Here is a 57,671-nt window from a genome sequence, read left to right on the forward strand (position 1 = left end):
ACAGGTCAAGGCGTACAGCTATTTACCCTAAACCCAGAAACTAACGAGTTTTTGCTAACTGATGGTGCGATGGCTATCAGCAAAGACACAGGCGAGTTTGCCATTAACATGTCAAACCAACGCTTCTGGGAAGCACCAATGCAGACTTACATCAGTGATTTATTGCTAGGTAAGATTGGCCCACGTGAAAAGTCATTCAACATGCGCTGGATTGCCGCCATGGTGGGCGACGTACACCGCGTACTTTGCCGCGGCGGTATCTTCACTTACCCAACAGACAACAAGAACCCAGAAAAGCCATACAAGCTACGTTTAATGTACGAAGCAAACCCAATGGCATTCTTGGTAGAGCAAGCAGGCGGTAAAGCGTCGACGGGTTATGAAACCATTATGGATATTCAGCCAACTGAAATTCACCAACGTGTAGCGGTGATCTTAGGCTCTGCCAATGAAGTTGATATGTGTCTTGAGTATCATGCTCAGGATTACAGTGAAGAGCCTTCTTTATAGGTTCTAGGGGTTGGGATAGGTTCTAGGTTCTAGGTTCTAGGCAAGGCTGAGACGGCTGGAGCCGGAAAAGAAAAATCTAAAAGAAAAGCCAATCCTATGTTAGTAGGGTTGTGCTTTTTTTGCGCCGAACTTTTTGCGCCTAACTCTGGCGCTTGGGCTTATCGCTATCAGGCTACGCCTGACCTTTAAGTTAGACTTCGTCTAACAACTAAAGTCGTGGGATTCCATCCCACACCCGGGCAAGGAGGACTGCTCGTCCTTATCCTCCTTGCATCCACCATGACGCCCCCGACGAAGTTGTTGATCCTCACTCATTTTCGAAAATATCTATCGCCTCATATTCGCCGTCCATGGCTCACCTAAGGCTATCTCGGCATCCATGCCTCAATCACGATATTTATCTTCAATGACCTCGGCAACTCCGATGGGGAATTGGAGTTTTATGTAGGATTTGCCTACTTATTCTAACAACAAGCGTTACAAACTTGAGTCGTCATACTGAAAGCAATTAGAAACATCGTTTTAGATGGTTTCAGGTAAAAAATCGTCATTATTTAACGATTTCTTTTCTCTTTGAGCTCTAATAGCAAGAGTTTCTCGATATTCTCGAGCTTCAGCAGTTTCAATAAACTCTGCATCAGGACTAATGGAAAGAGCAGCCTTTTCTATCTCAGATAAAGAAACATTAAAAAACTCTTTTCGTTGATTAACAAGATTCAAACGCTGCTCATCAAACAGTTTATGTAGCTCTTTTTCTAGTCTTGGAGCATCATTTGAGTGAATCATTGCATGAACGTCAAACAAAAAGGGGACACTTGCATCTCCTAGCTCTTTAACTCGATCCAACGGTTCTAATCGTCTCGTCATACCTATTTTATAAACATTTTCACCAAACGAACCTGTATTAGAAATAACATATACGTGCCCCATCTTAGTTTGTTCGGCCATCGATTTAGCTCTTTCACTTTGCAGATGAGCTTGGAGCAACTGAGTATTAAGTTCCTCAATTTTCTCATTCAGCTTATCGAGTTTAGAGCCCGTCGCTTTTTCAGCTTCAAGTTTTGCCTTCTCTAACAAACTTTGGTATTTATCCTCTTCCTTTTGCGCTTGCAAAAACTCTTTTTCAAGCTTTGCTTCTTCTCGCATCTGTTGGCGAATTTCAGCTTGTTCTTCCTTTTCTCTCTGCTTCTTTTCTTGATATTCATGAGTTAATCGAAGCTCATCAAGTTTTAGATTTAAATATACACGGTTGATATGAATTGAATTTGACTCATTCAACTTATTGATGGCGTCAAAAGCTTTTTCGATTCTTAACTCCATTCTATCTGCGTTACTCCATGAAACCTTACTAATAGCCGCGTCACACTCATTATTGAATGCTCGAGCAGTCATCCTAATATTCCGGTTTGTCATGGTTCGACCTTTAACCTTACTTCCATCCACAGACCAATCTGTAGAGCATGTAATAGCACTTTTATCAGTAATCATCTGTTTCTGTTGAGCTTTTGTTTCAGATAACTTATCTTTGAATTTCTCTGATGTGTCATAATCGAAATGAGGCTTGTAAAAACCTAGCTGTGCTAATTCTATATCTTCATCATAAATGGCAGCTTCAAACTTCAGCTGTTCAAATATCTTTCTTTTTTCACTGTAGCTAGCCTTAAGCTCTTCTATTTGTTTTAAAATTTTACTTTCAGTAGATATAGCTTCCTGCTCTTTTTCATTTGCAATACTTAACCTAGATTCAATTTCCTTATCTATATCAATAATTTTCGAATACTTATTTTCGTATTCCTTAGCTTTCCTATGTGTTTTTATGCCCAAAAATATACTAACTAATAGTCCAAATAATAAGACGACTAAAATAGGTTCGTACTGCATTTATTTTCGCTCCTGAATATGAAGCTTACACATTAATCTCTGGCAAGAATTCACCAAAACAAAAATCACTATAAAACAATACTATGTGACGCAAAACACATATCATTGCCAACAGAACACACCAAATCCCCATCGGAGTTGCCGAAGGACGTTGGAATAAATCGCGTGATGCCGACATGGATGTCGGTGTAGCTTTCGCGGGGCAGGATGCCCCATCGGAAGCGTTAGCGATTTATCCATAAGTACGAGGGTGACAACTCCGCAGGGGCGGCTGGGACTCTTTATAAAAGAAAGGGTCAAGAGGGGGAAGCTGTTGTCCCCCTCTTGCCCGAGTGTGAGCTGAAAGCTCACGACCTTTATCAAGCGGAGCTTGATTACATCAAGGTCGGCGAAGTCTGATGCATTACCAATGTGGCACAGTCACGACCTTAGTTGTTAGACGCAGTCTAACTTTAAGTTCAAACGAAGTTTGATTGCATCAGCCCTACTTTTGGGCAAGAAAACAAAAAGAGTTTACTGAGCCAAACATTACAAATATCAGCTCAAGTAAACTCTTTAATCTCAATCGAAAAGTTCGTTATTAGCGAAAATTAACGAGACTTCAACAACGATAAACCACGCTATCGCTAGCGAGATTTAACGTAAGGTTTACCAATCGCCTTTGGTCCTACCGCGCGGCCAATAAAGCCTGCTAGTAACAATACCGTTAGGATATAAGGTAACACCTCAATCGCTTGTACTGGGATTTCGCCAACTAGCGGTAGCTCAACACCTTGCAAACGAATCGCAATCGCATCTAAGAAACCAAACAGTAAACAACCAAACAATACTGGCACAGGTTTCCACTTACCGAAAATCAACGCTGCTAACGCAATAAAGCCTTTACCCGCACTCATGTTCGGTACAAAGCCTGCGCTGTGGGCAGTCGACAAGTAAGCACCTGCCATACCCGCTAACACACCAGCAATAATCAATGCTCGGTAGCGGATCCACGCAACGGAGATACCAGCTGTATCTACCGCATGCGGGTTTTCACCGGCTGCACGTAATCGCAGACCAAAACGGGTTTTATAAACGACCCAGTAAACGGCTGGTACAGCAAACAGCGACAGATACACTAAGAAATTGTGCCCTGATATTAGCTGACTATAAACCATGCCAATAACTGGTACATCGGCTAATGCATCTGCAAATGGAAGTGTAATCGCAGTAAAGCGTGAATCATCAGTTAGTGCTGGCGTTTGCCCACCTAAACCGAACCAGAAACGACCCAAGGTAACGGTTAAACCAACCGCTAACATGTTGATGGCTACACCAGATACGATTTGGTCGCCGCGGTGAGTAATGGTTGCAAAACCATGCACCAGTGACAGCATCACTGAAACAGCAATACCTGCCAGCAGACCAAGCCACACAGAGCCTGTGACTGTAGCGGTTGCCGCTGCGGCAAAGGCAGCTGAAAGCATCTTGCCTTCTAGGGCAATGTTAACGATACCTGAGCGTTCTGAGAACAGACCGGCCAGTGCAGCTAGAATTAGCGGCGCCGATACACGTAGCGTTGCATCTAAGATTAGAATGATATTCTCAAACATAATTTATGCCTCCGCCTTAACGCTGCCGATGGCTGCTTTCTTTTGATTAAGAAACACAAATAGCTTCTCAGTCGGTTTCACTAGCATTAATGCTAATGCGCCGCTAAACAATACCACTAATGCTTGCACTACTTGGATCATTTCACGGTCGATATTCGGGTAATCAAATGACAACTCTGCGCCGCCTTGATACAGCACGCCAAATAAAATACTCGCCAAAATAATCCCTATCGGATGACTACGGCCAATCAAACACACCGCAATACCAGTGAAGCCATAACCGGCAACGAAGTCGAGTTTAAGCTGCTGGCTGTACCCTTGTACTTCGTTCAAGCCCATCATGCCTGATAGCGCACCAGAGATAAGCATCACTACAATGATCAGCTTCTTGTAGCTAATGCCGCCGTATTCGGCTGCACTTGGGCTTGCGCCCATTGCACGAATGGCATAACCCCAGCGAGTGCGCCACAGCAATGCCCATACAAGTACACAGCAGATAAGCGCAATAAAGAAACTTAGGTTCATTGGAGATTGTGAGAACGAGAAACCAAACCATGCTGCGATCTCATGGAACATTGGCAAACCCGCGTTTTCATCAAATACCCGTGATACTGGCGCCATTTGTCCTTCAAGTTTAAGTACGTTTACCAGTAGGTAAACCATTAACGCTGAAGCAATAAAGTTAAACATGATGGTAGTGATAACGATATGGCTACCACGGTACGCCTGTAAGTATGCAGGGATCAGCGCAAACAGCGCACCAAACAACATACTGGCAAGCATGGTAATCGGCAGCAACGCCCAGAAAGGCAAGGTGCTATCGAGTGCTAAACACGCCAGTCCGACACCTAAGCCACCCATATAGGCTTGGCCTTCACCACCAATGTTAAATAGGCCGGCAGAGAATGCCATTGCTACAGCCAAACCGGTAAAGATAAAGTTAGTCGCGTAATAAAGCGTGTAACCAATGCCCTCTTGGTAACCAAGTGCGCCTCGTACCATCACCCCAGCTGCTTCTATCGGGTTGACATCAACCGCAATAAAAATACCTGCGGCAAACGCAAACGCAAACATGATATTAATCAGAGGCAAAACAAAAATGTTTACCCAAGATGGGATTTTAGAGTCGTTCATAACTGACCTCCGTTATCCGCAGCTAGCTCATCAGGCAGAATATTTGCCATCATCATTCCTAAGGTTTTCTCATCAGCCTTGCTGGCATCAATCTCACCCACAATATGGCCGTCGAACATCACGATTATTCGGTCTGCAAGCGACATCACTTCATCTAGCTCGACAGATACCAGTAAGATCCCTTTACCCTGCTCTCTTAATTCAATAATGCGTTTATGAATAAACTCAATCGCACCGATATCAACACCGCGGGTCGGCTGACCAATCAGCAAAATATCTGGGTCTTGATCCACTTCACGGGCAATAATCAGCTTCTGTTGGTTACCACCTGAAAACAATGAGCTTTTCAGCTTAGGATCACGCGGTCTAACGTCCCACTCATCCATTAAGCGCTTACATTCAGAGGTAATGAATTTTGGCTTATTAAATAAATGGCCGTTGTACTGCGACTGATTGTGATGGCCAAGAATGGCAGACTCTTCAGCACTGAAAGTCTTGATTAAGCCCATGACCAATCTATCTTCTGGTATGTGACCAACCTTTAATTGACGCATACCATCGGCGCAAGTTGGGTTATTGGCATCAATCACCTTATCGGCAATCTTAATTGAACCACGCGTTGGTGTGATAAGCCCAGCGAGTGCACTTAATAGCTCTGATTGACCATTACCAGAGACACCAGCAACACCTACGACTTCACCGGCCTTAATTTCAATCGACACATCTTTAAGGCGATCAACACCCATTGAATCGGTATAGGTAAGGTTGTGGGTTGAAAGCAATACTTCAGTTGGATTAGCATCGCTTTTTTCAGCTTGTAGGCGAACCTTGCGGCCAACCATCAACTCAGCGAGTTCTTCTTTATTGGTGTGAGCCGTTTCTCTGTGAGCAACCATTTCACCTTGACGCATTACTGACACATTGTCAGTCGCCGAGAGGATCTCTTTCAGCTTATGGGTGATAAGTAAAATAGTGACCCCTTGCGCTCGCAAGGCATCAAAAATATGGAATAGGTGCTCAGTTTCTTGTGGTGTAAGTACGCCTGTAGGCTCATCAAGAATCAGTATTTTTGCGCCGCGATATAGCGCTTTTAAGATCTCAACCCGTTGCTGCAGGCCAACTGACAACTCCTCAATAAGGCTATCGAGTGGTACATCAAGTTGATACTCTTTGGCTAAACGCTCAAGCTCTTTACGCGCTTTTCTAAGACTCGGCTTAAGTAAACCGCCCTCTTCAGCACCTAAAATAACGTTCTCAAGCACGGTGAAGTTATCAACCAACATAAAATGCTGGTGCACCATGCCAATGCCATAACTAATGGCCTCTTTAGAGTTCGCCAGCTTGCGCTCAACGCCATCAATTAGGATCTCACCTTTATCAGCGGTGTAGAAACCATAAATGATATTCATCAAGGTGGATTTACCTGCGCCGTTCTCACCGATAATACCGTGAATGGTGCCAGCAGGAATTTTTAAGCAGATATCTTTGTTGGCGTGAACAGCGCCAAATCTTTTGTCGATACCACGAAGCTCAAGTGCTGTGGGACGTTCATCGGATTTTTCTTTTGCGTATGTAGACATGGTCATAATTATCTCAAATGCCTTGTTCGACATTGATGAATAGACATTGATAAATAAACATTGATCAAATAATGATTTGTATGAAAATTAACTCTTAAAAATTGCCACTCATAATAAAGCTCCCCAGTCAGCAACTAGGGAGCTTAATCAATCTTAATACGGCTTAGTATTTACAAGTGTTGTCTTTCATGTAGTCATGAACAACAATTTCACCTGCAATAATTTTCTTAGTGATATCAGCAAGCTTTGCTTCCATCTCTGGAGTCACTAGTGCGCGGTTGTGCTCATCAAGTGCCCAGTTAACACCATTTTCTTCTAGACCACGGCTATCGATACCCGCTACAAACTCGCCTTTCTGTGCATCTTTAAATACTTCAAATGTGGCAACACCAACCAGCTTAACCATAGAAGTTAGCATCACGCCTGGGTGGATATAGTTTTGGTTTGAGTCAACACCAATCGCGTACTTACCTTCGTCTTTAGCCGCTTGATAAACACCAACACCTGTACCACCCGCAGCTGCGAATACTACGTCAGCGCCTTTAGTGAATTGGCTCTTAGAAAGTTCAGCACCACGTGCAGGGTCATTCCATGCAGCAATAGTAGAACCCGTCATGTTTTGGAAGATTTCAGCATCTTGACTGATGAACTTAGCACCTTGCTCGTAACCACAAGCAAACTTACGAATTAGCGGAATATCCATGCCGCCAACAAAACCAATCTTGTTGGTTTCAGATTTCATCGCAGCAAGAGCACCTACAAGGAATGAACCTTCGTGCTCTTTAAACACAAGTGATTTAACGTTTGGCAAATCAACTACTGAGTCGATAATGACAAATTCAGTTTCAGGGTATTTCTTAGCTACTTTTTCAAGCGCTGAGCCATACATAAAGCCAACAACAACGATTGGGCTAAAGCCACGACGGGCTAAACGCTCAAGACCCTGCTCACGCTGTGCGTCATTTGAAGGTACGAATTCACGTACTTCAACACCTGCGCTTTCGTTAAACTTCAATACACCATTTTGGTAAACAGCTTGGTTGAAAGATTTATCGAACTTACCCGTGGTATCAAATGCAACAGCAGGCTTGAAGTCAGCAGCAGAAGCTGCAAACGAACACATAGCTAGAGTCACTGCAGCAGCAGTAGCGCTCAGGATTTTCATTATTCTCGTCCTTATAAGGTATAGGTATTATTTTTTGTATTATTGACAGCTTTAAGCAGTAAAAGACCCCAAGCTTAAAACCATCATTTAAGATCAAGAATCCGGAGCTTACAGCAGCTATGAATAGGATTACTAGTGCCTCTAAAGCCCATAAATCAACCAAAGATGCCAAGTAGCTATTTGTACTTTTAATACAAAAAATCGCCTTAAGTTGCGCAAAATCACGTTTTAAACTGTATAAAATTAGCTTTGGTTATCAGCGGTGAGATTTAAAGCGGATTATCCTAAAAACAGAACAAGCAAATAGGGAGGAAGAAAGACTTTTAGTTTTTAAATACATGTAGATAAAAAGATAGAGAAGTATGAAAACAAAGAGCTGACAGCAGCAACATCTTTAAAAATGAACAATTTCACGAATGAACAAAAATTACTAAACTTAAAGTAAAAACAACTATTTTTAAGTATCAAGTTAGCTAAATGGTAATTTTTTTACTAGAAAAACAACGATTAACCTAAGATTAAAAACAAAAAAAATTTAGAATTTTTTCGTTTGTTTGAGATACATCAGGATTTTCGTCGCAGAGGTCGCGACTGAGTCAGCTAGTTTTATTTGTAATCAGGCTTCGTTTGATGCGCGACCAACTTTGGTAACGCCACGACTTTAGTTGTTAGACAAAATTTAACTTATAGGTCAAACGCTGTGTGATAAAGCGCTAAACTCACAACTTAACTAAGTTATTTTCATCAAAAATAAATAACAATAACTTTATGGTATTTTGAGCATCAGTTAACCCTCGATGCTGAGTTCCTTCCATACTATTGCCTGATATTTCTAAGGCTTTTTTTAGTCCTACCTGCGGCTTAATCCTTTGAGTTTTAGCAAAAGCTTTCTTTAAGTTAACGACCGTTGCAGGACTATAATTTTGAAGTTGGTGGAAATCACAATCTATATTTATTTGAATCAAATCATAGCTCCCCCAAGAACAAAAAATGTAGTCATTATCAGCCGGTAACCAAGCTTGAAATTGCTTAAAAACCTGGCTAAAAACATCTTGGTTCACTAATAACGATTGGGAGATCCCGGTGAGATTAACACAAAAGGAGCTCAACTGTGGATGCCTTACTGGACGCACTAATCGACTAAATTCATTAACGACCGATAAGGAATTTGTGGTAAGTAACACGGCACCAATTTCTATTATCTCTCTTTCATTAGTGGGAATAGAACCATCTTCAGTGCACGTGTGTTCTACATCAATAATAACTAGATACTTATGCTGTTCTAACAGCAGTCTGAGACCGTCTTTTGTATATTCAAACTCCAATCTATACACCAGTATTTTGTTTAACCAATAGCGCAAACATACTCGCAGTTCAGCACCACTGCAATTGTCTCTTAAGCTACATATCGAAGGATATTGCACTTAGAAACTCACAACTTCCGACTAAAATCATTCAAACATGTTGATGAAAATAGGTGAAACCAACATAAATGTAAGTTCTTACTCTGAGCATGGATGTCACGCCGGAGCCGTTTAGTAAAATCCACCTCTTAGAGCTCACTGTATTGAAGCTCTTAATCCCTTTATTGAAAGAGGAATAACTGATGCCAATAATGCTAATAATAAGAATGTGGCAACATAATCTAGAGAAATTTTTCCAAATTGAACAAACAAGATATACATTGAATTAAAAGTGAAATAACCTGAAATAAAGATTGGTAAAATCCAAAGCATTATTTCTGCTTTTAGTAATAAATCTCTGAAACTTTCCATGTAGTTGAGCCCTTTGCTTTAACATCCCCTCATTTTAGCGAGAGAAAATATTAGTAAATACAGTTAACAATCTATGTTTAAATACTTCTTATGTGTTTTTAGCTCCCACTTGCCAAAGATAATCATGACATAAACACCACAAACTATAGTTGCAAGCATGACACCTATAAAAGGCGAGGAAGCGCTACCAAAGATAAGTATTCCTAGCGAAGCACTGAAACATAAAGTTACTGCACTTAACTCCATTCGATTGAGTTTACTTTTCAATTTCATTTTGGAATATCCATCCCTGAAGTACCAAAGAAAGTTACCACATAACAGCCTATTACTATAACGTTCGTTAATCAACCAATCATTGACACCCACTGATAATGGAGTGGAGCAACTAGGTTGAGCCAAAGCAAAGTCGAGATAGCACAAATACCAAAGAATCCACATACTCGCCGAACCCTGAACCAACTTTCATGATGGCTCTACGGCACGATTTTAGCTAAAGCGTAGTGGTCAACTAAAATTTCAAATACAAAAAAGCCTCCATCTGTAAGATGAAGGCTTCCTATTTAAAGGTTAACTTTAAGAGAAACTCTGAAGCTAACCTCTATCAAACTAACACTTCTAAGATTAGTTTTTCTTAGACTAATTCTTTTTAGAATAAGCAGCTGCGTTCTCACCAGCCATTCTACCGAAGGTGACGATATCAGAGATAGCGTTACCACCTAGGCGGTTAGCACCGTGAACACCACCAGTTACTTCACCAGCGCCGTATAGGCCTGGGATAACTTGCTGCTTCGCGTTCATGATTTCTGCTTTAGAGTCAATCTTCACGCCACCCATAGTGTGGTGAACACCAGGAGTCACTTCGATTGCGTAGTAGTTACCTTCGTTAAGTGCACGAGGTAGGTTTGGACGACCAAAGTCTGTGTCCTTACCACTCTTAAGTAGGCTGTTGTAGCGTGCAACAGCTTCAGTTAGGTTCTTACCGTCGATACCTGTTTTCTCACCTAGTTTAACTAGCGAGTCAGCACTTGGTACAACACCTAGACCGATGTACTTATCAATCTTACTTAGAGACTTACGTACAGAGTCATCAAAGATTAGGAACGCAGACTTACCAGTTTGGTTCAAGATAGCCGCAGACGCTTTATCACGAGTCGTGATTTCGTTAACGAAACGCTTACCTTCACGGTTAACTAAGATTGCACCGTTACCACGAACCGCTTCAGTTACCATCACACCACCTTTAACAGATAATGTTGGGTGAGCCTGAATGTACTGTAGATCTGTCATCGCTGCGCCAGCATTTGCTGCTACGTCGATACCGTCGCCAGTTGCACCAGGTTGGTTAGTAGAGATAAAGCCTTTTAGCTTAGGATCAAGCTTTGCTACACGGTCGTTGTTCTTAGCAAAACCACCTGTTGCTAGGATAACTGCGTCAGCTTTAATCCAGTAGTAACCTTTGTACATGCCTTTAACTAGCAAGCCTTTAACGTTACCTTTGTCATCTTTCAGAATTTCAATACCACGGGTGTTCATGCGCATATCAACGTCACGCTTAACCGCGTTATCGTAAAGCACTTGAATCACGTGAGCACCAACACCAGCACCACCTGTTGGGCGGTGTGAACGGTTAGCTGAAGCGCCACCCATACGACCTACGTCGTTAAGGTCTGCGCCCATTTCGGTCAACCAATCAACAGAACCTTTAGAGTGAGAAGTTAATACTTCAACTAACGCAGGCTCGTTTAGGTCACGGCCACCTTTCATAGTGTCTTTGTACATAGACTCAACACTGTCTTTGATGCCTTTAGCTTTTTGCTGATCGGTCCAAGCAGCGTTCATACCACCAGCTGCAAGCTTAGCGTTACCACCAATCACAGGCTCTTTTTCAATTAGAATCACTTTCGCGCCGTGATCATGCGCAGATACTGCTGCAGAGAAACCTGCACCACCAGAACCAACAACCACAACGTCAACTGTGTCGCGTGGTGCTTCAGCTAATGCTGCAGCGCGGTCTGATTGGTCTTTTAATAATTCATCGATGCTTGGCTCGTGACGTTCCCACTTTTTAGTGTATGGCATGTCAAAGTCGAAGCTATGGCAAGAGTCACAGTAAACCATCGATTTTTCGTGAGCGCTGTGACATGAAGTACAAGACACATCGCCAGGGAAATGAGATTCGTGAGCGTTGTAATGCTCATGTTTAGTTTCTTCAGCAACTTCAGCAAGTGTGCCGTGACATGCTACACACTGTTCGTTTTCGTAAGTTAAGCTGTCGTTTGAAAGCTCGCCATCTGGCATGTGGCAGCTATCACACTCTTGGTTTTCACCGTGGAATTCAGCTAGGTTGTCAGCAGCCATCGCGCTTGACATAAAGCCTGCTGAACCTAGAAGCGTTGCAATGCACACTGCTTTTTTAAAGTTTTTCATCTCATTTCCTCGCCTTTTTATTGCTGCCTGCAGCAGCGCAAAAAGCTATCACGTTATATTCGACAGTCATTACGCTGTCTTAAATACTCAATTCGAGGTAATTGTCTGCCGATTACACAAGCCCAGCAACAGCATGTATTGAATAGCGATGGAAACTGAACACTCGATCACAGCTTGCAAAATGGCTCATGCAAACATGCATAACCACATAGGCAGTTATGCAAAAATGCATAAGCTTAGGTTAGCTTGATCACAAACTCCGCTCAGTAAGCTGCCATCAATGACAGAAATAAGAAAAGCCAGATAAACCAAGGACTCAATACGATTACTAGCCAACTTGAATTGCTTTAAAAGCGAGAAACCCCGCACAGTTATCTTGTATAAGCGCATGCTAAGATTCCTTTATGAAAATATTTGTTAACTTACTTTGCGCGCTTGGGCTATTCGCATTAGCCTTGAGCGCCCACGCTGAAGATCACCAGCAAAAACAAAGCATCGTCTTTGGTGTTCACTCTAAAACTGCACCACTTGAATGGCGTAACAATGGCGTTGACCAAGGTTTCAACCTGGAATTAATGGACCGTATTGGTCAGCTCACTGGCAAACGTATTGTTATCCGTCGCAAGAGCTTTCAGCAGTTATTAGAAGATGTGCATAACCGCGACTCGTTGATTGACGTCATTGCGGTGGTGAGCCCAATTACCGTTGACCGAACCTTAAGTCAGTCTGATCCTATTTATGCCACCCACGCCAAAGCCTATACCTTACAAGGTAAATCTTTTATTAATGGCTGGGCCGATCTAGCGGGCAAGCGTGTCGCCATTAAAAAAGGCGCCTTTGTCGATGTGTATATCTCCGGTAAACAACAGAACTTTAAAAGAGTGGATGTCGATCTGTATGAAACCGGCTTTCAGCTTTTAATAAAGGGCGAAGTCGATGTAGTCATTGCCGAAACCTTTGTGGCTAGACGCTTATTACCCCTATACCCGCCGGTTCGTAGCTCAAGCGACCCGTTGATTTACGGTGCTTTCAACTTTGTTAGCAACTATAAAAATGCGGCGATGATGACTCAGATTAACGATGCACTCAGGCAACTCAAACTCTCTGGCGAGTATGACCGTTTAGTCAATAAGTGGTTTGGTACTGGTCGCGAGAAAGTGGACCTTAATTCAGCGCAAAAGAAAATGCTCTCGCTAGCGATTTTCGTTAGCTTATTGTCGGCAATTGGTATGCTGCTTACCGGCTATATCAGCTTAAGTCTGCGTAAGCGTTCCAAAGCGCTAAAGGGAGAACTGGCGCAACGTAAAAAAGCTGAACAGGCGATTTCTAAGCTATCAAAACAATTTCAGTCGGTACTCGACGGCATCCCTCATGGTGTAACCCTGTTTAACCAAGAGGCGCAGTGCCTTTGGAGCAACGATAACAATAATGATTTACTCAGCAACCCTGATTTCCATTATATCGATGGACAAGCCTTTAACCTCACTCAGGCGTTAACGGATGCGTTAGCTGCCAATAAATCACAAACAACCGATATGCAGATTGGGAATAGTTACTGGCAAATGCAGCTACACCCAATTATCGACCAACAAGTGGTGATACTTTTAGAAGAGACCACCGAGCAGCACAGCTTGCGCCAAGCCAATGATGAAGCCAGCCGTTTAGCATCACTCGGCGAACTTTCCGCAGGCGTAGCACATGAGATAAATAACCCCACCGGGATTATTATTCACTCGATAGCCTTTATTAACGATGCATTAAGAGATCTGTCAGAGGCCAGTAATCATTACCAAAAGCAAAACCCATTTTGGACGATTGCAGGTCTTGCGCCAGATGTAGCAATCAGCGAGCTGGATTTAAGTAGTCAGTCTATCCATGAAGGTGCCGAGCGCATAAGCCGGATTGTTAACGATCTAAAACGCTACGCTATGCCGAGTCTTACCCACGAATATCAACCTATTTGTGTTAATGAAGTGGTTGAAGTATCGCTACGCCTGACGGCTAACCAAACCAAGATATTTAATGTTAGCACCGACTTACTTAGCCCAAGTCCAATCGTAATGGGCGATGCCCAGCAATTGCACCAAGTGCTAATTAACTTAATCCAAAATGCCTGTCATGCCATAAGACAAGATGCCGATTGCTATGAAAGTGGCGAGCATATCAATATCAAAACCAGTGTTGAAGACGAGCATATCTGCTTGATTGTCAGCGACAAGGGAGCCGGCATGGATCAAGCAACACTGCAAAGAATTACCGAACCCTTTTTCACGACTCGCCGCTCAAGTGGCGGTACAGGGCTGGGCTTATCAGTATGCAGTCGCATTATTAAAGAGCATAAGGCGGACATGCAGATCACCTCGCGCTTAGGCATAGGCACAGTGATTAAAATACGCTTTCCACTCACGTATTAAACTGCAGGCTCAATGTAGTCATACCCTTGAGCCATGCATTTGAGCCATGTATTTGAAATAAGAGCCTAACAAGCGCTGAACCGAACAGATATTTAATAGGATTGCCATCAGATGAAACTTGCTCGAAATATTCTCCTAGTCGATGACGAAGCAACCTGGCTACGTACGCTATCAATTACGCTTAATCGCCTAGTACCGGAAGCGAAAATAGATACCTGTGTTGATAGCCGCCAAGTGATGAGCCGCTTACAAACTGGCGACTATGCTTTGGTACTGCTGGATTTGACCATGCCGTTTCATTCTGGCGAAGACTTACTGCAGATGATCCGCAGTGAGTTTCCTAAGACTCGGGTGTTAATTGTTACTGGCGTAAACGAAGTCGACACCGCCGTGCGTTGCATTAAAAACGGCGCTTATGACTACTTTATTAAAACCGATAAAGTTGATGATCTTGCCCGCATCGTGCGCCGTGCTTTAGAAGTTGTCGGACTTGAGCGCAACTACTTACGCATTAAAGAAAGCTTTTTAAGTCGCACACTCAATCGCCCAGAAGTGTTCAATAATATCCTCACCTGCGAGCCGGCACTGCTAGATCAATTTAGATACTTAGAAGCAGTAGCATTAAGCCCAGAACCTATTTTAATTCAAGGCGAAAGCGGTACAGGTAAAGATGAGTTTGCTAAGTCTTGTCATCAACTGATTTGCCCTGACGCGCCGTTTATTAACGTCAATTTAGCAGGTATTAGCACTTCTGCTTTTGAGCTGCAGCTATTTGGTCAGCTACACACCGATGAGGACGGCAAAGTTAATGCTCAGGCAGGCGTACTGCATCAAGTGCAGTCGGGCTTATTGTATTTAAATGAGATTGGTGACTTGCCTATTGAAGCGCAAGCTCGACTTGTGGATGTGATTGAGCACAAACAATATTACCCCGTAGGCAGTGATAGAGCCTACCCGGTATTGTGTAAAATTATCACCTCGACCCAACATGATCTATTAGCACTGAATCAAGCTGCCAAATTTAGAAGTGACCTCTTATATCGCCTGCGCTCACACACCATCAAGCTGCCACCGCTTAAACAGCGTAAGCTTGATCTGTCGATGCTGATTAATCACTTTATTACCTTAGCTGCCAAAGAGATGGGCTTATCTGAGCCACAGCAGCCTAGCTCACTCGCGCAGCAATTATCTGAATATGAGTTCCCGGGCAACTTGCATGAGTTAAAAGGTATGGTGTTTGACGCGGTAAGCCGCAGTGATGGCATCGCGCTGAATATCACGCCATTTATGGAAGCGATAAACCAGAGTAAGTCGAATGTTAGCAGCGACAATGACCAGATCATTTTCCCTAAGAACCTGCCGACATTGGCGCAGATGAGTGATGCGCTTATTCAAGAAGCAATGAACCGCACCGCCAATAGCCAAACTGCGGCGGCGCAGATGCTAGGTATAAGTCAAAGCGCATTAAGCCGTCGCATCACTAAAGACAAATAAACTCTTTGTCCCGAAAACAAAAATGCCAGCATGATGCTGGCATTTTTATTGGTTTTATTAAGCGGTTAAGCTTCAGCGGTTGCTAGCTTTGCGTCACTCGACTTTTCTGTTTCATCAACAATTGTCAGTACTGCAGTGTCACCCACTACGTTACATGAAGTCAGTACCATATCGATTAGACGATCTAGCGCCGCCACAATCGCAAATGCTTCAACAGGTAGACCCATCTGATGGATTAGCACGCCAATCATCACCATGCCGCCACCCGGTACGCCACCAGCGCCAACTGATAGTAAGAAGATGCTGAACATCAAGGCGGGTAGCTGTTCCATTGTGATTGGTGCCCCAAACGCATTCGCCACAAAGAAAATCGCAATCGTGATGTAAATCGATACGCCGCCCATATTCATGGTCGCGCCAAGTGGCACACCAAAACCAGCCACAGAACGATTAACCCCAAGCTTCTCAGTTAAGGTGCGCATGGTCACTGGAATGGTTGCATTCGAGCTTGCAGTCGATAGCGAGAACAGGATTTGCTCACGGGTCTTAGCGCGAAATTCTTTCGCCGACACTTGAGTAAACATGCCTACCGCAAATGGATAAACCACAAAAATCCATAGTAATAATAAGCCTAGGATTAACGCTAGGTATTCCACCACGCTGCCAAAGATTGCCGCTTCTAATGTAGCACCTAGCTTAAGCATAAGCGCAAATACACCAATCGGTGCTAGCTGCATCACAACGCTAATCAGCTTCATCATGATCTTGTTAGCAACTTGGAAGCCGTTAACTGCACTTTGCGCTGTCTCACCTAAGGATTTAATCACACCGCCAAGCAATAGCGCCATAAAGATAACTTGTAGCATGTTACCCGAGCTAAATGCTGCAATTGGGTTGCTTGGCACTATGCTCACCACAAGTTCGACTAAGTTAGGCAGTTCAGTGGCTACGATATCGACGCCGCCATTACTCGACATATCAACGCCTTTACCCGGTGCCAGCAGTAACGCCACGCCTAGTGCCGCAAAAATAGCGACTAAGGTATTGATGATATAAAAACCAAATGTTTTGCCGCCCAGACGACCAAAGCTGTTGAGATCTTTCAGCTCGCACACGCCGCAGACGATACTGACGAAAACTAATGGCACTACCAGCATCATGATCATATTAACAAACATGGTGCCTGCGCCAGAGGCTAGGTCAACGATGGTGCCAGAAAATAAGCTGATGTCAGCGAGGAAGTATTGAATGATTGAGCCAAAGATTAGCCCTGAAAACAGACCAATAAAGATCCGTGTAGAAAGTGATTTTTTCATTTGCTTGCCTTATGAGACATGTCTTAGCGCACGCCTTCTATTGCCTTCAATGTTGATGAAAACTTGATTTCCATCTCGTTGTGGCAGGGATAGTGAAACATGCTGGCAAAAATTACAATGAAAAATGGATAATTAGTTTTTGAAACAGCTGTGTAACCAAGCTAAAAAGCTAGAGCCAAGCCTTTGAAAAACAGTGAGATAACCAAAACCATAACAAGTCAGACTTAGGAACAACTTTTACAACGACAACAAAATAGCAGCATTTTAACCACAGAAACTTAAAAATCAGATAGTTTAAAACGCTAAACAGAAAGGACTTTTGAATATTTAACACTACCCAAATATTGCAAAAGTTAGATCAAACACTACCACAGCTAAAAACCACCGATTAATGCTCATAAAAAAAGCACCTTCAAACAGGTGCTTTTTTAGTCACATTTTCGAGAGACAATACCTAGTAACCGTTTCTCTTCATGCTCTAGTTATTGCTTGTCGCCATAAAAAGTAAAGCGTTATGCCAACCACAGCTCGACATCTTTAATGATAAAGTTACCAGTATAGACAGGGTCAGACTCACCGATATGCTCCAGCTCAAAGTAACTACGATGCTCTTCAGGCAAGCCTTCATAGCCACAAATCACCTGATACAACCAAGATTCTCTGTCCCAAGCTAGTTCATGCTCATCCAGATAATCCAGCGCTGACTGACTCTTACCCGAGTCAATCACTGCGCAGAAATAACCATCTACCGCCAACTTGAGCGGGTTATCTGGAATATCGAAGTCTTCAGCTTGCGTGAGATCCACCGATACATCTTGCTCGCGCACCGCACTCACATCATGTAAACGGTCGATGCGTTTAATATTAGAGACAATCTCAAACAGCTCAGGCTCTAAACTATGATTGCTTACGTCCACCGCCGCAGGCGCCAACAGCGGCTCGGCAATATTAAACAATGCTGGTAACTGCTTATGGCTAACGTGATCGGCAGGCTTATAATCTGGATGCAAGTCGGTGTATAACAACCAACCTTTAAGCAAACGGGTACGGCCACGAATTTGACGGAAACGACCCAGTAGCTCAAGTAAGCGCGCCTGCACCACACTGAGCTCTTGAGTACAGTCACTCAAGGTTTCTTGCAGTGTTGTCACCAGCAGCTTTCTTAGCTCACGGGTGTCGCCGGCAATTTCACCGAGTTCGCTAAACTGGAACATCTCAAGGCCGTTTAGCAGCTCTGACACTTGGCTCTGAGCTAACTCGTTTTCACGAATTTTAGCGTTGATGCTACCCACATAACCAAACTCATTGTTAATGCGGCTCCACAACACACGAATCGAGTAACGTAAGCCATCGGCGAAACTATAAACGTGCTCGCTTAAATCGGCAAGGTAAGCTTCTGATGCACTGAAATCGACGTTGTGGCGCGCCTCTTTATAGTGATCCGCTAAGGTCTTAATCGTCGCCAGTGACGAGCCCACATTAGAGTCAATTTGACGATTACGCTCATCGCTTAACGCTTCTTCCAGCAAGGCACGCACTGAACGCTTAAGGCGCAGCTCCTGCTCTGGCTCTGGTCGCCACAGAATATCGCTCTTTTGCAGCTTATCGATGGCTTGAGCATTAGTCTCATCGATAGAAACTGAGCCGGACAAATACACGTCCATCACCAGCTCAGCATGACGCCCTAACTGCTTGAGCAGCTTAACGCCTGCTTGATGCAAGTTACTGCTCATATTAGATCAAATCCCTTTGGGTAGCGGTTTCTGCTTGGGCTTCAAGGCTCAGACCTTCGGTTTCATCGATAAAGCGGATCACTTCATACAAGTAATCGAGCTTACCAGTAGCAATATAGATCTGCTTTTCGCTGTTAGGACGGGTTAAATAACCCAGCTCAACTAGACGCTTAAACACCAACTTAATTTGCGCGTCGACGTTAGTACTGGTTGAGCCAAATAAGCGGTAGTGGCTAATCTTGGCTAGCTGCTCACGGAACGCTGGCGTGTCTTCAATACGGGTTTGCAGCTCAGTTAAGCGCACCGCAACACCTTCAGACAATGGTGCATCTTGGCCGCTGCCCTCTTGCACCAACACTAACCATTCCACCAGCGGGATAAGTGCATTACAGATATCTTTAAACTGCGATGAAATGACCTTACGCTCACTATCGCCTAACTGCTGATAACCGCAGAAAAACACTTCGCCTTCACCAGCTGAGCCAATGGTGCGATTGATCTGATTTAAATACTGCTCAACATGCTCACGGGTCGATGGGCTTTTCAGTGCGCGCCAGCCGTCTTCATCAGTGGTGCGGCAGATAAACTGCCCTTTCAACAAACGCTCAATTAGCGCGCTAGTCCCTACGATGGCGGTTTCGGTTACTTGGCTCATTACACGGCCTCCTGAGTACGACGCTGATTAAGTTTATCGGCGATAGGATTAACTTGAGGCTTAACCACCTGTAGTTTCTTGGTTTGTTTGTTGATGATGTAACGGTTAGCAAACAGGTTGAGTACTTCAGATTCTGGGTTCGGGAACGCGCCCAGTACTGAGATATTGTTGTTTTCACAGGCATCAAAAATCTTCTTCACGTTACCGTGATGCAAGGTGCCTAGCTCATCAATCGGCCAGTGAATGGTGACGTCAGCGCGGCCACGCAGTAAACGGGTAAACGCCAGTAGGAACTTACATAAGATCAAGTAAGCCATACCATGACTCGATGACTCATTAAGCTGTCTATCAGTGCGAATAACTAGGTCACTGTTACCTTCTTTAAGGCGCAGCTCAATCTCCAGCAGTTTGGCAATACCACCAGACAATGCAGCGCGGCCGATAATATCTAATGCACGGCGCATACTGTTGGTGTAATCCTCACCCGGCAGATCGTTAAAACCATCGGCTTTCCAACGCTTAAAGGCTTTTACAAACTGCTCAAGCTCAGGCCAGAACTCAAGCTCACTAATGCGCGAGCGAATTTTAACCGCTGATTCAGACACACCATCAAGGAACAACTCTTCACCCACTTCACGGGTAATGCGCGCACTTTGCGAGGCGATGCGGCGGTCGATATCGGCCAGTACATCGTAGAAGGCAGTTAAGTCGACACCGAAAATACGCCCCTGCTCACGCAGCGCCATAATCGATTGCGGCACCATCACGTTAAGCAGCTGCTCAAGTTGTGGCACTAACTTGCGGTAATCTATGATGCGAATGCCTTTGTCGTTTACAAAACTTGATTCCTCACGGGCACGTTCCCAAGTTTCAGACAGACCTGAACCTGATTTGCTGGCTATGACTGAGTCAAAATGCTCAACATATTGCTTTACCGAGCCCATCATTGAATCACGCTTTAATAGCTGGTCTTCACCTTGACGCAAACGCTCAGACAAGCTGCCCTGTGCGTCATCATTATTTGGTGGTAACTTAAGCTCACTCAGTTTACGCATCACACTGCGTAGCTTAGTTAAGTTCTCAGACGCTTCAATTTGCACCGCATCAGATTGCTTACGCTCACCATCAAGCTCGTTACGCTTAGCTTTAACTTCGTTAGCTTTACTCTTAAGCTGCTGCTCTAGATCTAGACTGGCGTGTTTAACCTTACTCAGCTCAGATTGCAGCTTAGGCTTACGCTTAAGCCAAGTATGTTGATACCAGTCTTCATAACGTAGCACTTCGCTGCGGCGCTGCTCAGCCTTGCTGATATTACTCTCTAAGGTGCGAATATCGGCTTTAAGGGCAACGATTTTCGCTTCGTCGACCCCGCGAGACTTAAGCTCGTTTTTGTACCACTGCTCACAGGCTTTTTGCTCGCTTGCGGCGTGGTCACGGCGGTTTTGAATATTGGCTTTGACTTGGCCAAGTTGGTTGTCTAACGCGCCAACCACTTCTTGCCAGTAAGCATTCTTCTCCATGCGCGCTTCTAGCGCTTGCTCTCTTTGCTCTTCAAGCCACTCTTGCTGCTGCGCTTGTAGCTGCTTGATATCGCTATCAATACGCGCCAATTGCTTTTGCGACGCTGCTTTGCGCTCGTTCAGCGCTTGGTTAATCTTTTCTTGCTCGGCGCGCTTGTCATCAAATAAGCGGCGTAAGTCGTCACGGCTATTCTTGTAAGCGGTGCGGGCAAAGGTCAGCTCACGCAGTAGGTTATCTAGCTCAGTATTGCTAGCAACTAAGATATCTTCCGCTTCGGCTTGTAGCTCTTTGGCGCTAGCCAGTGCCTCTTCAGCGGCAGCATGTTTAACTCTTAGCTCTTGCTCAGAGGCGGCATACTCAGGGGCATCGATGGCTTTTAGGTCCAGTGCGATACCGTATAATGCCTCGATGTTTTCACTGCTAATGCTTGGGTGTAGATCACTGCGGTGCAGCAGTTCTGAGTTAATCACCTTGCCTAAGGTATTTTCCCAGCCGTTGGCTTCTTTCCGTAAAAACTCCAGTAAGGTATGCGACTGCGGGAACAAGATATGCTGCAGCTCTTCAAGCTCACTTTGACGCTCAGTTACCCGAATCCCCGCAACACGCAGGCTCTCATTTGCTTGGTCGCGCTTAGCTCTAAGCTTGCGCTCTTCGCTGGTTAATCGGTCCACCTTGGCGTTACAGGCTTCTTGGTCTTCGTCAGCACGAGATATACGCTCATCAAATACCGCTAACGCTAGCTTTTCGTCTTCAGAGTAAGTCACGCTGTCGACACGGACTTTAAGCTCGGCGGCATTCACTTTTAGCTGGTAGGCTTGCTCACTAAACTGAGCTTGACCTTTTTCAGTCGATTCACGCCACTGTTGCTCAAGTTCAGCCAGCTCACTGCGGCCGACTTCTCTTTGCTTGTCGCGTGATTCACGCAGGCTATCTTGCTCTTGATGCAGGTTTTCTAGCTCACGGTTTAGGCCTTCGCCAATCTTGCTGCGGCGGGCGTTATAAGCCGCCTCAATATCTTGATGCTTTTCGGTTTGCAGCTTATGGCGCTCGCTTAGGTTCTCTAAACTGCCACGCCAGCTTGGTAGCTGCTCTAAATCTAATTTGGCTTGCTCAATATCGGCATCTTGAAAGTTAGCATGCTGATCTTCAATCGAGTCCAATTCATGCTCGCACTTAGCCACGTCACCTTTAGCGGCAGACAAGTCTAGGTTAAGCTCGTCGCGCTGCTCTTTCCACTCTTCATCGAGTTGACGCAGTTTGGCATTTAGCGCTTTAGACAGGTCTTGATGGTGCTCTTGACGCTCGATTTCGGTAGTTTCATCTTTACTGTAACCACGGCGCAAACTTGCCAAACGCTGCTCGGTACTAAGTAGTTGGTTAAACTCTTGCTCAAGCTTTTCGAACTCTGGACGAATTTGCTCAAAGCCTTGGATTAGCTGGCTCTCACGGATCCAGGCTTCAACGCGCTGGGGATTAAGGCGTGAGCTTGGCGGGTTCACGCCGTCTTCTTCTAAGATGGCGGCAATCATCGACTTGATGGTTTCCATCTTGCCCTCTTTCGAGTGCACCGCTTTGGCTAGCTTTTCGATGTGGCGCAGTGAATGCTCAGACTCACATAAAGAGAACTGGCGTGCATAATTACGCAATTCTGTGCGGTTGCTACCTGTGCTTAATAGTGCGCGGTCGTTTTGGATAATCGCTCTAAACTCACGGGTGTTTAGCAGGTTAGTTACTGCCACACCGGCGCGTTTCATCTCACGGCCAAGCTCTGCCATGGTGAAACACTGAATGCTGTCGCCTTGCTTAGTCTTAATGTAATCATCAAGCTCAAAGCCTTTAGCGATAAAACGATAGTTTACGCCTTTACCGTCACCCGCCGATGCCAACACCGCCTGATACGCAAGACCGTCTGACTTGATATATTCATAGATGATAAAGCTTGAATCATGTGGCAAGTACCAGCGCTCAAAACTATCACGGGTAGATGGCACCACTCGGCTTGGATATTCACCATAGAAAACCGGTACCAAACGCTGCAATGTAGTTTTACCCGATGCGTTAGTACCACAAATATTGGTGTGGCCATCCAGGGCCAGCTCTACCACTCCCGGTAGATGGGTATCGATAAGTATGATGCGATTTAAGCTTGGCATTGCATTCCTTAATCCAAACAGAGCCTTAACGTAAGCCTGTAGGCTTACATTAAGCTAAAAATGTTAGGTCTAGTGTTAGAGCTAATATTAGGGCTATAAAAAATTTTGATGGTCACTAAATTAAAGGAAAGCGTGGCGCTTGGCAATTACACCAAAGACGTCAACACAGCGATTCCGATGACCAAATAACAGAAGCGAGATCATACTCGATTTTAAGGCATTTTAATGCTCAATCAATCAGCAGTTAACCAACAACTAAGTTAACTAAAAATGTAAAAAAGAAACCAATAAAAAAACCCGCCTCATGATTAATGAGGCGGGCTTATTTGAGCAAGAGAGTTTCGAGATTAACCTTGTTGAGTCAAGGTGCTTTGGTTCGCCAATGCTTGCTGCTTAGCAAAGTACTTACGGGTCTCTTTTAAAATCACATGCCGTAATCCAATCAGCGCAATCAGGTTAGGGATCGCCATTAAGCCATTGACGGTATCGGCAAGCATCCAAATCAAGTCTAAGTGAATAAATGCGCCACCGGCGATTAAGCCCAAAAAGGTAAATTGGTAGATTTTAATGCCGTTATCACCAAGGCGACTGCCCGTTAGGTAATACCAGCAGCGCTCACCGTAATAATGCCAACCTAAAATGGTGGTAAAAGCAAAACACACTAGCGCGATAGTCACCACATATTGACCAATCACTTCTGAACCACTGGCAGCGAATGCAGCACTGGTCATAGCAGCACCTGCGGTATCACCGCTCCAAACACCGGTAATGATCAGTACTAAACCTGTCATGGTACAAATCAAAATCGTATCAAAGAAGGTACCCGTCATACTGACTAGCCCTTGCTCTACCGGTTCGTTTGTCTTAGCCGCTGCTGCGGCAATTGGCGCACTACCTAGGCCTGATTCATTGGAAAATACGCCGCGCGCAATACCTATTTGCAATGCTTGAGCAACAGTTGCCCCTAAAAAGCCACCTGCAGCAGAGATTGGGGTAAAGGCTGAGTGCAGCACTAACTCAAATGCTGGCAAGATTTGATCAGAGAAGGTAAACAATACCCACATACAGGCCAGTACATAACCCAGCGCCATGGTTGGCACTAGCTTTTGCGCCACATTAGCAATGCGCTTAACCCCGCCTAATGTGACTGCCGCGACCATTAAGGTCAGAACCACCGCTGTCACCCAAGATGGGATTTCAAAGGCAATGGTCATGGCATCGCTAATGGCGTTAACCTGCGCAAAAGTACCGATACCGAAAAACGCCACACCCACACCAAAGATGGCAAAAATTTTAGCTAACCATTTAAGACCGAGTCCGCGCTCAATGTAATACATTGGGCCACCAGCAATATTACCTTTTGCGTCGGTGGTGCGATATTTTACCGCCAGCATACATTCGGCATACTTGGTCGCCATGCCAAAAAAGGCCGCTAACCACATCCAAAATAATGCACCCGGACCACCGATTTTAATGGCGGTTGCCACACCAACGATGTTACCAGTACCAATCGTCGCCGACAGCGCAGTACAAAGCGCCGCAAATGATGATAAGTCGCCCTTACCGCTCGCTGGTTTAAACAGTAAACCCAGCGCCATAGGCAGCTTAAAGACTTGAATAAGTTTGAGTCGAACAGTGAGATATAAACCGGTTCCTACCAAAAGGCATAGGGTGATAGGTCCCCAGACAATGGCGTTGATATCGGCTAAAAGCGCGTGAAAATTCATGGTATTCCTCGAGTATTAAACAACAAAACTCTGTAATTAGAGTTATTAATAATCGGAGGAGGAAAAGAAATGGCTGTTGCTAATCACTTACGAATGCAACTAGCGAATGAGTCGACCTAAGCTAACAAAAGTTAACCTATAGTAGAAAAGGCGCAGCGACAAACGACAGTGACCTTATGTAGTTACGATAAATAACTAACACAGTCATCCTCTCCTCTGTCCTTTTGCCTGAGCGTTTCGCGTAATCTCATAGCTGGGTTTAATAGCTGAGTTTACACTTTCGCCTTCGGCGCTGTGTGACGATTAAGCAAACGAACACTTAATTGCTCACAGTCTCTCCAGAGGCTCGTCCAGTAACAGTCCTCACCACTAAGTGGCACCTGAAAGAGTGCTTTGTTTGGCTTAAAGCCTTACAAAGTTGCCTCGTCGGTGTGGGGTTACTCCCCACTCTCCTGCTACCTTCATCCGAACGGATCCCCAATCCTTGGCTAACCATTAGGATTAGTAAGTGATAGGGACGAGTAGCATGCGCGATCTCACACTTTGGCTCAAGTGGTGGAAGTCACATTTTTTAAGTAAATAAGAGTTCCATAAAATCAGTTGCACAGTTTTGAATCAATTTGAGTTTATTTCGAGCGAGTGTAGGCAGTAAAACAAAAAAGCCGCTTAAGCAGACGCTCAAACGACTTTTCTAAAGCAATAAAACTTACTGATTAACTAAATGCGATTCTACGACCTTCATAGGTTTCGCACATCTGCTGGGCAGACTCTTGTTCGTAAGGACGTAAGCCGCTCATCACTAGGGTTTTAACCCCGGTTCCCACAACCGTGTCGCCGCTTAGTAGCTCAAAGGTGAGGGTCACATCGCCGCGCTTGCCTTCAATCTGTAGGTCTTGTTCAACCAGCTTTAAACTGACTTCAGTAAAGTCCAGCGTGGTTAAATCAAATGACATGCTCTCGTAGATCACTAACGGGCGAGCTGGGTTAATCATCATCTGATGCTGCTTCATCATAGGCACTAAAATGTGCATAAAGTTAAGCCCAGAAAACGCCACGTACTTACGGATAAACGACTCGATTTGCGTTTCACAGTAACGAACATCGCCGCTACGGTGCACTTCTAGATAGCATTTATCTTTATTATCACGAATAGCAAAATCTTCAGCGACATCATCTGGAAGTTGTAACTGCACACCATCGCCAACCATGCCAGCGAAGTTAAACGTCATTTTCTGGCTTAAGCCATACTGGTTAAGGACTAAGGCAAACAACAGATCCCCGGGTACACAAAAACGCTTAGCACCTACATCGTGAATGGGATTGAAGTCTTGAGCAATGCTTTTAGCAAAATCACTCGCCTGAGCCGGAGTGATAGTGACTGATTGATTTTCTTTTTTAAAATAAGTACTTAAAAACATATTTACTCAAATATTTAATTAGTCATTAAAAATAGTGGGTCAGTGTATACCAAGATTGGATTTTGACTCACCCGATGAGCTGACGCTCAGTGGCAGCAAGGGTCTTAAAGCAAAGTTAAGATGGACTGACCTTGCGCCATAATTGCAGTAAACGTTGCTGAATGCGGCGATAGATCTGCACAAATGGGTCACTGTAAATACCCCATAAGCTATTGTGGCCAGTAAACTTGCCAACCCCTAAGGTCAGTTTGCTGACGCTACTCGCCATAATCAAACAGCCAAGAGCGCGATCCCATATGGCTAACGCTGAACCTAAGTTGGTGTCGCGATGTTCGATGGCAGCGCTATGGTGAACTTGGTGCTGCGCCGGACTAATAAACCACTTCTCTAGCTTATCGCCCCAACTTAGCCAAATATGACTGTGACGCAAATTAGCGCCAAGTACATTGAAAGCAAACACAAATACGTTAGCGCCGAGCACGTCATACATTTTCAGTGTTGGGCCAAATAGGGCATAACCTATACCTACAGCAAGGCCTTGCGACAACGCCATACGGCAGCCATAAAGGTAGCTTTCTACTGGGTGGGTGCGGTAAATAGTAAAAGGTGTAAGCACTGTGGCTGAATGATGCACTTTATGGAACTGCCACAACCAAGGTACTTTATGCAGAATGTAATGCAGTAAAAAGCGACTAAAATCATCAAGAATGAACAGCAGTATAGTGAACAAACTCATCACCAACCACGGCGAAGCATCAAGCATTAGTGCGCCACCGAATAGTGACTCTAATGCGGATGATACGCTCAGCGCCACGGGCACCATTGTTAGCATTAACGGCGCAAACAGCGCCGCTTTAATTAACTTATTAAGGACTAATAATTGATAGTCGAGTTTTGCAGAAGGCGCTAAAAATACCTGCTTGGGCAGTAAAAAAGACACAAAGCCGGATACTGATGCAGGAGCAGCTTGCGCCACTTTTCGGCTGGCAAAATACACAGGCAGTGCGAGTAACACCGAGCCTAACAGGTAACCGATGAAAATACGTTTACTGCTATCAAACGGGTAGTTAAGCAGATCGCCTAAATTGGTATTAAAAAACGCAATAATCGTGTCGATACAATACTCCAATAACGACTAACAATCTTACAGTAGCAAACTTGAGTAACAAACTTGAGCAGCAAGCTTCAATAACAAGATCTAATAGCAAATTAGCGGTGGCTTATTCAGCCACCGCCCACGGCTTAAAAACGGTATTGATAACCGATTTGAAATTGCTGTGGCTTGCTCGGTCTTGCGCCATAAGGGCGGCGACTGACAATCTCTTGGGTATCAAGTAAATTATCAGCTTTAACATAGACTAAACCGTATTGGTTAAAGTTATAGCTTGCTGACATATCAACCACAGTTAACGCTTCTGTGGTGCTACCTGAAAGCACCACGCCCTCGCCTGCAGCCTCTTTCATCTCGCCAATGTAACGCACTATCATGTTCACGTCCCACTGGTCGCTGACTAAGCCAACATTTACAGCAAGTTGGTTCTCAGGCAAATATGGCAGTTCATCACCCGCGGTAACCTTGCCCCACATATCAAAACCTGACTCAAAGCTGGTTTTAAATTCAGACTCTGTGTAGGTGTATGACAGTGACATAGGCAGATCGATATCATCAGTTAAGGTGATGCTATAGCCTGAGGTTAGCTCAAGGCCTAATACATCAACTTCACCACCATTGAACTCAGTATCGTCGTCGCTACCACAACTTGAGAACTGGCAACCCTCTTTCAGATTACTAATATCGTTGAAGAAACCAATAAGTTCTAAGTTAAAGTTACCATCGTTATAACGACCACCTAACTCGTAGTTAATACTGCTTTCAACATCGATGCTTGGATCTTGCTTAGGGCTGGTTGGCAAAAAGCCTTCATGCACGCCAAACAACAAACCGGCATTATCCGATAAGGTGTAAAACGCACTAAAGCTTGGTAGCCATATACGAGTGGTTTTATTGAGGTAGTCTTGCTCGCTGCCTGGCGCGCGGTTTTGATAGTGAGCGTCAATATACTCTCCGCGTACACCGGCGGTGATATCTAACGCGCTAATGCTAATAGTGTCTTGCAAGTAAACAGACCAAGCATCGGTCTTTTCACGATCTGTGGTTGAGGCTTGAGTGCCGCTACCGTCACTGACCAACTTAGCCTGACTCATTAGATAGTTATCAGTAGTGTGGTTACGCTCAATTTGATCTTGGTGAAAACGTACACCGGTTGCAAATTGATGCTGCATGCCAAGTAGTTCGAGCTGCAAGTTCAAGTCAGACTGGATCCCTTGCGAGTAGTAAGTCCGGTCGTTATTGCCTAGTACCAACTTTTCATACTCAGCGACCGAGTCTTGGTTACCGGTCAGAATATTGTAGAAACGGCTATTAACTTCATCTTTATCAGGATCCGCCAAGATCTCTTGTAAGCTGCGATTAACTAAGCCACCTTTAAAGCCATTGATCTTGTACCAAGCACGCTCAAAGTCGTTACGATAAACACGGGTGGTCACATCAAAGTTATCACCTGTGATGAAGTGGTTAAACTGCACCTGCGAGTGTGTCCAGTCCATATTATCAAGCTGACTGGCGACATAACGACGATTTGGATCCGCGGCAAAATCTGTATCAGTGAGGCCAAGATAAGTTTCATTGGAGTTCTCATCTGCATAGGCAAGCTTTAGCTCAAACACTTGGTCAAACGCATCACCCGCTAAGTCATAACGCAGCTTAGCCATGATATCGTTTTTCTCAAAACCGGTATCACCGCCGCCGTCGAGTTCTTTAAAACCGTCGGCGCGCATATGCACACCTTCAATCAAGAAACCAAAATTGTCGATGGTATCGCCGTAATAAGCATGCGCCTTTGCAAAACCGTCACTGCCGCCCGATACATCAACTAGGCCTTCACTGCTTTGCGGTACTGCGCGGGTCACCATATTGAGTGAGCCTGCAACAGTATTCGGACCGTACTTAATCGCTGCCGGACCTTTAAAGACCTCAATTGCGGTCATTTTAGAGGTCATTGGAAAGTAATAAGCCGATGCCGCCGAATAAGGCGCCGGGCCAATTAATACGCCATCCTCCATGATATTAATCTTTTTACTGCGCTCAGGGGTTGCACCGCGAAAACCGATATTAGGGCGCAGACCATAACCATCTTCTTCACGAATATTGACCCCAGGTACGCTATATAGCACACGGTTAATATCGTCGAATTTAAACTGCTCAAGCTCAAGTTCATCAATCAAGGTCGCTGAGCCCGTTTGCTTACTTAAACGCGCATCGTGACCAATGATCTGCATCTTCTCGATATAGCTATCATTGACCCTCTCTTGATCAGACTTTACCGCAGCTTTAGCTTCATTATCAGCCGCCGAAACTTGACTAACGAGGGCTAATTGAATGGCGATCACAAGACTCAGTTTTTTGCTTATTGCTAGATTATTCATTAGTCGTTATCTCCAGCTGAAGTCTGTGGCAGCTCTAGTGCAAGCGAGTTAATAAATTCATTTTTGAGCTTATCGGTGACCGCTTTTACATCACTGTGCGTCGCAGTCACTTTGGCCTCATCACTTGACAGTGTGTCGGCTAAACTGGTTTGATAGCTGCGGCTATTAGCAAGCGCTGTAGCAATGCGGTCGCGCAATGCAGTTGCTGTATCGGCATCGTTTTCATCAATCAAATAGTCATCAAAACCTAAGCCGTCATTGCCTGAGAACAAAGCATCAAGCGCTTCAAGATTACTGGTGATATTTTCTATTGAATGGTTAGCAAGCGGTGATTCAACATCTTCAGGGCACACACTGGTGCCACAACTATTGGCGAATAATCCAAGTGGCGCCGCTAACTTGCCATCTTTAGTCACACTGTCGATATAAAACAGCGCGTCAGAGAGCTTATTTACTGCCTCATGCACGGTTGCAAAGCTACTACCCGCTTCGCCAGCCTGCTTTAAACTTGCGCCATAGCCATCATCACCGCTCCACTGAATAAGTAATTGTTGGGCGTTGTGGTTAATATCTTTGGCAGCTTCGGCGGCAAATTCACAGCGAGCTACACGGCGATCATCATCGGTGCGATTATCCCATCCAGCTGGGGTAGAATTGCCTGTACAGCTATGTTCTAGACTTGGATTAAATAGCAAGTATTCAAGTGCGACTAACCCTTTACGCGCGGGTGTACGTGAAGCAATATCGTAAGGCACGCCATTGATATCATTATTTTCAAATGACACCACATCGAGATCGACGCCGCAGCGACTGGTCACCGGCCATGAGTAAATTTTATTGCGCAGTGCACCGTCATCAAACGTCAGCGGACCGATCTGCATCATTTCAACTTGTTGCCAAACTGAAATGGTATTACGCCAACTTTGCTGAGCGGTATCGCTTGCTTGGCTGAGTGCAGTGTTATCACTTGGGTCTTGTTCAAAAGCGCTCGCCGCGCTGCAGTACGCACTAATGTCGCTAACCTGTTGGTTACTGACACTGACAAACTGCTCAAAGGTCGGCGTAATCACACCATCGACAAGATTAGCAATGAGTGCCTTTTGATCAAAATCAGAAGTGGTGTTGTCTTGGTTACCGTAATCGGCACCTGCGTCACTGCTGGTGCTCTCATTACAACCGCTAAGCAATGCTGCCATCAGGGCAATACTTAGCAGTGAATAGCGAGGTTGGCTTAACATAATTTTCCCTTAGTACGAAATAAGCGTACAAAAACAACAAAAGCTCGGCACCTTACGATGCCAAGCTTTTTGCCTTAACAGGCTTGTTTACACGCTGGTGGATTACCAGTTAGCGACATTGTCGGCATCTAATTCGTAGCTCGCTTGCAAAATATCGCGAGCTTTAGCTAGGTCAGCGATGTAACCATCAACATCACCAGTTAGTACTGGCTCAACGCCCATTAGGTCGTGTAGCATTTCAAAGTCTGCATCACTAATACCTGGGTATTCACTAAACTGCAGACCCAATGCAAAACCTTTCATTTCAGAATAGTGCTTAGCCAGCGTTTCATAATCGAAATCAGCGCTATCACCACCAGATGCAAGCGGCGCAAGGTCGGCCGTCACATCATTAATGTAATGCACAACCGTTGCGACAATTGCACGCTCCCAAGCATCAAGACCGTCTTTGGCATGGGCTTGAAGCTCAACCAATTGTGCATCCGTTAACGCTTGTGGAACGTTGTCGTTAATTAGCTTACGACCCGCAATGAAAGCAGTCATTGCTTGCGTTGTATAATCTGTCGCTGCTGCATTATCCGCAGTGCCTAAGTCACGCTTAGCGGCGTTAACTGACTGACCAAAGTTATACTCACTACGCAGGTCAATTTTGCCGTCGCCATTGGTATCGTGTGAACCATTCCAGTCACTACGACCATTGCCGTCTTTAACTTTACCTGCAATCTCTACATCGCTATATTCAAGGTAGTTAACTGCGGCACCAAAGTAGCCAAAACCTTCATCGAATTGATGCTCAAGGTTGGTGTATGGCTTGCTGGCATCACCTTTCGCAGGCCCTGTGTTATCGGTAGTTAAGCCTTTACCATCTGTATCAACACCGAAGTAATCGTCAGCCGCTTGAGAATAAGTAATCGACATCAACAAGAACTTTTGAATCATCTGCACCAAGTCTACGCCGTTCTCATCAACGTAAACCTTAGTGATATCGTTACCTAGTACGTCTTTACGAACATTACCATTAATCTTTTCAACGGCATTGTCAGCTAAGCGATCAAACAAATCTGCAAGTAAGTCTGTTGGCGTTGTTGAGCCCGTTGCGCCCCAACCCGCAAATGCACCATTGTTCCAATCTTTATGCTGACCGCCAGTATCGTTACCTGCAACTTTGCCGAGTAAGCTCTTATAACCAGTGATATCTGACAGCAAACCATCTTTAGAGTTGTCGATAAAGGTAATGGCGATATCGTCGTACTCAGTTTCTTCATCTGGATTGTAGAAGTAGTTAAGCTGCGCAAGTACTGCCGCTTTATCAGCAAACTTGTTTGCGTCGATGTCATCGTCTAACTGATTTTTAATGTAGTTATTTAGCTCAGCAATCAAAATGTGACGACCATTCTGGCCGGTATAAGACACGCTAGACTCACCATCAAGCAACTTGCTATCAAATGCGTAACGGTCCATTACATCGTTAACGGTAATAGTGACGGCTTTAGTGAAGCTTGATTCATTATTGTCAGTTACGGTGAGGTCTACCTCGATTTCTAATGCATCACCACTATCGGCATCGAGTACCACACCATCTGCAAGCTGCAGTGTATTGCCGACAACAACAAACTGGTCACCGGTTACAGTAAATGTATGCGTATCGCCGCTATCGGCATCAACAGCTGATAATGTACCAACGACTGCGCTAGCCGTGTTTTCATCAACGGTGGTATCAGATAGCACGATATCTGTTGGCGTATTATTAACTGGAGCAGGATCTGGAGTCGGAGCCGGTGAGCTATCAGAGTCTGAACCGCCACAAGCCGTCAACAGACCCATTGAAAGTGCTATTGTCGTTGCCAAAATCGATTTTTTCAGTTGCATACAAGTACCTTAAATATTGCTAAATGCTTAGCGACTATAAATGTGAACAATTGTGATTTACATTTATGCTACACGAATACAAATAATAATACATCCCATTTACACAATAATTACTCTGCATCTCGTAGATGCCACTCATTTAAATGTAAAGGCGAAAACAGGCCATCAACAAAATGAGCCATATTTATCTAGCTTTATCGGCTGCTGAATTAGCAATAATTGAATCAGGCACGCTTGCCATTGAATATTCACCAATTAACAAGGCTGTTTGTTAGGAGAAGGGACACTTACCTGCTGGGGATTAAATAACGTAAATAATCTGTAAATCCACTTCAGATATTGATTTATATACTAAAAAAAACTAATAGAATGCCAATTTACTGATATTTTTAAACGACACGTGGATTCTATTATTTACGGCTAAAAATGTGTCAAGTGTATCGGTCAAAAATTTACATTAACTTAAAGCGAGCTGTATAAAAAATTGCTATTACCGCCAGTAAAAACAATGCTAAATTGACGTCAACATTTGCTTTATTAGCCACAGAGTCGTTGATGTATGAATACTAAATTCAAAATAATAACTGTCAGCTTGTTATGCCTTAATATCAGTGGCTGTGAATATATTGATAATATATTGCATCCCGACGACGATAATGATGAAGTGATTGTTGATGACAATTTCAGAAGTGCGGCACAGCAATTAGGTTTATCTGACCCCATTATTACCCAATTGTGCACGGCAACTGAGCAGATCAGTGTTAAATGTATCAGCAAACTCAATGATGAGACCAACCAGCAGGAAGTAAGAGTAGAGTACGCTTACAATAATGTGATTAATAAAAATGATTACGCCAAAAGCACCGCAGCAACCAGAGTCATCCTTAATCTACCAGCAGATAGTGCAACAGCCAGCTTAGTGTTTGAAAACAGCCGTGACTTTGAGTTCAATGATGGTTACCAGTACACTTGGGAAGAACCATCTAATTTTGCTGTAGCGACCTTAATCAACAATCAAAATGAAGTAATAGCTAATCTGACTAATAACTCGATGACTACTCGAGTGTCAGACTCAAAACTATCTACAACTTCAACAGCATCTATCAGTAATGCCGATTACTCTTTAACCGAGTCACAAGACTTAGTGAATGGTGCCAGTACAATATTCTTCCCAGAGTTAATCGTTAATGTGACTAGCGGCTCTAGCACTTTACCTATCGATGCATCATTTGAGGTATTTACCACAGGTCACAGTGCAATTTTGTCTCACTATTCGATTACGCTTGCAACCGCGATTGAGCAAAGTTGGTTCTAAATAGGGCTGCAATAGAAGACTTTTATACTCTTAGAGGCTAGGTACTGGATACTTGCGATTGGAAGCTTTAGATGAAAATAACCGTCACGGATGATAACAACACTGCAAACGTTAATGCCCTAATTGCTGGGGTGCGTCAGTTCAATGTTGAGCATATGGGAGCAGAAACCTCTCAGCCACTTTCTGTGATCGCCCATGACGCAAGCGGAAAGTTAATCGCTGGTGTAGCCGGATGCACCATCTATGACAACTTTTTGATTAATGTTTTGTGGGTTGAACAGCAGCAAAGAGGCTCAGGTCTTGGTCGGGAGCTAATGCTTCGCGCCGAAGCGGAAGCTAAAAAGCGCGGCTGCATCATGGCGCAAGTCGATACCTTGTCTTTTCAAGCACCGCTGTTTTATCAAAAACTCGGTTTTGAGATTATTGGAACTGTGCCAGCGACCAACAAAAGTCCTACGCGTTATTTTTTATTGAAAAAGTATTAAAAGTTTCCAAAGAAGATTCTAGGTTCTAAGTTCTAGCCCTTCTTTTAATGTAGGTTGGCATTTATGCCGTCAACGCTAGCACATAAATCGTAAGGCTGATGGGCTAAAGCCCAACCTACATTAGAAACACCATACACTCCTTTAACTGTATAGCAGGACGAAGTCCGCTCTAGCCGCGAAGCGTTCTAAGTTCTAAGTTCTAAACAATCAAAACTATATCCGTTAAGTCAAACCACTACTCTGCTCACAAATTAAACATTTCATTTTACAACCACAACTTCCTGTCTCGCCAAAAATCTGATTTAGGCGTAGACTTGCCGCCCTTTCAATTTTGGATGTTCGATGCAATGAAACAGCGCCTTGTCACTTGGGCTCCGGTATGGTTATTAGCACTTACCGCCTTTGTTTTTGTTTCTACAGAGTTTGTACCTGTGGGCATTTTAGCTGCGCTTGGGCAGAGCTTTAATATGAGCGCTGTGGCCGTTGGGCCAATGCTTACCGTTTATGCCGCAGTTGTTGCACTGGCGTCCTTACCTGCTGTGCTGCTATTTGCCCGTTTTGAACGTAAAAAACTGCTGCTAGGCTTAATGTCAGTATTTATTATTAGCCATGGCATCTGTGTGTGGGCACCTAGCTACGACATCTTGCTATCTGGCCGTGTTGGGATTGCCCTTACCCATGCACTTTTCTGGGCGATAGCCCCTGCCCTAGTGGTACGCCTAGCACCTGAAGGTCAGGGAGCAAAAGCGTTAAGCATCTTTGCCACAGGCTGTGTACTGGCTTTGGTGTTAGGTATTCCCTTAGGTCGAGTCATAGGCCAATTAGTTGGCTGGCGTAGTATTTTTGGCTTAATCGCAGTGCTTACACTGATTATGATGTTATTGCTGTGGCGTGGATTACCGAACTTACCTGCTACTCATGGTGGCAGTTGGCGTAGCTTGCCTGCATTGGCCCGTAATAAAGCCTTACTCTGGCTGTACGTATTAACCATGGTTTTAGTGACTGCGCATTACAGCGTGTACACCTATTTAGAGCCACTATTGCAAGAATATTTCGGTTATACCGCCAATATTACCACCATCATTTTATTAGTATTTGGTGCTGCAGGATTGATAGGTAGCGCACTCTTTAGCCGCTATCAAGGTAAATACGCGCAACAACTTTTAATGCTAGCTATCGCGATTATGGGCAGTTGCATGGCGATTTTGCCCTTTATCGCAAGTCATCTTTGGTTGCTGCTACCGCTGTGCATCTTGTGGGGCACAGGCATGATGCTGATGTGTTTATCGCTGCAATCTAAAGGTCTAAAGCTAGCGCCAGATGCAACCGATGTTGCCATGGCAATTTACTCCGGTTTATTTAATGTGGGCATAGGCAGCGGCGCACTGCTTGGCAGTATTGTCGCAGCAAAATATGGCGTAATTCAAAACGGTAACTGGGCAGCGCTACTTATCGTTATCGCTATTTTACCGTTGCTTTGCTTACTTAAAGCACGACGTGCCGAGCTTGTAAAAGCACACTAATAAACAAGTCTCTAAACCCGAAAAACAATAAAGGCGATACTCATAAGAGCATCGCCTTTTTGATAAAACCTTTAGCCGCAGCACGAACTTGATGCGTAACCATTTGATGATGCCACGGCTTCAGTACCGTCCATTAAGCTGGCTAAATAAGTATTCTTTAGGTAAAAATTGCTGAAGGTCTGCACAAAATCAGTTGGTACCGTTTTATCTGTAAGGCCTGATTCAATCAGTGCAGCTTGCCATTTTTGCACCTTAGGGAAACCAGCCAACATATCAAAACCTGAGCAGCTATGGATCACCGCTGCGCGATGCAACAATGGCAGCCAAGCAATATCCACATTAGAGATATAATCTCCCTTAAAGAAAGCGCTTCCCCCTAGCTTGTTTTCAGCTTTAGCAAAGGCTTTGGCCAAGTTGGCTAGTCGAGTTTCAAATGTCTGTTGGTCTTTACTGCCCATGGTGCCGCATTGTGGCATGTAGTGTTTACTTGCTTGATATGACCACGCGCGCTCTAAGGCTTTTTGCTCAGCAGAAAGCTGTTCAATCGGGGCATATTTATCATCTAAGTACTCAACAATGGCGTCAGACTCAAACAGTACTGTTTTATCTTCAGTTATTAACACTGGTACTTGACCATTGGGTGCAATATCTAAAAACCACTGTGGTTTATTGCTGAGTTCAATGTATTCGATTTCAAATGGGATATTTTTCATTATTAGCGCCCCCATAACACGTTGTACAAAAGGGCAGTTTTTAAAGCTAATTAGTTTGATCATCTAGGCTCTCCGAATGAGTCATCTGTTATTGATTACCCCCTTAAGACGAGCCGCTTTCTAAAAAGACGAAAGAAAATTGAAAAACCTATTCTAAAGCCGATTTCAACGCCATCACTACCGCCATCAGATTGGCAAGTCTAGAACATGCCAGCATAATATTTAAAGCCTCTCCGCCTCGATTAATCATCAATTTTGACGCTACAAAAAACCACAATTTTAGAATTAATTTCAGTTTAAGCATAACTACTTACACTGCATTAACAACAAATTGACAGCGCTGTCACTTTGACGTATATCTAGCCAATATTACATTTGTGTTAAAAGACGGAAGCTTTTAATAAGCGCGTCACCGGCATTTAGATTAACCCCATTCACATCAATGGATAATCAATGTTAACTCCGCTCAATAGATAGCGGTAACCATCGGTGAAGCAAGGAGCAGCCTATTCATATGAAGGCTCAATAAAATGAGCAATCATATTAGTAGGCTTACCACTTACAAGAGCTGACTCTATTAGCGGGCTAATAAACAAACGCTAGCGAAATCGATTACATCAAAACAGCTAGCAGTAAAACCCATTAGCCAATAGTCAATTTCTGAATTTAGGAGTGGAAGTGAATATTTTAAAAGGATTGCTACCTTTAACGGTTGCACTATCGAGCCTAAACGCATCGGCAGATTTTAGCCAAGCGGAGCTAAACGAGTTCGCAGATAAAACGAGCTGGTCATGGCAAGTCGTCGATAACTACCACAATGGTGATAAGTCGCATCTTGCCAATATCGAGCTAATTAACCAGTCTAATGTTGATTTACCTTCGGGGACTGCCGACTGGGTGATCTATACCAATGTTATTCGCCCGATTCTAACCAAAGAGTCTCAAGGTTTAGCTTTTCAATTTGTCCAAGGCGACCTTTATAAAATCACGCCAACAGCAAACTTCAAAGGCCTAAAAGCGGGTGAAAAACTTACCATAGCGTTTGAAGGCGAGAGCTGGGCATCTTCTTATAGTGACTTTATGCCTAGAAGCTTTATCACCCAAAACTCACTTACTCCTGCGGTTTTTAGCTCAACCGATACCGAAGATAGCAGCCAATATATCAAGCCACTGGATAAACCTGAGCAATACCAGCGTTATAGCAGCCCTAAAGATCACTGGCAAAAGCCCACCAGCGCATGGCGTTATGATCGTTACAGTCCAACTCAAGAGTTTGCACTAACTGAAGAAGCGGCCAAACGAGTTATCATCCCCACACCAAACCAGGTTAAGTATCGCAGTTCAAGCACACAGTTAACTGCAGACTGGCAGATCTCCTATCAAGGAAGTCTTAAGTCAGAAGCAAACTTGCTGGGAGATACCTTAGATAGCAAGTTAAATGGCTCGCTAAAGGTCACACCAAACAACTTACCAGCCCAAAATAAAAAACTGATTTCATTGTCGATTTATGACGGCGATGAAGATTGGACAGCAGAAAGCTACAGCTTAGAAATTGACAAAAACCACATTGAAATTGTCGGCGCAGATAATGCTGGCGTATTTTACGCCATCCAAAGTTTATTGAGCTTGACACCAAGCGGCAGCCAAAGCCAAATAGAACTGCCTCGCCTAAGCGCCAATGACGCGCCGCAATATGCATGGCGTGGCTTTATGTACGATATGAGCCGTAACTTTCATGGCGTAGAGATCACTAAAAAACTTATCGACCAAATGGCGCACTATAAGCTCAACAAGCTACACCTGCACTTAACCGAAGATGAGTCTTGGCGAATAGAGATTGAAGGACTACCAGAACTAACGGACTTAGGTAGCCAACGCTGTTTTGATTTATCAGAAACAGAATGTATGTTGCCAACACGCGGTTCTGGACCTTTTAAAACGTCACAAACCAATGGTTTTTATAGCAAACAAGAGTTTGTCGATATTCTAAAATACGCCAAAGAGCGTCATATTGAAGTGATCCCAGAGATTGATATGCCGGGCCATGCTCGCGCTGCAATTAAAGCGATGGAGCTTAGACACGATAAATTACTAAAGTCTGGCGATGAAGCTGCGGCTAACGCTTATTTGCTATCAGATCCTCTCGATAAGTCTGTGTACTCAACGATGCAATACTTTACCGACAACTCCATCAATGTGTGTATGGATTCAACCTATAACTTTGTTGATAAAGTCGCTTATGAGCTCCAACAAATGTACCGCGAGGCAGGCTTAAAGCTTGATAATGTGCATATAGGTGGCGATGAAGTGGGGGTCGGCTCTTGGACTGCTTCGCCAATTTGTAATGAGCTTTACCAAACTGCTGGCAGTGGAGTAAAAGGCCCGGCAGATCTAAAAGCCTATTTCACCCGCCGCGCAGCAGAAGTCTTAGCAGCACGTGGACTGAATATTTCCGCATGGGAAGATGGCATTATGTACGACAGAATAACGCCGTTCCCTATCGAGCAGTTTCCCAACGATAAAGTCTTTGTACACGCGTGGGACAATATCTGGGAATGGGGCGTATCAGATCGTGCATACCGACTCGCCAATGAAGGCTACCATTCGATTCTTTCAATGGGCACACATCTATACTTTGACCATCCACAAGAGCCGGATCCAGCTGAACGTGGACTCTACTGGGCAGCGCGCTATACCGATGTCGAAAAGGTGTTTAATTTTATCCCTGAAGATGTCTACGCCAATGCTGATTTCACCCGCTCAGGCGAGCCAATTGCTAACCTAGAAGATCTGGTTGGTCGCGCTTTACCACAACTTAATAAGCCTGAGAATATTGCCGGTATCCAAGGCCAAGTCTGGAGCGAAACGATCCGCACACCTGAGCAGCTAGGAGAGATGGTGTTCCCACGAATAATCGCTTTAGCTGAGCGCGCATGGCATAAAAATACCGTGCCTGCTAACGAGCAACAACAAAAAGCGCGTCAGTGGGCTGAGTTTGCCAGTGTGTTAGCGCAAAAGGAATATCCAAAACTTGCAGAAGCGGGGATCAGCTTTTATCTGCCCATTCCTGGCGCTAAGCGCATTGACAATCAGGTGCACATCATTAGTCAATTGCCAGGCTTAACCATTGAGTACAGCCTAGATAACGGCACCAGTTGGCAGGAATATCGCGAGCCAGTACAGCAATCAGGAGCCATGCAAGTACGTTCTCGCTCTGGCGAACACACTAGCCGCGTCGGTTATTTTGAATAGCTAAAAAGCCAGTTACTTTAAATAGCGAGCTAACAAAAAAGCAGCCAACTGATTGGCTGCTTTTTTATATCTTCAAGTTAGTAGCTTTACACTTGTATTAACTCCTAACCGCCAATCATCTTCTTCCACCAAGGTAATGGCTCACCACAATTCGCAACTGGCTGATAGCTATCTCTTAGCGCGGGTACTTTCACTACGCCAGCACAATCAGCTTGCTTAGCAACGCCGGTATCACGCTCAAAATAACCTTGAACGACACCGTCTACAGGTGCCATACGCAGGCTTAGCGGTGCGCGATTATTTAAGAAAGCTTGGTAAACGGCCATCGCGCCACTACTACCATAAAGCCCTGTTTTACCGTTATCGTCTCGACCAACCCAAATAGCAGCAACATTTCGCTCATCAAAACCGGCAAACCAAGAATCTCGTGAGTCGTTACTGGTACCCGTCTTACCCGCAAGGGTGACATACGGGAATGCATTGCCTAAACGCTTAGCCGTGCCCGACTCAACCACTTGGGTCATGGCGTACTTCACCAAGAAGTTACTCGCGGCAGGAACCGCTTGTGATGGCTGAGGTCTTGACGCTGCAAGCGGCTGGTTTTGCGCATTCAATACGGTTGTTACCGAATTTAAATGACGGTATCGACCGTCATCAGCAACGGTTTGAAATACCTGCGCCACCATCAATGGCGAGCCGTTAACCGCCCCTAATAGCATAGATGGGTACTCAGGGATTTTCTCGCGCCAACCTGCTTTATCGAGCGTCGTCGCCACATCACTAACACCAATCGCCATACCTAAGTTTACCGTAGGTACGTTCATCGACTTCTTAAATGCCGTTAGCAATGGCACTTGGCCACTGAACTTTTTATCGACGTTTTGCGGCGACCAGGTTTTACCTTGGCCATTTTTAAGGGTTATCGGCTCATCTTTAAGTGGCGATGCTAAGTTATATTTACCCGCTTGGTTCAGCGCCGTCGCGTATACAAAAGGCTTAATCAAAGAACCTATTGGACGGCGGATCTCTACTGCACGGTTAAAGCCTTTATAGCTAGGAACTTTATCACCCACCATAGCGGCAATACCTGCAGAGTATTTATCGGTTAACACCATACCCACTTGCAAGGATTCATCATTTTTACCCAGCTGCTTAAGAGTTTGTTCGACCGCTTTTTCTGCCGCTTCTTGCGCCATAGGATCGAGTGTGGTGTATACCTTAATACCTGACTCTTGCAGTAAAGAATCGCCATAGCGATTGGCTAGCTCATGCTTAACCACAGAGAAGAACGCTGGCAATTTTTGGTGTACAGACTTATTCGCTTTACGTAACCCTAATGGTGACTCTGCAGCCGCCTGATACTGCGCGTTATTCAGCTCTCCGGCTTCCATTAATAAGCGCAATACTAAATCACGACGCTCTTGTGCACGCTCAGGATAGCGCCACGGATTGTAATAAGAGGGCCCTTTAATGACAGCCACTAAAAATGCCTGCTGCGGCACGGTTAATTCGGCGATCGGACGTCCAAAATAAAACTGTGAGGCTAGCCCCATACCATGTACACCACGGGCTTTATCTTGGCCCATATACACTTCATTTAGGTATGCTTCTAAAATCTCATCTTTTTCATAACGGAAATCGATAATGATCGCCATTAGAGCTTCACGGATCTTACGGGTAAGAGAACGTTCACTTGATAAAAAGAAGTTCTTAGCTAGTTGCTGAGTTAACGTCGAGCCTCCTTGCACCGTGCGCCCTGCGCTAATGTTGACTAAGGCGGCACGTAAAATCGCAAACGGATTAACGCCGTGATGTTCATAAAAGCTGCGATCTTCAACCAATATCAGTGCGTTGACGATATGTTTAGGCAAGCTATCCGTTGATACAAACAACCTATCTTCACCATCTCCAGTAATAATACGGTCGAGCAATACAGGCTCTAGATGGAATACGGCTAACTGACGTTTGTCGCTATTACGCGCAACCGACACCACACCGTTACTGTCAAAGGTGATCATCACTCTCTGCTCAGCTTGATCCCCTTGAGGATGTAAAAATGGTCTACGCCAGAGATCAATTTTGGTTTTCGAAGCAGAAAACTCACCAACCTGACGCGGATTGGCGACTTTGCGGTAACCCAAGAGTTTTAACTCCGCCATTAACTGTTCATGGCTTACCGCGGCTCCAGGATAAAGCGCCATTGAACGACTAAATACCTGCGCAGGAAGATGCCATTTTTGCCCTTCAAACTTGCGAGCAATAATTTGGTCTAAATAGATACCGTAAGAAGCGATGATGACGGCTAATACTAAGGCCAGCTTCCAACAAATAGACCAAAGCTTACGCCCCCAACCAGAATTAGGCTTTTTGGCGGCCGCTTTTTTACTGGCTCTAGGCTTTTTCGCTGCAGGCTTATTTCTCGTAGGTGCTTTTTTAGCTGCGCTCTTAGGTGTTGCTTTATCTGTCATTATACTTCCGTAACGTGCCCGCACTTATTGCGAACTAAGCGTCTTCTTTTTAGTAAATTTGGTCGGTTGGGTATTAGCAGGGTCATCAGGCCATAAATGCCTAGGGTAGCGTCCCTTCATCTCTTTTTTTACGTGCTCATACGGCCCTTGCCAAAAACTGGCGAGATCGGCTGTTAACGCAAGTGGTCTATGGGCAGGAGACAATAACTCCATAGTCACCACTAACTTACCTTGGGCAAGTACAGGGCTTTGTTGCATGCCTAACGCTTCTTGTAACCTTACGCTTAATAGCGCGCGCCCTGTGGCGTCATAATCTATTTTTACACTCGTACCAGTTGCCATCGGCCATTTCTTAGGAAGCAAACTGTCTAACTGTTGCTGTAAATCCCAAGGCAGCAAATTAAGCAACAGAGTATAACAATCTAATTGCTGCAATTGTGCAAGACTGCGCACCTCATCTAGATAAGGTGCAAGCCAGTTATCAAGATCATTTAATAGACTGTCATCGTCCAGCGCAGGCCAGTTGTGCTCTGGGCAGTACTGCATAACTAAGGCAACACGGCGCTATAACTGTAAGCAGGCATCATTAAAGTTCATTAATGCCAGTCCTTTGAGCCTAATTTGCTCCATGAGCGCTAACTTGATAAGCCGTTTGTCGACCTTGGAAATCGCTGACTTAGTTAGCAAGATCTCACCGATTTTTTGCTGTTTTTCTGCAAAAAATCGTCCCTTTGCTTCATCCCAGCCGGCATATTCATGGCTAACCACTAACTCGGCTAATTCATTGTCAAATAATTCAGGGTTAAGCGGCGTAGCAAGATACACTTTGCCTTGGCTACGGCCTTCTGTTTCTTGAAAGTCAGCGACCACTAACCAAGCTGAGCCAGCTAACACGTCTTCATTGGCAAGTTCGACACCACTGCCATTAGCCAGTTGATAGCCACTCACTCCTCGGGCTTTGGCAATTCGGTCTGGATAAGCAAATGCCAGTAAAGTCGCAATGTCATCTTGACTCGCTTGAGCTGCAACTCGCTGTAAATCGACTTTACCTAAAGCCGACAAGCTCAAACTGTTAATCCAATTGCGGATCTGCTTTTGTGGCTCACCTTGCAGTGACTCATTTAGATAGCGGCTAATATCAGTGCCAAGGCGACTGCGGCTGCGCGCCTCCAACGTGCCGGCTAAAATTGTGGCTAACAGCGCAAAGTGAATATCATTATGTTGCTCCGCGTGCTGCTTTGCCCTCAGCAGCATATGTGCAAGTCTGGGACTACAACCTAACTTATGTGCGGCGCGCCCGTGTGGCGTAATGACTCTCACATCAGTGACCATGCCCATGGTGCACAGTAACTGCCAACTAACTGTCTCGTTTGCTGCAGAAGGCGCCGTGAGTAATGGCAGCTCGGTTAATGATTTTACCCCCCAAAAAGCGCCATCGAGTACCATGGATAAGAGATCTGAATGCACAATCTCTGGTTCATCAGCTTGAGTTAAGCGGCCATGTTCTTCTTGGCTCCATAGCCGGGTGCACACTCCCGCCATTAAACGACCGGCGCGGCCTGCACGTTGAGCGGCAGACGCCTGACTAATGCGTTTTAGAGATAAACGGCTGACGCCAGTTTTAGGGTTAAAACGCGCTTGACGTTTATAACCAGAATCGACAACTTGGGTAATGCCTTCGATGGTCAAACTTGATTCTGCCACGTTAGTAGCTAATACCACTTTACGCAGGTGTTTTGCTGCAGGTGCGATAGCCAGATCTTGCGCCTTGGCGCTTAAGCTGCCAAATAACGGGCAGATAACAAAAACTTTTGGATCTAAGCGCGCCGTTAAGATTTGCTGCAACTTATTTATCTCACCCTGCCCGGGCAAAAATGCCAATAATGACCCTTCAACATATTCAGTTAAACTATTAATGATCACTTTAGCCATATGTTCGAGCCAGCGGCCTTGGCTAGGCACAGCATTATAATAATGCTCTACCGGAAAGCTGCGACCTTGGCTATTTAGCAACGCCGCTTCAGGCATTAAATCTGTTAGCGCCAGCCCAGATAATGTGGCAGACATGGCCAAAATCTTTAAGTCTTCTCGAAAGCTGGCTTGGATCTCTAACGCTAATGCTAAACCTAAATCAGTAGTCAGATGGCGTTCATGGATTTCATCGAAAATCACCATATCAATACCAGTCAACTCAGGGTCTTGTTGGATCATGCGCGTTAAAATACCTTCGGTGACTATCTCTAAACGCGTATTGGCTGACACGCGAGAGTCGCCTTTGACTCGGTAACCCACTTCAGTGCCAAGCTCACAACCACGTTGCTTAGCAATAAATTGCGCCACATTACGAGCAGCCACTCTACGCGGCTCTAACATCAAAATTTTGCCTTCGATCTCTGCCCAATCAAGCATGTCTAAAGGCAATGCGGTTGATTTACCTGCGCCAGTAGGCGCTTCTAAAATCACTTGGCTCTGAGACTTGAATGCATCTCGAAGCGGTGTGAGTAAGGCATGTATGGGTAATGAGGTCACGAGTGGTTTGTCTACCATAATAAACGATGTCGATGCGCTGAAAACAGAGATAATACGCATGAATCCACGGGCTGAATCTCGCTAGTGTACTCTAAAAGCTATGCTAGACTAAACAGTCTTGTGCTGGGAGCAATTGAGCCAGCTAATAAATTTCGACCATTGAAATCTAAACGCCGAGATTAAAACTCATTTGGTATGACTAAGCAGAGTTAAGTGAATAACCATGAACATTGATTCTAAACGCATCTTTTTAGGCTTCTCGTTAAACGAGCTGCAGTCAGCTGCTATTGTGTTAATCCAAAAACAGCTGCCAGAAAGCCTGCGCCCTGTCCCTAAGGCAAATCTACACATGACACTAGCCTTTTTAGGTGCCGCAACTGATTTACAGATCCAGCACTTAATCGACAAGGTTAATGCGCTACATAAACCTCAGTTTAGCGTGACCCTGAATAGCCTTGTCCATTGGCAAAAGCCTAAAATTCTCTGTTTAAACGGTGATGCTGATAGCCACTTACGTCAATTTGCCATGGCTGCACAATCTATAGCTGCAGAACTATCATTGCATTGCAGTGAGCATAGCTATAACCCACATGTCACCTTGTGCCGTAAAGCCAAAACTAACCTAACAGATATTGCTTACTCCCCTATGACGATTAGACCGACTCAACTGCACCTATTTGAGTCGTATCCGGGGGCTAATGGGGTTGAATATCCAACACTTCATAGCTGGAACTTAGCTTAATAGTTTATGACTAGCCGAATCTGAGCTAACCTATGCATCATTAAGTTCCTGCTAATGAGATAATCATGGAAACCACCGAAATAACTAAAGCCCAACTTATTGCACTGCTGACATCATGGAAGCTAGGTGAGATAGACGGCGAAGCCTTGCAAAACTGGATGGTCACTCACTACGATCCGCCAGAAGTAAAAATTGGCACAGGTGAAGCGGAATGGACTCAAGAAGCAATGAATATCGTTATGAACGAGTATGAAATTGCTAAAATTGCCAAGTTCAGACTTGAAAATGCTCAGTATGCTATCGACTTTGTTAATTGCAGCGAAAGCAATTTCAACCAAACTAAGCATCTATTCATTCAAGATGGGTTTTGCGATTAGAATTCGCTAAAAAGCAGCTAAAAAAATGCCACCTCTCTCTAGGTGGCTAATCGAAGAAGATACCAAATTGGCACGAGTCGCAAATATTTGCTTTTGTTTGTAAGCGCAAAGCTGCATGATGAACAATAGCAATATTGATAGCACACCCGCTTAACAATCCCCATTGATAAAGCTTGAAATAATTTGAAAAGTTTTGAATTTCCCGAAGTTTAGCGACAAATTTAGGTTTGCTTTGTAGAAAAATGACTTAATACCAAACGATACAAAGAATCTGAATCAACCACCACAGCTTGGCCACCCGCTTCAGTAATAGCGCTATTCACTCCCTCAGACTCAACATAGGTGTACAGGTAAAATGGTGTTTTATGGCCGTTTTCACGTATCGATTGCAGCAGTTTAAGCCCTGCGAGTGGATCGCCGTGGCGTCCCATATCGGAAATGACAACTTGATATTGGTACATAGTCAACAACATCAACGCCTCTTCAGAGGTCACTGTGTTATAAACACCAATCTTTTTTTGTTCGAAATAGGCTTTTTCAACAAGATTGTTTTCTGGATGATCATCAATCCATAAAATCCGCCCAATAGCGTCACTCGGTTCGCTGTATGTAAGCCGATGATCATGCACAACATTTAAACTGCCACCTTGCCAAAGCTGAAACATCAAGCCCAACACTAGCACCAATGCAATAAGTACCTTAGCAAAGATCTCCCACCAAGAAGATTGACTTATTTGTACCATTTGCGGCGCTTTGTCAGGGTCACTTTGTTTTAGTGGCGCAACTGACTCTATAGGCTGGTGAGTTTGATTTTGAGCTAACGGGATTACCTGCTCTAATCTTGCTTGTTCAGCTGCCTGCAGTTGCTTGCCGAGCACATGCTCTAAACGGTAGCCTCGGCCATGCACGGTTTGGATGAGTGGGCCTTGATAACCTGCTTTAGCAAAAAGTTTACGCGTATCGGAAACCAGCTTTGATAGCGACATATCAGACACGACGGTATCTTGCCAAACCTCAGCTAAGCAATCTTGCTTACTGCAATGCTCTGGATAATGTTCAGCGAGTAGCGATAACAAGCTGATATGTCTTTCGTCTAAAGCAACACGTTTATCCACAACGCAAAGTTCTAGTGCTTCACTATCGATGCAGAATTCACTAAAACTTAGGTTCATATTCAATAACCTTACATTGCGACTTTAGGTTTACCATTAACAATATTGAAACATAAAGTATTTTATAGCAAAAATAAATGCCCCTTGCTTGAATAACAAACTTAATCAAACTAAGCGCTGAACTCACACCAATCACTAAGATAATTGTCACTCTTATACCAATCAGTATAAGAATTTGATCAGCTCAGAACGATTTTTGGCAAACTAATTCAAGGCGAATAGCTGTAATAATGGTTATTCCCTTATAAAGGTATTCAACGCAGAAGTAGGCAGCCAAAAACGTTCCAGACTGGCGAGTTTTAGCGATTCTGATGCTGTGACTCTTAACAAACAAAGAGGGAACTTGAACCTAGTTCAACTATGCTCTTCGCTCGTTGCGAGCAGCATGGATGCAGCGAATGTCATTAAAGCAGGAGCACTTAATGACCTTGCCTCAAAACCGCTAAACTCTCGCTGAGTGACTAAATGTTTATACTGATTGGTATTTAACTAAAAAGCCTCGAATTATCGAGGCTTTATGTGGGTAAATAGGCTATCAATTAGTCTTCTAACAAACCTGCAATCGTTAACACGCCATGTGTGGTAGCCCCAGGTGACCATAAGTGATCGCCGCTATCGGAAAATGCAGAAGCTAAATCAATGTGTAACCAGTTAGCTTCAGGGGCAACAAAACGCCATAAGAAACCTGCCGCATTTGATGCACCACCAGCTCCACCACCTTTCATCGGACGACTGTTGGCCGTGTCTGCATAAGGGCTCGGGCAGTTATCTTTATGCCAAGGGTCAAGTGGCAGAGGCCATACACGCTCACCAACCGCCAAGGCTTTTTGCTGGGCTAACGCCAACACTTCAGCTTTTGGCGAGAAGATAGCATTGTAGTTAGTGCCAACCGCCATCACTGCTGCGCCAGTTAAGGTCGCTGCATCAATAATTAATGGCGCGCCGGTTTCAGATGCAGCTTGCAAACCATCGGCCAACACTAAACGCCCTTCAGCATCAGTGTTAACCACTTCAACTGTCACGCCATTCTTGTATTTTAAGATATCGCCAAGCTTGTAAGCATGGCCGCTAATCAAGTTCTCAGCGCAACATAAAAATAGTTTTACCCGCTTATTAAGACCTGATTTGATAGCCAGCCCGAGTGCTGCGGTGACGGTTGCAGCGCCGCCCATATCACACTTCATGCCAAGCATACCTTCAGAGCCTTTAATGCTGTAACCACCAGAGTCAAAGGTAATACCTTTACCCACTAGGGCGACTGATACGTTAGCGTCAGTGGCTAATGGATTAAAATCTAGTTCAAGTAAGGCTGGCGGACGTTCACTACCACGACCAACTGCATGAATACCAATCCACTTTTTCTCAAGCAGCTCTTCACCTTCAATAATACGGTAACTTACCTTATCGCCACCAATATCACTTAACCATTTTGCCGCTTGGGTGGCCAAAACTACAGGCGATAAGTTTTCCGGGGTTTCATTGATAAGTTGGCGAGCGAATGTCGCACTTTCAAGACGGCTTGTTAACAAAGACTGCGCCGCAGCGTCACCAGCCCAGTGAATGATAGGTGCAGCCTGCGCAGTCGCAAAGCCTTGGGCAAATGCCCATTGTAAATCAACAGTCCAAAGCTCACCGGTTAGCGCCACTTGTGTTACCCCTTGCAGCTCAAGTTTGCGAGCCGCTTGTTGCACCTGCAGCAAGGTATCACCAGCGAGTAAGTGAATAGAAGCCGTGTCCGTTTGAAAAGTTAAATCAGCTTTGCCCCAGTGAGCAGCTGCTGCTTCATGGGTTAGGGTTACTTTCATCAAATCCGTCATTTTAGGTCCTTATTATATGAATCGATGTGTCGACGTTTAATACCAATCAGTATAAGAATTTGATCTACTCAGAGCGATTTTTGGCAAACTAATTCAAGGCGAATAGCTGCAATAATGGTTGTTCCCTTATAAAGCTAATCAACGCAGAAGTAGGCAGCCAAAAACGCTCCAGAATGGCGAGTTTTAGCGATTCTGATGCTGTGTTAACGAGCTCGAACGTAGAACAACTATGCCCTTTACTCGTTGCCTTGCCTCAAAACCGCTAAACTCTCGCTGAGTGACTAAATGTTTATACTGATTGGTATAAGGCCAAAAAGCCTCGTCATCAACAACAAGCCTATTTTTAGTGCAAGCAGTCTACTGTATCGACAAGCATATCTAAAGGTTATGGGAATAACTGAATGGCTATTTTATAACGCTAAAACGACATTTTACTCACAAGCCACTGCTCACGACTAAGTGCGCTTGCTTAAAACAAAAGTGCACCACTATATATAAGTCATACAACTTTTGTATTAAACGGCGTTTTCCCTCCATCCCCCTATAGCAATTTATTTCTGTTAACCTAGATAGCAAATGACTAACGACCAGACTCTATAATGGAATTTTCCCCCGCATTCGAAAGTGGCATATTAATTAAACGCTATAAGCGCTTTTTAACTGACATTAGTTTAGACAGTGGCGAAGAGGTCACGATTCATTGCCCTAATACAGGCTCGATGAAAAACTGTTTATTTGTGGGTGAAAAAGTCTGGTTTTCAGTGTCAGATAACCCAAAGCGAAAATACAGCCGCACCTGGGAGCTAGCACTGAGCGCTGACGGTCACATGATAGGCATCAATACCGGCCGCGCTAACGCCTTGGCCGAGGAAGCTATCAACAATGGCGTCATTGCAGAACTGCAAGGCTATCAATCACTGCGCCGAGAGGTGAAGTACGGCAGCGAAAACAGCCGTATTGATATCTTGCTCGAGGATAAAGACAAACCTCGCTGTTATATCGAAGTCAAAAGTTGTACGTTATTAGATGAGGGGCAAGGCTATTTCCCCGACGCCGTTACCACACGAGGGCAAAAACACCTTCGAGAACTGATGGAGATGATCGAGCAAGGGCAACGTGGCGTATTGTTATTTGTTGTTCAGCATTCGGGCATAAAGAGTGTAAAAGCAGCGGCGCATATTGATGCTGATTACGCTAAATTACTGGTTGAGGCACATCATAAAGGTGTCGAAATTATCGCCTATAGTGCGGAGTTATCGCCTCTAGGGGCCAGTTTGGTTAAATCCTGTCCGGTTGAGCTTTAATTCAGTAGATACGGTTGAAATTGTTCTGAATAGCGGACATAGTCAAAGAATAGCCCCCAATAAACACAAATTATTTGCCTAGTTAAAAGCTTTCTGGTATAGATAGCGGCCGTTATTTAAAGACGCCCAACAACGCAAATGATTAACAGGAGATGCGTTATGCCTGAAGGCACTAGAAAACTTGGCGTGCTCGCTATCGCAGGTGTAGATCCTTACCAGGAAAAACCAGGTGAGGAGTACATGAACGAGGCTCAATTGGGTCACTTTAAGACGATTCTTGAAGCATGGCGTAACCAATTGCGCGAAGAAGTTGATCGCACTCTTAATCACATGCAAGATGAAGCGGCTAATTTCCCAGATCCTGTCGACCGCGCTGCTCAAGAAGAAGAGTTCAGCTTAGAGTTACGTGCTCGTGATAGAGAGCGTAAGCTTATTAAGAAGATCGAAAAGACGATGCAAAAGATTGAAGAAGACGATTTTGGCTTCTGTGAATCTTGCGGTATCGAAATCGGTATTCGTCGATTAGAAGCACGTCCAACAGCCGATCAGTGTATCGATTGTAAGACGCTTGCAGAGATCAAAGAAAAACAAATGGCAGGTTAATTTCTGCTTATAAAGTGCGGAGCTTTTAGCTCCGCTCTTTTGTTTTACGATTACGATAAATGCTTAATACGACTCCCTATATAGGTCGCTTTGCGCCCTCTCCGTCTGGCCCGCTTCATTTTGGTTCATTAATTGCTGCCCTAGGCAGTTTTTTGCGTGCCCGCTCACAAGGTGGTAAGTGGTTGGTACGTATCGAAGATATCGATCCTCCACGCGAAATAGCAGGTGCTAGCAGCGCTATCCTTAACACCCTTGAAGCTTATGGCTTAGAGTGGGATGACTGTGTGCTCTACCAAAGCCAACGCCTTGAGGTATACCAAGCAAAAATTGAACAGCTATTGTTAAGTGATCAAGCCTACTATTGCCAGTGTACGCGCAAGCAAATACAAGCTATGGGCGGTAGTTATGATGGTCGCTGCGGCCAGCTAACTTCAAGCCTAACAAGCGGCGCGATTAGGGTACGTAATCCATTTGCAATCGACACATTTAACGACCTGCATATGGGTCAGGTTAATGTTGATAAAACCTTTGCAGCTGAAGATTTTATAATTAAGCGTAGTGATGGCTTATATGCCTATCAGCTCGCAGTGGTACTGGACGATATACATCAACAGATCACTGAAGTGGTTAGAGGCTGCGATCTGCTTGAGCCAACGTGTCGACAACAAAGTCTGTACCAAATTTTGCAAGCGCCATCACCAAACTGGCTACATTTGCCCTTAGCTTGTGCTGAAAAAGGCAGAAAACTATCAAAGCAAAACCATGCTCCAGCAATTGATAATTTACAGCCACAAGCCAGTATTAATGCCGCTTTAGCCTTTTTAGGCCAAGCTGCTGTAACACCAGAAATACAAGTCTCTAAAATGATTGAACAGGCCATAAAGCAATTTGATTTAGCTAAGGTGCCTAAGCAATCAGAAATACTGCTTGATACTTGAGTTCAATCGTATACTCATTGAGCTTTAATTGGGTTATCATAGCCCACTTGTTTTTACCCAAATTAAGATCCAAATCAGAGGTGTCCCATTTTTCGCCGTATTAGTCAATTCTGTAAACAGCTGTTTGAAGATACTCCAAAAGCTGAAGAACAAACGCAGACAGGTCTTAGTTTAGAAGTCGTGCCTAGAAATGCGCACGCTATCTCACGTAGACAGATCAGCGACAATGCGATCAAAGTACTCTATAGACTACACAAGTCAGGCTTTAAAGCTTACTTGGTTGGCGGTGGTGTACGCGATATTTTATTGGGCCTGCAACCGAAAGATTTCGACGTTGTTACCAATGCCACCCCTGAGGAAATCAAACGACTGTTTCGTAACTGTCGCTTAGTCGGTCGTAGATTCCGTCTTGCACATATTGTGTTTGGACGCGACGTCATTGAAGTCGCTACACTACGTGGCCATCATGTTGATAGCGGTGAAAAGATCTCTAAAACCAATGAATCAGGTCGCTTACTACGCGATAACGTATACGGCAGCATTGATGAAGATGCTGAACGCCGCGATTTTACTATCAATGCGCTGTATTACGACATTAGTGATTTCTCTATCCACAGCTATGGCGGTGGATTACAAGATTTAGAAAATCGTACTATTCGTTTAATTGGTGATCCGCAAACGCGTTACCGCGAAGATCCTGTGCGTATGTTACGTGCAGTACGTTTTGCCACTAAACTCGATATGACGATTGAAGCTAAAGCTGCTGAACCTATTAAAGGTTTAGCACGTTTGCTGAAAGATATTCCGGCAGCGCGCATGTATGAAGAAGTCTTAAAGCTGTTTTTTGCCGGTAAAGCACTAAAAAACTACGAGATGATGCGTGAGTTTGGTCTATTTGAGCCATTATTCCCGTTAGTTGAAACACTACTAAAAGAATATCCAAACGGCGAAACGTCTAAATTAATGCAAGAAATGATGGCCAATACCGATGAGCGCGTTGCGCAAGATAAGCCGGTAACGCCTGCATTTTTCTATGCAGCACTGCTTTGGTATCCATTAAGCCAACGAGCTGATGATATCGCATTAGAAAGCGGCCTTTCTTCTTACGATGCTTACAATGCCGCTATGGGTGATGTGATGGAGCAGCAATGCCGTACCATTAGCATTCCACGTCGCTTTAGCACCGTCACTAAAGATATCTGGCAATTACAGCTTAGATTTGACCGTAATAAGGGCACTAAGGCCTTTAGATTTATTGAGCATCCAAAGTTTAGAGCTGCGTACGATTTATTATTACTACGTGGTCATGCTGAAGGCGGCTTAGTCGCTAAAAGCGCTGCTTGGTGGAAAAGCTTTGTAGAAGGCAGCGAAGATCAGCGTAACGTCATTGCACGTTCAGCCAATAAAGGTGGTCGCAACCGTAACTCTAATCAACGTCGCCGCCGTAAGCCTAGCGCAAAACCGGCGCCTAAATCTGCAGAATAATGGCTCAAGTCTATATCGCACTCGGTGCCAATCTAGCCGAGCCAATCGACCAACTCAATAACGCTTGTGAAGTGTTATTGAGCTTGGCTGAAGCAAATACATTTTCAGTCTCTCCCTATTATCGTTCAGCTCCAATGGGCGATGTTGAGCAACCAGACTATGTTAATGCCGTCGCAGGTTTTAGTACCACTCTCAGCCCAATTGATTTATTAGATGCATTACAAGCAATAGAAAATCAACAAGGGCGTGTACGTGAGCTGCGCTGGGGTCCAAGAACCTTAGATCTCGACATCCTCCTTTATGACGACCGCTGTATCGACAGTCCACGCTTAGTTGTACCTCATTATGGTATGCGTCAGCGTAGTTTTGTCCTGGTGCCGCTCAATGATATTGCTCCAGAGTTAGTGCTACCTGATGGGACTGAATTACATAGCCTTATTAGTACTGCGTTAAGGGCTGAACTCGTCTTAGCACAAGCGCCAACAGGCTAGCTAAGTCGCATTCTGCTTTAAGTGCTTTTTCTGCTAGTATGGCGCACATAAGCTTTGAAAAAATTCAACATCAAGTTCATTGAAGTCAAATCTTTGTTGACCTATAACAACTTCACAAATTGAGTTTTAAAATTACCAATATGTCCAAAATTACAAGTTCTACACTACGTACCTTTAAGCAAGAAGGTAAAAAATTCACGGCATTAACAGCATATGATGCAAGCTTTGCTGGCGCATTCGACAGCGAAGGTGTTGAAGTACTCTTGGTGGGTGATTCAATGGGCATGGTGCTGCAAGGTCATAGCGATACCTTACCGGTAACTGTAGACGATATAGCTTACCACACGCGCTGTGTGCGTCGCGGTATTGAACGGGCCTTACTTATCGCCGATATGCCGTTTATGAGCTACGCCACGCCAGAGCAAACCATGATAAACGCGACGACGCTTATGCAAGCCGGCGCGAATATGGTTAAAGTCGAAGGCGGTAAGTGGCTACTAGAAAGTGTTTCTATGCTAACCGAGCGCGGCATTCCTGTTTGTGCTCACCTAGGTTTAACACCGCAATCTGTACACGTATTTGGTGGTTTTAAAGTACAAGGTCGCGACGCTGATAACGCCCAGCGCATCCTAGATGAAGCCATTGCCCTTGAAGCTGCTGGCGCACAACTATTAGTGGTTGAATGTATTCCTGCACCACTTGCTAAAGCGATTACTGAAGCGCTCAGTATTCCTGTTATCGGTATTGGTGCGGGTAAAGACACTGATGGTCAGATCTTAGTGATGCACGATGTCCTTGGGATCTCTAGTGGTTATATCCCGCGTTTTTCTAAAAACTACCTTAAGCAAACAGGCGAAATCCGCGCCGCCGTTCGTGCCTATATCGACGAAGTTGCGCAAGGTATTTTCCCAGGCGACGAACACACATTTAATTAGTTTGTAGCTCTCTGTCTGTTGACTGAGAGCGCTATTTTTCCGTTCCTTGAGCAGCAAAACCATGATCACGACTCAATCAATTGCAGATATCCGCGCCCAAGTAAAAGCATGGCGCCTTAAAGGTGAAACCGTTGCCTTTGTACCTACTATGGGTAATTTACACTTAGGTCATATCACCTTAGTAAAAGAAGCAAAGCAGCGTGCTGACCACGTAGTTGCCTCTATCTTTGTAAACCCGATGCAATTTGGTCAAAATGAAGATCTTGACGCTTACCCAAGAACTTTGGCCAATGACCAAGCTGCACTTGTTAATGCTGGTGCAGAGCTATTGTTTACCCCAACGCCAGAAATTATTTATCCAAAAGGTATGGACGCGCAGACTTTTGTTGAAGTACCAAGTATCTCAAATGAGCTTTGTGGCGCCAGTCGCCCTGGTCATTTCAGAGGTGTGGCAACGGTTGTGTGTAAGTTATTTAACATAGTGCAACCAGACATTGCTGTATTTGGTCAAAAAGACTTCCAGCAGTTATTAGTCATTCGTACTATGGTTGCCGATTTATCGATGCCAATCGAGATCCTTGGTGTAGAAACAATACGTGAAGACTCTGGCCTCGCTATGAGCTCACGCAATGGTTACCTAACAGCAGAGCAAAAAGCCCAAGCATCACAGATTAAACGTAGTTTAGATAAGATGGCGACTTCGCTACAATCAGGTTTAGCCTTAGATGCAGTCATTAGCCAGGCACAAATAGAGCTAGCTGATGCAGGCTTTAAACATGATTATCTTGATATTCGCAACACTAATAACTTTGCTATAGCCAACTCGGAAGATACCGAGCTGGTGATTTTAGTCGCCGCCTATATGGGCACAACCCGACTAATCGATAATTTAGTGGTAAAGCTCACTAGATAAGTTTGATTCCTGTCTAATATAACTAAAAAGCTACTCAGTAAATCGGTAGCTTTTTTTATGCCAAAAGAACCGCTCGTTAAACATTTATGTCTATCAGTTTACACCCGTCAAAAATTGAACTCTAAATTCAATAAATGCAATTATTCCACATAATCTATTGAATCAGACTCGATAAACCATGCTGTTATTTAGCGTCAAAAAACTGGAGTTATCGATTAACTTAAGCCATAGTATAAAAACATTGTTAAATATTGATACCTATTGTTGCTAAAGTGAGTGTGTTTACTCTATTTACAATACTATTTATCATGCATATAAAACTCAGCACTAAGGTCAATAAGGATAGTTAGCCGGATGGCGAAAGTTATTTTCACAATAATTTGCCTATTGTTGGTAAATTCTGCTCAAGCTAAAAGTAGTATTTTCAAGTGCACTAAAGATAATAAGATTGTCTTTAGTCAGCAAACTTGTCCGAAAGAATTTAGGCAGCATAGAATTGAGTATCAATTAGGGATCACCACTGAAACTGATTCAGATAAAAAGATCAAAACCCAAGATCCGCTGCAGGCCTTGCTCGATAAAAAAACCATATCTAAAGAACGCTTATTACAACTACTTGATAGTGAAGTTTACCGTCTACGCCAAGAAAACAGCTATTATGAAATCCTTAGAGCCAGCGAATTACAAAAGCTTGAGCGTAGTCGTTATTGGCAAAAGAAAAAAACGACAGATCCCGAATACTTAACATCTATAAATGAAATGAACCAACACTTCGATCAACTGGTGAGTGTGAATGCGGGGGCAATCAACCTGCTTATTGACCGTAAGCAACTTATTGAGAAAGAAACTGCTACGGCTCATTAATCCTCTGCTTATCCTTGCTGGTATTGCCACTCTATTGAGCGAATTGTATATTGCTACATGAGTAAATAAATACCAACGGAGCTTAACTGTTGCCTAACAAATCCCCTCAATGGCCTGTATTTATTAAGCAGTTGCAGCAAGATGAGCTCTTGTATGTCTGCGACTTAGAAGAGTTACTAGAGCAACTGCCTGTACTGGGCGATCTTGAGCAAATCGTGGTTATCGACACCCTAGGTTGTAGCTATGAGCTCTCTAGCGATAACACATCAGTAAGCTTTGTTTTATCTGCGCCGCAATTGTTATTGCCTACGCTCGTCGATTGGGTACGCCTACACGCCAGCCAAGCCGGCCACTGCTGTACCAGCAAGTTAATGGCAACCGATATTAGCCAACTATTTAGCATGCTAGAATTTATCGAACATAACTAAGCATCAACTTAAAGACTAACTAATCGCGCAAACAAAAAAGCCAACAGTAAACTGTTGGCTTTTTTAGCTTTATCGTCGCTATTGGTTATCTCTAGCTTCTTAAGCCAATACCGCGAGAGATAAGGTAGTAAGCGACAGCCCAAAGCGCTGCGCAGAAGCCGACCATCACCCCGATAGACAAGGGAACGCTCATGTCTGCATAACCTAAGAAGCCATAACGGAATACGTT

41 protein-coding genes, 1 pseudogene and 1 riboswitch (2 of these 43 cut by a window edge) are annotated in these 57,671 nt (G+C 44.3%); of the genes and pseudogenes, 18 read left to right on the plus strand and 24 right to left on the minus strand.

Going from position 1 to position 57,671, the window contains the following annotated elements; translation table 11 throughout:
• Positions 1 to 510, plus strand: the 3' portion of a protein-coding gene (locus tag L2748_RS03865) for a class 1 fructose-bisphosphatase (protein ID WP_220780286.1). The gene continues 480 nt to the left of window position 1, outside the view; the window shows 510 of its 990 coding nt (coding positions 481-990); its start codon lies off the left edge, out of view; the stop codon is at positions 508 to 510.
• A 522-nt stretch (positions 511 to 1,032) separates the two neighbouring features.
• Here the strand turns inward: L2748_RS03865 and L2748_RS03870 are convergent.
• From L2748_RS03870 to L2748_RS03905, 8 genes are all read right to left on the minus strand, one after another.
• Entirely contained in the window at positions 1,033 to 2,391 is a 1,359-nt protein-coding gene (locus tag L2748_RS03870) for an SNIPE associated domain-containing protein (RefSeq protein ID WP_220780285.1), read from the minus strand.
• A gap of 626 nt (positions 2,392 to 3,017) precedes the next feature.
• Positions 3,018 to 3,983: an ABC transporter permease gene (locus L2748_RS03875; RefSeq protein ID WP_220780284.1), complete on the minus strand. Its 966-nt coding sequence runs from the start codon at positions 3,981 to 3,983 to the stop codon at positions 3,018 to 3,020.
• Positions 3,984 to 3,986: 3 nt separating this feature from the next.
• Entirely contained in the window at positions 3,987 to 5,117 is a 1,131-nt protein-coding gene (locus L2748_RS03880) for an ABC transporter permease (protein WP_220759097.1), read from the minus strand.
• Positions 5,114 to 6,703, minus strand: a complete 1,590-nt coding sequence (locus L2748_RS03885) for an ABC transporter ATP-binding protein (protein WP_220780283.1) — start codon at positions 6,701 to 6,703, stop codon at positions 5,114 to 5,116. The genes L2748_RS03880 and L2748_RS03885 overlap by 4 nt, the downstream gene beginning before the upstream one ends.
• A gap of 157 nt (positions 6,704 to 6,860) precedes the next feature.
• Complete coding sequence (locus L2748_RS03890; RefSeq protein ID WP_220780326.1) at positions 6,861 to 7,865, minus strand: BMP family lipoprotein; 1,005 nt, start codon at positions 7,863 to 7,865, stop codon at positions 6,861 to 6,863.
• A gap of 716 nt (positions 7,866 to 8,581) precedes the next feature.
• On the minus strand, positions 8,582 to 9,187 hold the full coding sequence (locus L2748_RS03895) for a 3'-5' exonuclease (RefSeq protein ID WP_220782444.1): 606 nt from the start codon (positions 9,185 to 9,187) through the stop codon (positions 8,582 to 8,584).
• Positions 9,188 to 9,421: 234 nt separating this feature from the next.
• Positions 9,422 to 9,637, minus strand: a complete 216-nt coding sequence (locus L2748_RS03900; protein WP_220782443.1) for a hypothetical protein — start codon at positions 9,635 to 9,637, stop codon at positions 9,422 to 9,424.
• Between the two features lie 636 nt (positions 9,638 to 10,273).
• The gene (locus tag L2748_RS03905) at positions 10,274 to 12,064 is read right to left on the minus strand and encodes a flavocytochrome c (protein WP_220782442.1); all 1,791 of its coding nucleotides are present in this window, start codon (positions 12,062 to 12,064) and stop codon (positions 10,274 to 10,276) included.
• A 404-nt stretch (positions 12,065 to 12,468) separates the two neighbouring features.
• Between L2748_RS03905 and L2748_RS03910 the strand changes: the two genes are divergently transcribed.
• Positions 12,469 to 14,478 carry an ATP-binding protein gene (locus L2748_RS03910; RefSeq protein WP_220782441.1) on the plus strand — a complete coding sequence of 670 codons (2,010 nt, stop codon included), beginning with the start codon at positions 12,469 to 12,471 and terminating at the stop codon, positions 14,476 to 14,478.
• Between the two features lie 111 nt (positions 14,479 to 14,589).
• A complete protein-coding gene (locus tag L2748_RS03915; protein ID WP_220782440.1) occupies positions 14,590 to 15,972 on the plus strand; it encodes a sigma-54-dependent transcriptional regulator in 1,383 nt (460 codons plus the stop codon).
• Between the two features lie 65 nt (positions 15,973 to 16,037).
• Here L2748_RS03915 and L2748_RS03920 read toward each other — a convergent pair whose 3' ends face one another.
• From L2748_RS03920 to L2748_RS03965, 10 genes are all read right to left on the minus strand, one after another.
• On the minus strand, positions 16,038 to 17,288 hold the full coding sequence (locus tag L2748_RS03920) for a dicarboxylate/amino acid:cation symporter (protein WP_220782439.1): 1,251 nt from the start codon (positions 17,286 to 17,288) through the stop codon (positions 16,038 to 16,040).
• A gap of 512 nt (positions 17,289 to 17,800) precedes the next feature.
• The gene (locus L2748_RS03925) at positions 17,801 to 19,021 is read right to left on the minus strand and encodes a phosphoenolpyruvate carboxylase (protein WP_220782438.1); all 1,221 of its coding nucleotides are present in this window, start codon (positions 19,019 to 19,021) and stop codon (positions 17,801 to 17,803) included.
• 1 nt (position 19,022) lies between these two features.
• Positions 19,023 to 19,676 (minus strand): condensin complex protein MksE, encoded by a 654-nt coding sequence (locus L2748_RS03930; protein WP_220782437.1) that lies wholly within the window; start codon positions 19,674 to 19,676, stop codon positions 19,023 to 19,025.
• Complete coding sequence (locus tag L2748_RS03935) at positions 19,676 to 23,350, minus strand: ATP-binding protein (RefSeq protein ID WP_220782436.1); 3,675 nt, start codon at positions 23,348 to 23,350, stop codon at positions 19,676 to 19,678. Before L2748_RS03935 ends, L2748_RS03930 begins: the two co-directional genes overlap by 1 nt.
• A 347-nt stretch (positions 23,351 to 23,697) precedes the next feature.
• A complete protein-coding gene (locus L2748_RS03940) occupies positions 23,698 to 25,077 on the minus strand; it encodes an alanine/glycine:cation symporter family protein (protein WP_220782435.1) in 1,380 nt (459 codons plus the stop codon).
• 206 nt (positions 25,078 to 25,283) lie between these two features.
• Positions 25,284 to 25,429: riboswitch (glycine riboswitch) on the minus strand.
• Positions 25,430 to 25,790: 361 nt separating this feature from the next.
• Positions 25,791 to 26,495 carry a DUF3581 domain-containing protein gene (locus tag L2748_RS03945; RefSeq protein WP_220782434.1) on the minus strand — a complete coding sequence of 235 codons (705 nt, stop codon included), beginning with the start codon at positions 26,493 to 26,495 and terminating at the stop codon, positions 25,791 to 25,793.
• A 115-nt stretch (positions 26,496 to 26,610) separates the two neighbouring features.
• Positions 26,611 to 27,624 (minus strand): sterol desaturase family protein, encoded by a 1,014-nt coding sequence (locus L2748_RS03950; protein WP_276521522.1) that lies wholly within the window; start codon positions 27,622 to 27,624, stop codon positions 26,611 to 26,613.
• Positions 27,625 to 27,737: 113 nt separating this feature from the next.
• Positions 27,738 to 29,981 (minus strand): TonB-dependent receptor family protein, encoded by a 2,244-nt coding sequence (locus L2748_RS03955; protein ID WP_220782432.1) that lies wholly within the window; start codon positions 29,979 to 29,981, stop codon positions 27,738 to 27,740.
• The gene (locus tag L2748_RS03960) at positions 29,981 to 31,219 is read right to left on the minus strand and encodes an imelysin family protein (protein WP_220782431.1); all 1,239 of its coding nucleotides are present in this window, start codon (positions 31,217 to 31,219) and stop codon (positions 29,981 to 29,983) included. Before L2748_RS03960 ends, L2748_RS03955 begins: the two co-directional genes overlap by 1 nt.
• A 102-nt stretch (positions 31,220 to 31,321) precedes the next feature.
• Positions 31,322 to 33,088 carry a DUF4856 domain-containing protein gene (locus L2748_RS03965; RefSeq protein ID WP_220782429.1) on the minus strand — a complete coding sequence of 589 codons (1,767 nt, stop codon included), beginning with the start codon at positions 33,086 to 33,088 and terminating at the stop codon, positions 31,322 to 31,324.
• Positions 33,089 to 33,647: 559 nt separating this feature from the next.
• On the opposite strand from L2748_RS03965, the gene L2748_RS03970 reads away from it, so the two are divergent.
• The 3 genes from L2748_RS03970 (at position 33,648) to L2748_RS03980 (ending at position 36,411) form a co-directional block, all read left to right on the plus strand.
• Positions 33,648 to 34,403: a hypothetical protein gene (locus L2748_RS03970; RefSeq protein ID WP_220781689.1), complete on the plus strand. Its 756-nt coding sequence runs from the start codon at positions 33,648 to 33,650 to the stop codon at positions 34,401 to 34,403.
• A 71-nt stretch (positions 34,404 to 34,474) separates the two neighbouring features.
• Positions 34,475 to 34,888 carry a GNAT family N-acetyltransferase gene (locus L2748_RS03975; protein WP_220781688.1) on the plus strand — a complete coding sequence of 138 codons (414 nt, stop codon included), beginning with the start codon at positions 34,475 to 34,477 and terminating at the stop codon, positions 34,886 to 34,888.
• Between the two features lie 347 nt (positions 34,889 to 35,235).
• The gene (locus L2748_RS03980; RefSeq protein ID WP_220781691.1) at positions 35,236 to 36,411 is read left to right on the plus strand and encodes a sugar transporter; all 1,176 of its coding nucleotides are present in this window, start codon (positions 35,236 to 35,238) and stop codon (positions 36,409 to 36,411) included.
• Positions 36,412 to 36,482: 71 nt separating this feature from the next.
• On the opposite strand, the gene L2748_RS03985 is transcribed toward L2748_RS03980, so the two are convergent.
• Positions 36,483 to 37,187, minus strand: a complete 705-nt coding sequence (locus L2748_RS03985) for a glutathione S-transferase family protein (RefSeq protein WP_220781687.1) — start codon at positions 37,185 to 37,187, stop codon at positions 36,483 to 36,485.
• A gap of 615 nt (positions 37,188 to 37,802) precedes the next feature.
• On the opposite strand from L2748_RS03985, the gene L2748_RS03990 reads away from it, so the two are divergent.
• On the plus strand, positions 37,803 to 40,376 hold the full coding sequence (locus L2748_RS03990) for a family 20 glycosylhydrolase (protein ID WP_220781686.1): 2,574 nt from the start codon (positions 37,803 to 37,805) through the stop codon (positions 40,374 to 40,376).
• Between the two features lie 104 nt (positions 40,377 to 40,480).
• Here the strand turns inward: L2748_RS03990 and mrcB are convergent, their stop codons facing one another.
• Both mrcB and hrpB read right to left on the minus strand, forming a co-directional pair.
• On the minus strand, positions 40,481 to 42,844 hold the full coding sequence (gene mrcB / locus L2748_RS03995) for a penicillin-binding protein 1B (RefSeq protein ID WP_220781685.1): 2,364 nt from the start codon (positions 42,842 to 42,844) through the stop codon (positions 40,481 to 40,483).
• Positions 42,845 to 42,868: 24 nt separating this feature from the next.
• Positions 42,869 to 45,391 (minus strand): annotated as a pseudogene (hrpB, locus tag L2748_RS04000) (ATP-dependent helicase HrpB).
• Positions 45,392 to 45,596: 205 nt separating this feature from the next.
• Between hrpB and thpR the strand changes: the two are divergent.
• Both thpR and L2748_RS04010 read left to right on the plus strand, forming a co-directional pair.
• A complete protein-coding gene (gene thpR / locus L2748_RS04005) occupies positions 45,597 to 46,115 on the plus strand; it encodes an RNA 2',3'-cyclic phosphodiesterase (protein ID WP_220781684.1) in 519 nt (172 codons plus the stop codon).
• Between the two features lie 65 nt (positions 46,116 to 46,180).
• A complete protein-coding gene (locus L2748_RS04010; RefSeq protein WP_220781683.1) occupies positions 46,181 to 46,492 on the plus strand; it encodes a hypothetical protein in 312 nt (103 codons plus the stop codon).
• 221 nt (positions 46,493 to 46,713) lie between these two features.
• Here L2748_RS04010 and L2748_RS04015 read toward each other — a convergent pair whose 3' ends face one another.
• Positions 46,714 to 47,664, minus strand: coding sequence for a winged helix-turn-helix domain-containing protein (locus L2748_RS04015; RefSeq protein ID WP_220781682.1), 951 nt, complete (start codon positions 47,662 to 47,664; stop codon positions 46,714 to 46,716).
• A 539-nt stretch (positions 47,665 to 48,203) separates the two neighbouring features.
• Positions 48,204 to 49,481: an aminopeptidase PepB gene (pepB, locus tag L2748_RS04020; RefSeq protein WP_220781681.1), complete on the minus strand. Its 1,278-nt coding sequence runs from the start codon at positions 49,479 to 49,481 to the stop codon at positions 48,204 to 48,206.
• Between the two features lie 599 nt (positions 49,482 to 50,080).
• Between pepB and sfsA the strand changes: the two genes are divergently transcribed.
• The 9 genes from sfsA to L2748_RS04065 all read left to right on the plus strand — a co-directional run bounded on the left by sfsA (position 50,081) and on the right by L2748_RS04065 (position 57,442).
• Positions 50,081 to 50,785: a DNA/RNA nuclease SfsA gene (sfsA, locus tag L2748_RS04025; protein ID WP_220781680.1), complete on the plus strand. Its 705-nt coding sequence runs from the start codon at positions 50,081 to 50,083 to the stop codon at positions 50,783 to 50,785.
• 159 nt (positions 50,786 to 50,944) lie between these two features.
• Positions 50,945 to 51,388 carry an RNA polymerase-binding protein DksA gene (dksA, locus tag L2748_RS04030; protein ID WP_220781679.1) on the plus strand — a complete coding sequence of 148 codons (444 nt, stop codon included), beginning with the start codon at positions 50,945 to 50,947 and terminating at the stop codon, positions 51,386 to 51,388.
• A gap of 59 nt (positions 51,389 to 51,447) precedes the next feature.
• On the plus strand, positions 51,448 to 52,326 hold the full coding sequence (gene gluQRS / locus L2748_RS04035) for a tRNA glutamyl-Q(34) synthetase GluQRS (protein WP_220781678.1): 879 nt from the start codon (positions 51,448 to 51,450) through the stop codon (positions 52,324 to 52,326).
• A gap of 180 nt (positions 52,327 to 52,506) precedes the next feature.
• Positions 52,507 to 53,811, plus strand: coding sequence for a polynucleotide adenylyltransferase PcnB (gene pcnB, locus L2748_RS04040; RefSeq protein ID WP_220781677.1), 1,305 nt, complete (start codon positions 52,507 to 52,509; stop codon positions 53,809 to 53,811).
• Entirely contained in the window at positions 53,811 to 54,302 is a 492-nt protein-coding gene (gene folK, locus L2748_RS04045) for a 2-amino-4-hydroxy-6-hydroxymethyldihydropteridine diphosphokinase (protein WP_220781676.1), read from the plus strand. The genes pcnB and folK overlap by 1 nt, the downstream gene beginning before the upstream one ends.
• Before the next feature lie 140 nt (positions 54,303 to 54,442).
• Positions 54,443 to 55,237, plus strand: a complete 795-nt coding sequence (gene panB, locus L2748_RS04050; RefSeq protein WP_220781675.1) for a 3-methyl-2-oxobutanoate hydroxymethyltransferase — start codon at positions 54,443 to 54,445, stop codon at positions 55,235 to 55,237.
• A gap of 61 nt (positions 55,238 to 55,298) precedes the next feature.
• Positions 55,299 to 56,150 (plus strand): pantoate--beta-alanine ligase, encoded by an 852-nt coding sequence (gene panC, locus L2748_RS04055; protein ID WP_220781674.1) that lies wholly within the window; start codon positions 55,299 to 55,301, stop codon positions 56,148 to 56,150.
• A gap of 354 nt (positions 56,151 to 56,504) precedes the next feature.
• Positions 56,505 to 57,014 (plus strand): DUF4124 domain-containing protein, encoded by a 510-nt coding sequence (locus L2748_RS04060; RefSeq protein ID WP_220781673.1) that lies wholly within the window; start codon positions 56,505 to 56,507, stop codon positions 57,012 to 57,014.
• Positions 57,015 to 57,103: 89 nt separating this feature from the next.
• Positions 57,104 to 57,442 carry a DUF4144 family protein gene (locus L2748_RS04065; RefSeq protein ID WP_220781672.1) on the plus strand — a complete coding sequence of 113 codons (339 nt, stop codon included), beginning with the start codon at positions 57,104 to 57,106 and terminating at the stop codon, positions 57,440 to 57,442.
• Positions 57,443 to 57,533: 91 nt separating this feature from the next.
• Here the strand turns inward: L2748_RS04065 and L2748_RS04070 are convergent, their stop codons facing one another.
• Positions 57,534 to 57,671, minus strand: the end of a protein-coding gene (locus L2748_RS04070) for an ABC transporter permease (RefSeq protein WP_220781690.1). The gene runs 633 nt beyond the window's last position; the window shows 138 of its 771 coding nt (coding positions 634-771); its start codon lies beyond the right edge, outside the window; it ends in the stop codon at positions 57,534 to 57,536.

Source organism: Shewanella sairae (assembly GCF_023283535.1).
Classification (GTDB): Bacteria; Pseudomonadota; Gammaproteobacteria; order Enterobacterales; family Shewanellaceae; genus Shewanella; species Shewanella sairae.

Excerpts from the sequence above, each read along its gene's own strand:
- L2748_RS03920 (WP_220782439.1), bottom strand. The coding sequence starts at position 17,288 with ATGAAAAAATCACTTTCTACACGGATCTTTATTGGTCTGTTTTCAGGG.
- panB (WP_220781675.1), top strand. The coding sequence starts at position 54,443 with ATGTCCAAAATTACAAGTTCTACACTACGTACCTTTAAGCAAGAAGGT.
- mrcB (WP_220781685.1), bottom strand. The coding sequence starts at position 42,844 with ATGACAGATAAAGCAACACCTAAGAGCGCAGCTAAAAAAGCACCTACG.
- L2748_RS03885 (WP_220780283.1), bottom strand. The coding sequence starts at position 6,703 with ATGACCATGTCTACATACGCAAAAGAAAAATCCGATGAACGTCCCACA.
- L2748_RS03875 (WP_220780284.1), bottom strand. The coding sequence starts at position 3,983 with ATGTTTGAGAATATCATTCTAATCTTAGATGCAACGCTACGTGTATCG.
- L2748_RS03955 (WP_220782432.1), bottom strand. The coding sequence starts at position 29,981 with ATGAATAATCTAGCAATAAGCAAAAAACTGAGTCTTGTGATCGCCATT.
- L2748_RS03900 (WP_220782443.1), bottom strand. The coding sequence starts at position 9,637 with ATGGAAAGTTTCAGAGATTTATTACTAAAAGCAGAAATAATGCTTTGG.
- L2748_RS03910 (WP_220782441.1), top strand. The coding sequence starts at position 12,469 with ATGAAAATATTTGTTAACTTACTTTGCGCGCTTGGGCTATTCGCATTA.
- thpR (WP_220781684.1), top strand. The coding sequence starts at position 45,597 with ATGAACATTGATTCTAAACGCATCTTTTTAGGCTTCTCGTTAAACGAG.
- L2748_RS04010 (WP_220781683.1), top strand. The coding sequence starts at position 46,181 with ATGGAAACCACCGAAATAACTAAAGCCCAACTTATTGCACTGCTGACA.
- L2748_RS03945 (WP_220782434.1), bottom strand. The coding sequence starts at position 26,495 with ATGTTTTTAAGTACTTATTTTAAAAAAGAAAATCAATCAGTCACTATC.
- L2748_RS04060 (WP_220781673.1), top strand. The coding sequence starts at position 56,505 with ATGGCGAAAGTTATTTTCACAATAATTTGCCTATTGTTGGTAAATTCT.
- L2748_RS03870 (WP_220780285.1), bottom strand. The coding sequence starts at position 2,391 with ATGCAGTACGAACCTATTTTAGTCGTCTTATTATTTGGACTATTAGTT.
- pepB (WP_220781681.1), bottom strand. The coding sequence starts at position 49,481 with ATGACGGATTTGATGAAAGTAACCCTAACCCATGAAGCAGCAGCTGCT.
- L2748_RS03925 (WP_220782438.1), bottom strand. The coding sequence starts at position 19,021 with ATGAGCAGTAACTTGCATCAAGCAGGCGTTAAGCTGCTCAAGCAGTTA.
- folK (WP_220781676.1), top strand. The coding sequence starts at position 53,811 with ATGGCTCAAGTCTATATCGCACTCGGTGCCAATCTAGCCGAGCCAATC.
- L2748_RS03935 (WP_220782436.1), bottom strand. The coding sequence starts at position 23,350 with ATGCCAAGCTTAAATCGCATCATACTTATCGATACCCATCTACCGGGA.
- L2748_RS03985 (WP_220781687.1), bottom strand. The coding sequence starts at position 37,187 with ATGATCAAACTAATTAGCTTTAAAAACTGCCCTTTTGTACAACGTGTT.
- L2748_RS03965 (WP_220782429.1), bottom strand. The coding sequence starts at position 33,088 with ATGCAACTGAAAAAATCGATTTTGGCAACGACAATAGCACTTTCAATG.
- L2748_RS03980 (WP_220781691.1), top strand. The coding sequence starts at position 35,236 with ATGAAACAGCGCCTTGTCACTTGGGCTCCGGTATGGTTATTAGCACTT.
- dksA (WP_220781679.1), top strand. The coding sequence starts at position 50,945 with ATGCCTGAAGGCACTAGAAAACTTGGCGTGCTCGCTATCGCAGGTGTA.
- L2748_RS03880 (WP_220759097.1), bottom strand. The coding sequence starts at position 5,117 with ATGAACGACTCTAAAATCCCATCTTGGGTAAACATTTTTGTTTTGCCT.
- L2748_RS03905 (WP_220782442.1), bottom strand. The coding sequence starts at position 12,064 with ATGAAAAACTTTAAAAAAGCAGTGTGCATTGCAACGCTTCTAGGTTCA.
- sfsA (WP_220781680.1), top strand. The coding sequence starts at position 50,081 with ATGGAATTTTCCCCCGCATTCGAAAGTGGCATATTAATTAAACGCTAT.
- L2748_RS04015 (WP_220781682.1), bottom strand. The coding sequence starts at position 47,664 with ATGAACCTAAGTTTTAGTGAATTCTGCATCGATAGTGAAGCACTAGAA.
- L2748_RS03975 (WP_220781688.1), top strand. The coding sequence starts at position 34,475 with ATGAAAATAACCGTCACGGATGATAACAACACTGCAAACGTTAATGCC.
- panC (WP_220781674.1), top strand. The coding sequence starts at position 55,299 with ATGATCACGACTCAATCAATTGCAGATATCCGCGCCCAAGTAAAAGCA.
- L2748_RS03930 (WP_220782437.1), bottom strand. The coding sequence starts at position 19,676 with ATGAGCCAAGTAACCGAAACCGCCATCGTAGGGACTAGCGCGCTAATT.
- L2748_RS03915 (WP_220782440.1), top strand. The coding sequence starts at position 14,590 with ATGAAACTTGCTCGAAATATTCTCCTAGTCGATGACGAAGCAACCTGG.
- gluQRS (WP_220781678.1), top strand. The coding sequence starts at position 51,448 with ATGCTTAATACGACTCCCTATATAGGTCGCTTTGCGCCCTCTCCGTCT.
- L2748_RS03940 (WP_220782435.1), bottom strand. The coding sequence starts at position 25,077 with ATGAATTTTCACGCGCTTTTAGCCGATATCAACGCCATTGTCTGGGGA.
- L2748_RS03970 (WP_220781689.1), top strand. The coding sequence starts at position 33,648 with ATGAATACTAAATTCAAAATAATAACTGTCAGCTTGTTATGCCTTAAT.
- L2748_RS03960 (WP_220782431.1), bottom strand. The coding sequence starts at position 31,219 with ATGTTAAGCCAACCTCGCTATTCACTGCTAAGTATTGCCCTGATGGCA.